This window comes from Caballeronia calidae (assembly GCF_900044055.2).
GTDB classification, from domain to species: domain Bacteria; phylum Pseudomonadota; class Gammaproteobacteria; order Burkholderiales; family Burkholderiaceae; genus Caballeronia; species Caballeronia calidae.
On record NZ_FCOX02000053.1, the window covers coordinates 1 to 50,208 of the forward strand.

48 protein-coding genes are annotated in these 50,208 nt (G+C 63.5%); 31 read left to right on the forward strand and 17 right to left on the reverse strand.

Going from position 1 to position 50,208, the window contains the following annotated elements:
• Positions 1-407: 407 nt before the first annotated feature.
• Positions 408-1,184, reverse strand: a complete 777-nt coding sequence (locus AWB78_RS32050; protein ID WP_062610644.1) for an enoyl-CoA hydratase — start codon at positions 1,182-1,184, stop codon at positions 408-410.
• A 139-nt stretch (positions 1,185-1,323) separates the two neighbouring features.
• Between AWB78_RS32050 and paaN the strand changes: the two genes are divergently transcribed.
• The 4 genes from paaN to paaK all read left to right on the forward strand — a co-directional run bounded on the left by paaN (position 1,324) and on the right by paaK (position 5,807).
• Positions 1,324-3,033, forward strand: coding sequence for a phenylacetic acid degradation protein PaaN (gene paaN / locus AWB78_RS32055; protein ID WP_062610645.1), 1,710 nt, complete (start codon positions 1,324-1,326; stop codon positions 3,031-3,033).
• A 157-nt stretch (positions 3,034-3,190) separates the two neighbouring features.
• Positions 3,191-3,982: a 2-(1,2-epoxy-1,2-dihydrophenyl)acetyl-CoA isomerase PaaG gene (paaG, locus tag AWB78_RS32060; RefSeq protein WP_062610646.1), complete on the forward strand. Its 792-nt coding sequence runs from the start codon at positions 3,191-3,193 to the stop codon at positions 3,980-3,982.
• Positions 3,983-4,046: 64 nt separating this feature from the next.
• Entirely contained in the window at positions 4,047-4,433 is a 387-nt protein-coding gene (gene paaI / locus AWB78_RS32065) for a hydroxyphenylacetyl-CoA thioesterase PaaI (RefSeq protein ID WP_232477964.1), read from the forward strand.
• 69 nt (positions 4,434-4,502) lie between these two features.
• Entirely contained in the window at positions 4,503-5,807 is a 1,305-nt protein-coding gene (gene paaK, locus AWB78_RS32070; protein WP_062610648.1) for a phenylacetate--CoA ligase PaaK, read from the forward strand.
• 69 nt (positions 5,808-5,876) lie between these two features.
• Here the strand turns inward: paaK and mltA are convergent, their stop codons facing one another.
• Positions 5,877-7,040 carry an MltA domain-containing protein gene (gene mltA, locus AWB78_RS32075; RefSeq protein WP_062610649.1) on the reverse strand — a complete coding sequence of 388 codons (1,164 nt, stop codon included), beginning with the start codon at positions 7,038-7,040 and terminating at the stop codon, positions 5,877-5,879.
• A 25-nt stretch (positions 7,041-7,065) separates the two neighbouring features.
• Here mltA and AWB78_RS49405 point away from each other — a divergent pair, with 25 nt between their 5' ends.
• On the forward strand, positions 7,066-7,188 hold the full coding sequence (locus tag AWB78_RS49405) for a hypothetical protein (protein WP_008344434.1): 123 nt from the start codon (positions 7,066-7,068) through the stop codon (positions 7,186-7,188).
• Between the two features lie 27 nt (positions 7,189-7,215).
• Here the strand turns inward: AWB78_RS49405 and apaG are convergent, their stop codons facing one another.
• Positions 7,216-7,590, reverse strand: a complete 375-nt coding sequence (gene apaG, locus AWB78_RS32080; protein ID WP_062610650.1) for a Co2+/Mg2+ efflux facilitator ApaG/CorD — start codon at positions 7,588-7,590, stop codon at positions 7,216-7,218.
• 220 nt (positions 7,591-7,810) lie between these two features.
• Between apaG and rpe the strand changes: the two genes are divergently transcribed.
• The 8 genes from rpe (at position 7,811) to AWB78_RS32120 (ending at position 15,000) form a co-directional block, all read left to right on the forward strand.
• The gene (rpe, locus tag AWB78_RS32085) at positions 7,811-8,506 is read left to right on the forward strand and encodes a ribulose-phosphate 3-epimerase (protein WP_062610651.1); all 696 of its coding nucleotides are present in this window, start codon (positions 7,811-7,813) and stop codon (positions 8,504-8,506) included.
• Positions 8,503-9,243 carry a phosphoglycolate phosphatase gene (locus tag AWB78_RS32090; RefSeq protein WP_062610652.1) on the forward strand — a complete coding sequence of 247 codons (741 nt, stop codon included), beginning with the start codon at positions 8,503-8,505 and terminating at the stop codon, positions 9,241-9,243. The genes rpe and AWB78_RS32090 overlap by 4 nt, the downstream gene beginning before the upstream one ends.
• 372 nt (positions 9,244-9,615) lie before the next feature.
• Positions 9,616-11,112, forward strand: a complete 1,497-nt coding sequence (gene trpE, locus AWB78_RS32095; RefSeq protein WP_062610653.1) for an anthranilate synthase component I — start codon at positions 9,616-9,618, stop codon at positions 11,110-11,112.
• Positions 11,113-11,124: 12 nt separating this feature from the next.
• Positions 11,125-11,709: an aminodeoxychorismate/anthranilate synthase component II gene (locus tag AWB78_RS32100; protein WP_062610654.1), complete on the forward strand. Its 585-nt coding sequence runs from the start codon at positions 11,125-11,127 to the stop codon at positions 11,707-11,709.
• Between the two features lie 4 nt (positions 11,710-11,713).
• A complete protein-coding gene (trpD, locus tag AWB78_RS32105) occupies positions 11,714-12,748 on the forward strand; it encodes an anthranilate phosphoribosyltransferase (RefSeq protein ID WP_062610655.1) in 1,035 nt (344 codons plus the stop codon).
• An 11-nt stretch (positions 12,749-12,759) separates the two neighbouring features.
• Positions 12,760-13,545, forward strand: a complete 786-nt coding sequence (gene trpC / locus AWB78_RS32110; protein WP_062610656.1) for an indole-3-glycerol phosphate synthase TrpC — start codon at positions 12,760-12,762, stop codon at positions 13,543-13,545.
• A 19-nt stretch (positions 13,546-13,564) separates the two neighbouring features.
• Complete coding sequence (locus AWB78_RS32115; protein ID WP_062610657.1) at positions 13,565-14,212, forward strand: CYTH domain-containing protein; 648 nt, start codon at positions 13,565-13,567, stop codon at positions 14,210-14,212.
• 2 nt (positions 14,213-14,214) lie between these two features.
• Positions 14,215-15,000 (forward strand): uracil-DNA glycosylase, encoded by a 786-nt coding sequence (locus AWB78_RS32120; protein WP_062610658.1) that lies wholly within the window; start codon positions 14,215-14,217, stop codon positions 14,998-15,000.
• A 54-nt stretch (positions 15,001-15,054) separates the two neighbouring features.
• Here the strand turns inward: AWB78_RS32120 and AWB78_RS32125 are convergent, their stop codons facing one another.
• From AWB78_RS32125 to AWB78_RS32140, 4 genes are all read right to left on the reverse strand, one after another.
• Entirely contained in the window at positions 15,055-15,651 is a 597-nt protein-coding gene (locus tag AWB78_RS32125; protein WP_062610659.1) for an FMN-dependent NADH-azoreductase, read from the reverse strand.
• Between the two features lie 154 nt (positions 15,652-15,805).
• Positions 15,806-17,605: a M61 family metallopeptidase gene (locus AWB78_RS32130; RefSeq protein WP_062610683.1), complete on the reverse strand. Its 1,800-nt coding sequence runs from the start codon at positions 17,603-17,605 to the stop codon at positions 15,806-15,808.
• Between the two features lie 160 nt (positions 17,606-17,765).
• The gene (locus AWB78_RS32135; protein ID WP_062610660.1) at positions 17,766-18,497 is read right to left on the reverse strand and encodes a DsbC family protein; all 732 of its coding nucleotides are present in this window, start codon (positions 18,495-18,497) and stop codon (positions 17,766-17,768) included.
• A 66-nt stretch (positions 18,498-18,563) separates the two neighbouring features.
• Positions 18,564-19,736 carry a UbiH/UbiF family hydroxylase gene (locus AWB78_RS32140; protein WP_062610661.1) on the reverse strand — a complete coding sequence of 391 codons (1,173 nt, stop codon included), beginning with the start codon at positions 19,734-19,736 and terminating at the stop codon, positions 18,564-18,566.
• A 199-nt stretch (positions 19,737-19,935) separates the two neighbouring features.
• On the opposite strand from AWB78_RS32140, the gene ychF reads away from it, so the two are divergent.
• The 4 genes from ychF (at position 19,936) to AWB78_RS32160 (ending at position 24,581) form a co-directional block, all read left to right on the forward strand.
• Positions 19,936-21,030, forward strand: a complete 1,095-nt coding sequence (ychF, locus tag AWB78_RS32145) for a redox-regulated ATPase YchF (RefSeq protein WP_062610662.1) — start codon at positions 19,936-19,938, stop codon at positions 21,028-21,030.
• Positions 21,031-21,180: 150 nt separating this feature from the next.
• Positions 21,181-21,501: a DUF3761 domain-containing protein gene (locus tag AWB78_RS32150; RefSeq protein WP_232477963.1), complete on the forward strand. Its 321-nt coding sequence runs from the start codon at positions 21,181-21,183 to the stop codon at positions 21,499-21,501.
• A 134-nt stretch (positions 21,502-21,635) separates the two neighbouring features.
• Complete coding sequence (ettA, locus tag AWB78_RS32155) at positions 21,636-23,303, forward strand: energy-dependent translational throttle protein EttA (RefSeq protein ID WP_062610663.1); 1,668 nt, start codon at positions 21,636-21,638, stop codon at positions 23,301-23,303.
• A 150-nt stretch (positions 23,304-23,453) separates the two neighbouring features.
• Positions 23,454-24,581, forward strand: coding sequence for a DUF748 domain-containing protein (locus AWB78_RS32160; protein WP_062610664.1), 1,128 nt, complete (start codon positions 23,454-23,456; stop codon positions 24,579-24,581).
• A 24-nt stretch (positions 24,582-24,605) separates the two neighbouring features.
• Here the strand turns inward: AWB78_RS32160 and AWB78_RS32165 are convergent, their stop codons facing one another.
• The 3 genes from AWB78_RS32165 to AWB78_RS32175 form a co-directional block, all read right to left on the reverse strand.
• Positions 24,606-25,229, reverse strand: coding sequence for an HAD family hydrolase (locus AWB78_RS32165; RefSeq protein ID WP_062610665.1), 624 nt, complete (start codon positions 25,227-25,229; stop codon positions 24,606-24,608).
• Between the two features lie 19 nt (positions 25,230-25,248).
• A complete protein-coding gene (locus AWB78_RS32170; protein WP_374729503.1) occupies positions 25,249-27,036 on the reverse strand; it encodes an aminopeptidase P family protein in 1,788 nt (595 codons plus the stop codon).
• 136 nt (positions 27,037-27,172) lie between these two features.
• A complete protein-coding gene (locus tag AWB78_RS32175) occupies positions 27,173-27,445 on the reverse strand; it encodes a hypothetical protein (RefSeq protein ID WP_062610666.1) in 273 nt (90 codons plus the stop codon).
• Between the two features lie 375 nt (positions 27,446-27,820).
• On the opposite strand from AWB78_RS32175, the gene hemA reads away from it, so the two are divergent.
• The 6 genes from hemA (at position 27,821) to AWB78_RS32205 (ending at position 33,043) form a co-directional block, all read left to right on the forward strand.
• On the forward strand, positions 27,821-29,116 hold the full coding sequence (gene hemA, locus AWB78_RS32180) for a glutamyl-tRNA reductase (protein ID WP_062610667.1): 1,296 nt from the start codon (positions 27,821-27,823) through the stop codon (positions 29,114-29,116).
• A 97-nt stretch (positions 29,117-29,213) separates the two neighbouring features.
• Positions 29,214-30,296, forward strand: a complete 1,083-nt coding sequence (prfA, locus tag AWB78_RS32185; RefSeq protein ID WP_062610668.1) for a peptide chain release factor 1 — start codon at positions 29,214-29,216, stop codon at positions 30,294-30,296.
• Entirely contained in the window at positions 30,293-31,129 is an 837-nt protein-coding gene (prmC, locus tag AWB78_RS32190) for a peptide chain release factor N(5)-glutamine methyltransferase (RefSeq protein WP_062610669.1), read from the forward strand. Before prfA ends, prmC begins: the two co-directional genes overlap by 4 nt.
• An 86-nt stretch (positions 31,130-31,215) precedes the next feature.
• Entirely contained in the window at positions 31,216-31,527 is a 312-nt protein-coding gene (gene grxD / locus AWB78_RS32195) for a Grx4 family monothiol glutaredoxin (RefSeq protein WP_062610670.1), read from the forward strand.
• Positions 31,528-31,537: 10 nt separating this feature from the next.
• Positions 31,538-32,137, forward strand: coding sequence for a UbiX family flavin prenyltransferase (locus AWB78_RS32200; RefSeq protein WP_062610671.1), 600 nt, complete (start codon positions 31,538-31,540; stop codon positions 32,135-32,137).
• Positions 32,138-32,257: 120 nt separating this feature from the next.
• A complete protein-coding gene (locus AWB78_RS32205; RefSeq protein WP_062610672.1) occupies positions 32,258-33,043 on the forward strand; it encodes a DODA-type extradiol aromatic ring-opening family dioxygenase in 786 nt (261 codons plus the stop codon).
• Positions 33,044-33,100: 57 nt separating this feature from the next.
• Here the strand turns inward: AWB78_RS32205 and AWB78_RS32210 are convergent, their stop codons facing one another.
• On the reverse strand, positions 33,101-34,693 hold the full coding sequence (locus AWB78_RS32210) for an APC family permease (RefSeq protein WP_096031879.1): 1,593 nt from the start codon (positions 34,691-34,693) through the stop codon (positions 33,101-33,103).
• A gap of 450 nt (positions 34,694-35,143) precedes the next feature.
• On the opposite strand from AWB78_RS32210, the gene AWB78_RS32215 reads away from it, so the two are divergent.
• Positions 35,144-35,347 carry a cold-shock protein gene (locus tag AWB78_RS32215; protein ID WP_016346375.1) on the forward strand — a complete coding sequence of 68 codons (204 nt, stop codon included), beginning with the start codon at positions 35,144-35,146 and terminating at the stop codon, positions 35,345-35,347.
• A gap of 72 nt (positions 35,348-35,419) precedes the next feature.
• Here the strand turns inward: AWB78_RS32215 and AWB78_RS32220 are convergent, their stop codons facing one another.
• Complete coding sequence (locus AWB78_RS32220) at positions 35,420-36,670, reverse strand: Hsp70 family protein (RefSeq protein ID WP_062610687.1); 1,251 nt, start codon at positions 36,668-36,670, stop codon at positions 35,420-35,422.
• Positions 36,671-36,876: 206 nt separating this feature from the next.
• Between AWB78_RS32220 and AWB78_RS32225 the strand changes: the two genes are divergently transcribed.
• Complete coding sequence (locus AWB78_RS32225; RefSeq protein WP_198399399.1) at positions 36,877-38,364, forward strand: MFS transporter; 1,488 nt, start codon at positions 36,877-36,879, stop codon at positions 38,362-38,364.
• Between the two features lie 3 nt (positions 38,365-38,367).
• Here the strand turns inward: AWB78_RS32225 and AWB78_RS32230 are convergent, their stop codons facing one another.
• Positions 38,368-38,964 (reverse strand): nitroreductase family protein, encoded by a 597-nt coding sequence (locus tag AWB78_RS32230; protein WP_062610673.1) that lies wholly within the window; start codon positions 38,962-38,964, stop codon positions 38,368-38,370.
• Between the two features lie 67 nt (positions 38,965-39,031).
• Positions 39,032-40,315 (reverse strand): MFS transporter, encoded by a 1,284-nt coding sequence (locus tag AWB78_RS32235; RefSeq protein ID WP_062610674.1) that lies wholly within the window; start codon positions 40,313-40,315, stop codon positions 39,032-39,034.
• Between the two features lie 130 nt (positions 40,316-40,445).
• Here AWB78_RS32235 and AWB78_RS32240 point away from each other — a divergent pair, with 130 nt between their 5' ends.
• Together AWB78_RS32240 and AWB78_RS32245 are read left to right on the forward strand one after the other, a co-directional pair.
• The gene (locus AWB78_RS32240) at positions 40,446-41,096 is read left to right on the forward strand and encodes a TetR/AcrR family transcriptional regulator (RefSeq protein WP_062610675.1); all 651 of its coding nucleotides are present in this window, start codon (positions 40,446-40,448) and stop codon (positions 41,094-41,096) included.
• A complete protein-coding gene (locus AWB78_RS32245; protein WP_062610676.1) occupies positions 41,089-41,643 on the forward strand; it encodes a DUF1415 domain-containing protein in 555 nt (184 codons plus the stop codon). Before AWB78_RS32240 ends, AWB78_RS32245 begins: the two co-directional genes overlap by 8 nt.
• On the opposite strand, the gene AWB78_RS32250 is transcribed toward AWB78_RS32245, so the two are convergent.
• Positions 41,644-42,519, reverse strand: a complete 876-nt coding sequence (locus AWB78_RS32250) for a class I SAM-dependent methyltransferase (protein ID WP_062610677.1) — start codon at positions 42,517-42,519, stop codon at positions 41,644-41,646. It lies immediately after the preceding gene.
• A 378-nt stretch (positions 42,520-42,897) separates the two neighbouring features.
• On the opposite strand from AWB78_RS32250, the gene AWB78_RS32255 reads away from it, so the two are divergent.
• Positions 42,898-43,218: a hypothetical protein gene (locus tag AWB78_RS32255; RefSeq protein WP_061125643.1), complete on the forward strand. Its 321-nt coding sequence runs from the start codon at positions 42,898-42,900 to the stop codon at positions 43,216-43,218.
• Positions 43,219-43,266: 48 nt separating this feature from the next.
• Here AWB78_RS32255 and AWB78_RS32260 read toward each other — a convergent pair whose 3' ends face one another.
• The gene (locus AWB78_RS32260; RefSeq protein WP_062610678.1) at positions 43,267-43,965 is read right to left on the reverse strand and encodes a FadR/GntR family transcriptional regulator; all 699 of its coding nucleotides are present in this window, start codon (positions 43,963-43,965) and stop codon (positions 43,267-43,269) included.
• A 245-nt stretch (positions 43,966-44,210) separates the two neighbouring features.
• Here AWB78_RS32260 and AWB78_RS32265 point away from each other — a divergent pair, with 245 nt between their 5' ends.
• From AWB78_RS32265 to AWB78_RS32275, 3 genes are all read left to right on the forward strand, one after another.
• On the forward strand, positions 44,211-45,335 hold the full coding sequence (locus tag AWB78_RS32265; protein ID WP_062610679.1) for a mannitol dehydrogenase family protein: 1,125 nt from the start codon (positions 44,211-44,213) through the stop codon (positions 45,333-45,335).
• 126 nt (positions 45,336-45,461) lie between these two features.
• On the forward strand, positions 45,462-46,745 hold the full coding sequence (locus AWB78_RS32270; RefSeq protein WP_062610680.1) for an MFS transporter: 1,284 nt from the start codon (positions 45,462-45,464) through the stop codon (positions 46,743-46,745).
• 14 nt (positions 46,746-46,759) lie between these two features.
• Positions 46,760-48,301, forward strand: coding sequence for a D-arabinonate dehydratase (locus AWB78_RS32275; protein WP_062610681.1), 1,542 nt, complete (start codon positions 46,760-46,762; stop codon positions 48,299-48,301).
• 59 nt (positions 48,302-48,360) lie between these two features.
• Here AWB78_RS32275 and AWB78_RS32280 read toward each other — a convergent pair whose 3' ends face one another.
• On the reverse strand, positions 48,361-49,995 hold the full coding sequence (locus AWB78_RS32280) for an NAD(P)/FAD-dependent oxidoreductase (protein ID WP_062610682.1): 1,635 nt from the start codon (positions 49,993-49,995) through the stop codon (positions 48,361-48,363).
• Positions 49,996-50,208: the final 213 nt, after the last annotated feature.

Sequence of the window (50,208 nt, forward strand, 5' to 3'; positions counted from 1 at the left end):
ATGATTTATTCCATCCAAAGATGAAAAAACCTTCCTCTGATACTTCGTGTGAGACTCTTGATTACTTTTGCTATTGCCGATTCCGAAGAACCAGCCGCACTCGCCATCAAGCGCCCACACTTATCGGCTGTTAGTTTTTAAAGAGCACATCGCAAGAGCTTTACTACCCTTCCGTCTTGCGTCGCTGCATCAGCAGCAGAGAAACGAGATTGTGAAGAACGTTTCTTTATCTGTCAACAAGAATTTGAAGCTTTCTTTTCTTGTCGACCGCGCCAGGAGCCTTCTACAACCTTCTCCAAGCACATAACGAAACCACCTTCCCCGCTCCCTTCGCGTTCATCGAATCGCGAAGGAACGGAATTTTAGTCAGTGAGATCGCGAACCGCAAGCGCTTTCTCAAATAAAAATCACCGATGCTTGAAGGCCGGCTTGCGCTTCTCGACGAACGCCGCCATTCCTTCCTTCTGATCCTCCGTGGCGAACAGTGAATGGAACAGGCGCCTTTCGAAATGCACGCCTTCCGCGAGCGTCGTTTCGTACGCACGGTTGACTGCCTCTTTGGCCATCATGACAGCCGGCAAGGAAAAGCCGGCGATGATCGTCGCCGCCTCGATGGCCTCATCGAGAAGACGCTCCGCCCCGACGACGCGCGACACCAGACCAGCACGCTCTGCCTCGGCCGCATCCATCATGCGCGCGGTCAGGCACATATCCATCGCCTTGGCCTTCGAAACCGCGCGTGGCAAGCGCTGAGTGCCGCCCGCGCCCGGGATGACGCCGAGCTTGATCTCTGGCTGACCGAATTTGGCCGTATCGGCTGCGATGACGATGTCGCACATCATCGCGAGTTCACAACCGCCGCCGAGCGCAAAGCCGCCCACGGCCGCGATGATCGGTTTGCGAATCGTGCGAATCGTCTCCCAGTTGCGCGTGATGTAGTCGCCCTTGTAGACATCCATATAGGAGTAGCTTGCCATCATGCCGATGTCCGCTCCCGCGGCGAACGCCTTTTCGCTGCCGGTCAGCACGATTGCGCCGATGTTCTCGTCGGCGTCGAAAGCCTTGAGCGCAACGCCCAGTTCGTCCATCAACGCGTCGTTCAGCGCGTTGAGCGCCTTCGGACGGTTCAGCGTGATAAGTCCGACCCGACCGCGCGTTTCCACCAGCAAATTCTCGTAAGCCATCCACTCCTCCCTTTCCTATCCTCAGGTAAGCCCTAATGAAAAGACGTCGTCACAGCATCTCGATAATGCTACCATCACCAACCAACCGGTCGGTTAATTATTCGACCTGGCACTTTCCCCTCGTTCTCTTCTCGCGACCATGACACATCCGCTATTCACGAAGCACGAAGCGACGCTCGACAAAGCGCTCGCAGCCATCGAAACGCGCGGCTACTGGAGCCCGTTTGTCGAAATGCCGAGTCCCAAAGTGTACGGGGAAACGGCCAATGCCGATGGCGAGGCCGCGTTCAAGGCACATCTCGGCAAGACCTTCGAACTCGATCAGCCGACCACCGGCGAAACCGTCGGCAAGGAACGCTCGCCGTTCGGCATCGCGCTCGACATCCGCTATCCGAAGGCCGATCCCGACGCGCTCATACGAGCCGCCGCCGATGCGCAAGCCGGCTGGCGCGCCGCCGGTCCGCAGGCGTGGGTCGGCGTGAGCCTCGAAATCCTGGCGCGACTGAATCGCGCCAGCTTCGAAATCGGCTACAGCGTGATGCATACGACCGGCCAGGCTTTCATGATGGCCTTCCAGGCCGGCGGCCCGCACGCGCAAGACCGCGCGCTCGAAGCCGTGGTTTACGCATGGGACCAGTTGCGCCGCATTCCCGCCGAAGCTCACTGGGAAAAGCCGCAGGGCAAAAATCCGCCGCTTGCGATGCAAAAGCGCTTCTCCATCGTTCCGCGCGGTACGGGACTCGTGCTCGGCTGCTGCACGTTCCCGACGTGGAACGGCTACCCCGGCATGTTCGCCGATCTCGCGACGGGCAATGCCGTGATCGTCAAGCCGCATCCCGGTGCGATCCTGCCACTCGCGATCACGGTGCGCATCGCGCGCGACGTGCTCCGCGAAGCCGGCTTCGACCCGAACGTCGTCACGCTGCTCGCCACCGAACCCAATGACGGCGCGCTGGTCCAGAACCTGGCCGTGCGCCCGGAGATCAAGCTGATCGACTTCACCGGCAGCACGCAAAACGGCACCTGGCTGGAGCGCAATGCGCATCAGGCGCAGGTCTACACCGAGAAGGCTGGTGTGAATCAGATCGTTATCGATTCCGTGGACGACATGAAGGCCGCCGCGCGCAACATCGCCTTTTCGCTCGCCCTGTATTCCGGCCAGATGTGCACGGCGCCGCAGAACATTTACGTGCCGCGCGACGGCATTCGCACCGCCGAAGGTCAACTGAGCTTCGACGACGTCGCGAAAGCGCTCGCGGGCGCCGTCCAGAAACTGGCGTCCGATCCGGCACGCGCCGTCGAATTCACGGGCGCGATCCAGAACGAAGGCGTCGTGGAGCGCGTCGCCGAAGCGCGCAAACTCGGCGAAGTGCTGGTCGACAGCCAGTCCCTCGCGCACCCGGCATTTCCTGACGCTCGCGTGCAGACCCCCCTCATGCTCAAGCTCGACGCGCGCACCGACGAAAGCAAGTTCACCAAGGAATGGTTCGGCCCGATCTCTTTCATCGTCGCGACCGATTCGACTGAGCAATCGCTCGAACTCGCCGGCTCAATCGCAAACAAGCATGGCGCCCTGACGCTCTCGGTCTACAGCACCGACGACAAGGTGATCGACGCCGCGCACGAAGCAGCCATTCAGGGCGGCGTCGCGCTCTCCATCAACCTCACGGGTGGCGTATTCGTCAATCAGACGGCAGCCTTCTCGGACTTCCACGGCACGGGCGCGAATCCGGCCGCCAACGCGGCTCTCTCCGACGCTGCTTTCGTCGCGAATCGCTTCCGTGTGGTTCAGAGCCGTGTCCATGTTGCGCCGAAGGCCGCACCCGCGGAAGCCGGCCAAACGGCATAAGCAAATCGACACAAAAGGTGCGGAGCCGAATCGCCGTGCAAACGGCTTATGCCATCCGGCCTAATGGAAAGCAGACTGACGCGCGGCTAGTATCGGAATGTAAGGAAACAGGCCGACACCAGCCGTCGCGGCCGAATTCGGCGACAGAGGAGAAGCAATGACAGAGAAGTCCGTGTTGTTCCGCATCGACGGCGAGACGCGCGTCGCGACGTTGACGCTCAATCGTCCCGACAAGCTGAACAGCTTTACGCGTGAGATGCATCGCGAGTTGAACCAGGCGCTCACCGAAATCGAGGCCGGCAATGCACGCGCGCTCGTCATAACCGGCGCAGGCCGGGGATTTTGCGCGGGCCAGGATCTCGCGGACCTGGACTTCACGCCCGGTTCGATGTCGGATCTCGGCGATCTGATCGACGAGTACTTCAATCCGCTCGTGCGCAGGCTCCAGGCCATGCGACTACCCGTTATCGCCGCCGTGAACGGCACGGCGGCAGGCGCCGGCGCGAACCTGGCGATGGCGTGCGATCTCGTCATCGCGGCGCGTTCGGCGAGCTTCATTCAGGCGTTCGTGAAGATCGGGCTCGTTCCGGATTCGGGTGGGACCTGGCTTCTGCCGCGCCGCGTCGGTGAAGCGCGCGCACTTGGCCTCGCATTGACCGGCGAGAAGCTCGGCGCGGAGAAGGCGGAGGCCTGGGGCATCGTGTGGCGCGTCGTCGAGGACAGCGAGTTGCAGCAGGCCGCCGCGCAACTGGCCGCGCAACTGGCGCTGCAACCGGCGCGTGCGGTCGTCGCGATCAAACAGGCTATCCGCGCGAGCGCCAACAAGACGTTCGACCAGCAACTCGACCTCGAACGCGATCTGCAACGCGAATTGGGCGCGTCGCACGACTATATCGAGGGTGTTGCCGCGTTCAAGGAAAAGCGCGCGCCGCGCTTCGAAGGTCTGTGAAAACCGAATCACTCTGGAGAGACCTGTGACGCCACAACAACTGGCGGAAGCCACCGCCAAGGCCATGTACGAAGCGGACGCGTGCTCGCGCGCGCTCGGCATCGAGTTGATCGAAGTGCGGCCGGGTTACGCGCGGCTGCAAATGGACGTGCGCCCCGATTTTCTCAACGGCCATGCGATCTGCCACGGCGGCCTGATGTTCACGCTGGCGGACTCCGCGTTCGCTTTTGCCTGCAACTCGTACAACATGAGCACGGTCGCGGCGGGCTGCTCGATCGAGTTCCTGCGTCCGGTGCAAGGCGGCGATCGATTGACCGCGGAGGCTATCGAGCAGACCTTAAGCGGGCGCACTGGCATCTACGATATTCGCCTGACGAATCGCGAGGGCGAACCGGTCGCGATGTTCCGCGGCAAGTCCGCGCAAATCAGGGGCACGGTGATCCCCGTCTGACGGGAGTCGCTCGTATAACGGACGCGGCATGAAAAGGCCGCGCCAGACATCAGCATCCAGGAGACAGCAATGACCACACCGCTGCCGCTCGAGCCGATCGAGAAGGCAAGCCGCGACGAGCTCGCGGCGCTGCAACTCGAGCGCCTCAAATGGTCGCTCAAACACGCCTACGAGAACTCGCCCGTGTATCGGCGCAAGTTCGACGAAGCCGGCGTGCATCCGGATGAAGTCAAGTCGCTTGCCGATCTCGCGCGCTTCCCGTTCACAACGAAGAAGGATCTGCGCGACAACTACCCGTTCGGCATGTTCGCCGTGCCTCAGGAGCGTGTCTCGCGCATACACGCGTCGTCGGGCACGACGGGAAAGCCCACGGTCGTCGGCTATACGGCGCAGGATATCGACAACTGGGCGAACCTCGTCGCGCGCTCGATCCGCGCGGCCGGCGCTCGGCGCGGCGACAAGGTCCACGTGAGCTACGGCTACGGACTCTTCACCGGTGGGCTCGGTGCCCACTACGGCGCGGAGCGCGCGGGACTCACGGTCATTCCCTTCGGCGGCGGCCAGACTGAAAAGCAGGTGCAACTGATTCAGGACTTCCGGCCTGACATCATCATGGTCACGCCGAGCTACATGCTGTCGATCGCCGACGAGCTCGAGCGACAAGGCATCGATCCGGCGAGTTGCTCGCTGCGTATCGGCATCTTCGGTGCGGAGCCGTGGACGAACGACATGCGCCGCGCCATCGAAGTGCGCATGGGCATCGACGCCGTCGACATCTACGGGCTCTCGGAAGTGATGGGGCCGGGAGTCGCATCGGAATGCGCGGAAACCAAGGACGGCCCGACGATCTGGGAAGACCACTTCTATCCCGAGATCATCGATCCCGAAACGGGAGAAGTCATGCCCGATGGCGAATTTGGCGAACTCGTGTTCACCTCGCTCACGAAGGAAGCGCTGCCCATCATCCGTTATCGCACGCGCGATCTGACGCGTCTTCTGCCCGGAACCGCCCGCACGATGCGGCGCATGGAGAAAATCACCGGCCGCTCCGACGACATGATGATCGTGCGCGGCGTCAACGTCTTCCCGACGCAGATCGAAGAACTGCTGCTGAAGCGCCCGGTGCTCGCCCCGCACTATCAGATCGTGCTGACGAAGGAAGGACCGCTCGACGTCCTGACGCTGAACGTCGAACCGAGTCCGGAGTCGGCAACCGATGGCGCCGCGCTGGAAAGCGCGAAGACCGCGCTCGCCTATGACATCAAGGCGCTGATCGGCGTGAGCGCAATCGTGAACGTGCTCGATGTGAACGGCATCGAACGCTCGGTCGGCAAGGCGCGGCGCGTGATCGACCGGCGCAACATGAAGCCCTGACGTAAAAAAGCTCGCGAGCCGACTCATCGGCCGCGAGCTTTTTCGACGCTGCCAGACGAACCCGGGAAATCAGGAGTTCGGCAGCAGCAGCCACATCCTGCCGCCCTGCTTCATGCGCCCCGCCAGGTCGCCCGCATCGTCGCCGAGTCCCCAGAAGTAGTCCGCGCGCACGCCGCCCTTGATCGCCGTGCCGGTGTCCTGCGCAAACACGAGGCGGTTCATCGGCCGGTTGCTGAGCGGACGCGTCGTCTGCAGGAAGACGGGCGTGCCGAGCGGAATCGCCGAAGGATCGACGGCGATCGAACGTTCGGGCGTCAGAGGCACGCCCAGCGCGCCGACCGGGCCGTCGCCGAGGCTCGTCGCCATCGCGTCGCTCGCCGGCATCTCGCGGAAGAACACGAAGCGCGGGTTGACGTCGAGCAGCGCATCGACGCGCGCCGGGTTCGCCTTCGCCCATGCCTTGATGCCTTGCATCGTCGCTTGCGCAGGCGTCAGTTCGCCGCGATCAAGCAACTCCCTGCCGATGGATCGATACGGCTGATTATTCGTCCCGCCGAAGCCGACACGCATCACACTGCCGTCTTCCATCGTGACGCGCCCCGAACCCTGCACCTGCAGGAAAAACGCCTCGATCGGATCGTCGACCCATACGAGCTCGTTGCCGTTCAAGACGCCCGAACGTTCGAGCTGCGCGCGCGCGGGCAACGCCGAACCCGCCTTGTAGCGATACGGCCAGCGATACAGCGCGTACTGATACGGCCCGTGGCGCGTGCGCGAGCCGCGCAGAAGCGGCTCGTAGTAGCCGGTGACGAGACCGTCGAGCGTGCCGTCCGTATTGGCCAGTTGGAACGGCGTGAAATACGTTTCGAAGAAGCTGCGCGCCGCCGACATGTCGAGATCATCGAGCCGCTGCGCCGCCGTGCACGCCTTCTGCCAGTTGGCCTGCCGCGCGAGCCGGCTGCAGTTCTGGCGCAGCGCCGCCGTCGCGCCGATGAGCGAATCGTCCTGCCAGCCCGGCACCTGCTGCCAGCTGACCGCCGTCAGGCGCGACGCGGCGCGCTGTCCGGTGACGATCGGCGTGCCGGCGGCCGTGGACTGTCCCGGCTTCACATAATTGCCGCCTCCGCACGAGGCGAGCAGGACCGCAGTTGCAATCGATGCGGCCCAGGCCGCTGCTCGTGCGGCCGGCCGCACGAAACGCATACAATGCTCGTTCTTGATGGGAACCGCCATGTCTGATCTGTTCGACGAATATCCAATGCTTATATTTGCGCTCGAGTCGCTCGTGGCGCTCGCCTTGCTGATCTTCATCGTCGTGTGGACGGCATCGGGCAAGAAGAAGAACCAGAACCGCTCGAACGATCCGGCGAAACGGCGCTGATACGCGCCACGTGCCGCCGGCTCCCGCTCAATGAAGCGTGCGCGGCATGTGTAGCGCGAATTCCGCTACGGGCGCCTCGAAGCGCTCGCCATCTTCGGCCACGCAGAAATACTCGCCGCGCATGGTGCCGACAGGCGTCGCGATCACGGCCCAGCTCGTGTATTCGAACTGTTCGCCCGGAGGCAGAAGCGGCTGGTGCCCGACCACGCCGAGCCCCTTCACTTCCTGCACGTGATTGTTGCTGTCGGTGATAATCCAGTGCCGCGCAATCAACTGAGCTGCGACCTGTCCGGTGTTGCGGATCGTCAGCGTGTAGGCAAATGCGTACTGCCGGCTGTCCGGGTCGGACTGTTCCGGCAAATACCGCGTCTCCACGGAAACGCTGAATTCGTACTGGCTCATCGTTATTCCAATTCCGATTCGATTGGCCACCGCGCCGCCGGGTAAGCGCGTGCAGGCGCGCCGCTATTGGTCTGGCATTCTGCTTGATGCGCGCCGTGCCCGCAACACGATTGGCGCCCCGGCGCCACAGCCGCGCGGCATCCGTTGGCCATTCGGACGAAGGACTCGACGGAAAACGCGGGTTAGAATCACCGCTTTAGGTCGCTACCCGCATACGTCCATGGCGCAATTTCACATCGCTCCCAGCATCCTGTCCGCCGACTTTTCCCGCCTCGGCGAAGAAGTCCGCAACGTCGTCGCCGCCGGCGCCGACTGGATCCACTTCGACGTCATGGACAACCACTACGTGCCGAATCTGACGATCGGCCCGTTGGTGTGCGAAGCCATCCGCCCACACGTGGACGTGCCCATCGACGTGCATCTGATGGTGCGCCCGGTCGATCGCATCGTGCCCGATTTCGCGAAGGCCGGCGCCAATGTGATCAGTTTCCATCCGGAAGGTTCGGATCACATCGACCGCACGCTGTCGCTGATCCGCGATCACGGCTGCAAGGCGGGCCTCGTCTTCAATCCCGCGACGCCGCTCAATTACCTCGATCACGTGATGGACAAGATCGATCTCGTCCTGATCATGTCGGTCAATCCCGGCTTCGGCGGACAGTCGTTCATTGCCGAAGCGCTCAACAAGCTGCGCGAAGCGCGTGCGCGCATCGATGCGTATCGCGATCGCACGGGCCGCGAGATCCATCTCGAAGTGGACGGCGGCGTGAAGGTCGACAACATCGCGGAAATCGCGGCGGCCGGCGCGGATTCGTTCGTCGCGGGCTCGGCCATTTTCGGCAAGCCCGACTACAAACAGGTGATCGACGCGATGCGCGCGGAACTGGCGAAGGCCGAATCGGGAGCGAAAGCATGAGCGAGATCGCAGCGGCGCAGACGCCTTTCGTGAATCGTCCGATTCGCGCGGCCATCATCGACCTCGACGGCACCATGGTCGACACCGCGGACGATTTCGTCGCCGCGTTGAACGCGATGCTCGCGCGCATCGGCATCGAGCAGCCGGTCACGCGCGATGAAGTCACGGACTATGTGGGCAAGGGCTCGGAGAATCTGATCCGCAGCGTGCTCGCTGTTCGGCTGTCGCCGTCGCAGGCGGCCGCGCAATTCGACGACGCGCTCGCGATCTATCAAAGCGAATACGCGAAGGTCAACGGCAAGCATTCGACGCTCTTCCCCGAAGTGAAGGAAGGTCTACAAGCGCTGCGCGAGAGCGGCATTGCGCTCGCGTGCGTGACCAACAAGCCGCATCGATTCGCCGTCGAGTTGCTCGCGCACTTCGGCATCGCGGATTTCTTCAAGGTGATTCTCGGCGGTGATTCGCTTCCCGCGAAAAAGCCCGATCCCCTGCCGATGCTCACCGCATGCGAACGACTGGACGTCTTGCCGCGCGAGACGGTCGCGGTCGGCGATTCGGAAAACGATGCGCTCGCGGGCCGCGCCGCCGGCCTCGCGACCTTGACCGTTCCGTACGGTTACAACCATGGGAAGCCTGTACAGTCGGTGAAATCCGATGGTATAGTTTCCTCGCTGCGCACCGCAGCGCTGGCGATCGCCGCCACGCTGGCGCCGCCTGACACCACACTGACTGAATAAGTCCATCCATTCATGTTTCTCAACAGAAAACGGAGTCTGAGCAGCATCGACCGGGGAGCCTGGCCCTGGCGTCGCTGGTCGCGCTAACCTCGCCCGAGGTACGCTGAAGCTATGTCGCGTCGTGCTTCATCCGCTTCAGCATCCGTTTTTTGTTTCGCTGCGCACCCCTGCGCCGTTTCCGTCGATTCGTCGTATATCGAGCCTCGCTCAGGCACGCGTCGTGTAGTGCCGCGCGAGTCGTCCGCTCCGCTTCAGTAATTTGAAGCGGCCGGACCGCCGTGTGCGATCATCACGAGATTCGACCGACCGCAGCGCCCTGCACTCCCCGATGCCGCGCCACCCTGAAAGCGCGCGTCGCTCAAGGATCGCAACATGACCGAACTCGAATTCCAATCGCTGGCGAATGAAGGCTATAACCGCATTCCGCTCATCGCCGAAGCGCTCGCCGACCTCGAAACGCCGCTCTCGCTCTATCTCAAGCTCGCGCAGACCGAGCGCAACGGCGCGAACTCCTTCCTGCTGGAATCGGTCGTGGGCGGCGAGCGCTTCGGGCGCTATTCGTTCATCGGCCTGCCGGCTCGCACGACCGTGACCGTGCAGAACGGCAAGTCGCAAGTCATCACCGATGGCAATGTCGTCGAAACGGACGATGGCGATCCGCTCGCGTTCATCGAGCAATATCAGAAGCGCTTCAAGGTCGCGACGCGGCCGGGCCTGCCGCGCTTTTGCGGCGGTCTCGCCGGCTACTTCGGTTACGACGCGGTGCGCTACATCGAGAAGAAGCTCGCCCACAGCGCGCCGCCCGACGATCTCAATCTCCCCGACATTCAACTGCTGCTGACGGAAGAAGTCGCCGTCATCGACAACCTCGCGGGCAAACTCTATCTGATCGTCTACGCCGATCCGACCCGGCCGGAAGCCTATGCGAAGGCGAAGCATCGGCTGCGCGAACTGCGTACGCGTCTGCGCGTGACGGTGCAGCCGCCGGTGACCTCCTCGAGCGTGCGCACCGAAACGTTCCGCGAGTTCAAGAAAGACGACTACCTGAACGCCGTGCGCAAAGCCAAGGAATACATCGCGGCGGGCGAACTGATGCAGGTGCAGGTCGGTCAGCGCCTCGTCAAGCCGTTCCGCGATAACCCGCTTTCGCTGTATCGCGCGCTGCGTTCGCTGAATCCGTCGCCGTACATGTACTACTACAACTTCGGCGGCGACGTGCATGTGGTCGGCGCGTCGCCTGAAATTCTCGTGCGTCAGGAAAAGCGCGCGGACGATCGCATCGTCACGATTCGCCCGCTCGCCGGCACGCGGCCGCGCGGCAACACGCCCGAGCGCGACGCCGAGCTCGCCACCGAACTGCTGAACGATCCGAAGGAAGTCGCCGAGCACGTGATGCTGATCGACCTCGCGCGCAACGACGTCGGCCGCATCGCGCAGACGGGCTCGGTCGCGGTGACGGACAAGCTGGTCATCGAGAAGTATTCGCACGTGCAGCACATCGTGAGTTCGGTCGAAGGCAAGCTCAAGGAAGACATGAACAACTTCGACGTGCTGCGCGCCACGTTCCCGGCTGGCACGCTGTCCGGCGCGCCGAAGGTACGCGCGATGGAACTCATCGACGAACTGGAGCCGATCAAGCGCGGCCTGTACGGCGGCGCAGTCGGTTATCTGTCGTTCAGCGGCGAAATGGATCTGGCCATCGCGATCCGCACCGGCCTCATCCATAAGGGCAATCTCTACGTTCAGGCGGCCGCAGGCGTCGTCGCGGATTCGGTGCCGGAATCCGAATGGCAAGAGACGGAGAACAAGGCGCGCGCCGTGTTGCGCGCCGCCGAGCAAGTGCAAGACGGCCTCGACAGCGACTTCTGAGGAGACAAGACCATGCTGCTGATGATCGACAACTACGATTCGTTCACCTATAACCTGGTCCAGTACTTCGGCGAGCTCGGCGAGGACGTGCGCACCTATCGCAACGACGAAATCACGCTCGATGAAATCGCGAAGCTCAATCCCGAGCGCATCTGCCTCTCGCCCGGACCGAGCAATCCGCAGCACGCGGGCATCACGCTCGACGTGCTGCGCGAATTCTCCGGCAAGCTGCCGATTCTCGGCGTCTGCCTCGGCCATCAGGCAATTGGCGAGGCGTTCGGCGGGCGTGTCGTGCGCGCGCAGACGATCATGCACGGCAAGGTGAGCCAGATCGAAACAGACTGTAAAGGCGTGTTCGCCGATCTGCCGAAACACTTCAACGTGACGCGCTATCACTCGCTGGCCATTGAACGCGAGTCTTTGCCCGACTGTCTGGAAGTGTCCGCGTGGACGCCTGACGGCGAAATCATGGGCGTGCGCCACAAGGAACTGGCCGTGGAAGGCGTGCAGTTCCATCCGGAGTCGATTCTTTCCGAGCACGGCCACGCGCTGCTCGAAAACTTCGTCAAGCACACTTCGACCGGCAAGCGGGCCTGAGACCATGACCATCACCGCACAGGAAGCGCTGCAGCGCACGATCGAGCATCGCGAAATCTTTCACGACGAAATGCTGCATCTGATGCGCCAGATCATGCGCGGCGAGATGTCGCCCGTCATGGCCGCCGCCATCATCACCGGCTTGCGCGTGAAGAAGGAAACCATCGGCGAAATCACCGCTGCCGCGACCGTCATGCGCGAGTTCGCGAATCACGTCGAAGTCGAGGACAACTCAAATTTCGTCGATATCGTCGGCACGGGCGGCGACGGCTCGCATACCTTCAACATCTCCACCGCATCGATGTTCGTGTCGGCGGCGGCGGGCGCGAAGGTCGCGAAGCACGGCAATCGCGGCGTGTCGAGCAAATCGGGCAGCGCGGACGTGCTCGAAGCGCTCGGCGTCAACATCGATCTGACACCGGAACAAGTGGCCGCGTCGATTGCCGAAACCGGCATGGGCTTCATGTTCGCGCCGAACCATCATCCGGCGATGAAGAACATCGCGCCGGTGCGCCGCGAGCTCGGCGTGCGGACCATCTTCAATATTCTCGGGCCGCTGACGAATCCGGCCGGTGCGCCGAACCAGCTTCAGGGCGTGTTCCATGAGGATCTCGTCGGCATTCAGGTGCGGGTGATGCAGCGTCTCGGCGCGAAGCACGTGCTCGTCGTGTACGGCAAGGACGGCATGGACGAAGTGTCGCTCGGCGCGGCGACCAAAGTCGGCGAACTGAAGCACGGCGAAGTGACCGAGTACGAGATTCATCCCGAGGACTTCGGCCTGCAGATGGTGTCGAACCGCACGCTGAAAGTGCAGGACGCGCAGGAATCGAAGGCGATGCTGCTCGGCGCGCTGAACAACAAGGCGGGCGTCGCGCGCGAGATCGTCACAATGAATGCGGGCACCGCGCTTTATGCTGCGGATGTCGTCGACTCGATCGAAGCGGGCATGGCCGCCGCGCGCGAGGCGATCGAAAGCGGCGCGGCGCGCGAGAAAATCGAAGCGCTGGTGAAATTCACGCAGCAGTTCGCGAAGAAATAACGGAAGCCGACATGAGTGACATTCTGGATCGCATCATTGCGGTCAAGCGCGAGGAAATTCGCGCAGCCGAACAAAGCGCGCCGCTCGAAGAGCTGAAGCTCGAAGCCAGTTCGCGCGATCTGCGCGATTTCGTCGGCGCGTTGCGGGCGAAGCATGCGGCCGGCCAGGCCGCCGTGATCGCCGAGGTGAAGAAGGCGAGTCCGTCGAAAGGCGTGCTGCGCGAACACTTCGTGCCCGCCGATATCGCCCGCTCGTACGAAAAAGGCGGCGCCGCCTGTCTTTCCGTGCTCACCGACGTCCAGTTCTTCAAGGGCAGCGTCGCGTATCTGGAGGAAGCGCGCGCCGCGTGCAGCCTGCCGGTGCTGCGCAAGGACTTCATCATCGATCCGTATCAGATCATCGAGGCGCGCGCGATGGGCGCGGACTGCATCCTCCTGATCGCCGCCGCGCTCGAACTCTCGCAGATGCAGGATCTCGAAGCGTACGCGCATTCGCTCGGGCTCGCGGTGCTCGTCGAAGTGCACGACGCCGACGAACTGCGCGACGCGCTCACGCTGAAGACGCCGCTCATCGGCATCAATAACCGCAATCTGCGCACCTTCGAGACCACGATCGAGACCACCATCGGCATGCTGGAACAGGTGCCGGACGACCGCATCGTCGTGACGGAGTCGGGCATTCTTTCGCGTGTCGATGTCGACCGGTTGCGCGCGATGCGCGTGCATACGTTCCTCGTCGGCGAAGCGTTCATGCGCGCCGACGATCCGGGCGCCGAACTCGCGCGCATGTTCTTCTGATTTCATCGAGAGGAGCCGCATGGGCATCGAACGTGAACTGAAACTCGCGCTCGCGCCGTCGCAGCACGACGACGTCGCGCGCTTCTTCGACGAGCGCACCGGCGCGGGCAAGCCGATCGCGCTCGCCAACGTCTATTTCGACACGCCGGACTGCGCGCTCGCGAAGGCAAAGTCCGCGCTGCGCCTGCGCCGCACGCCGGAGCAATGGCTGCAGACCTTCAAGACGCTCGGGAAATCGGTCGCCGGTTTGAGCAACCGGCACGAGTGGGAATTGCCGGTAGCGGGCGAGGCGCTCGAAATCGACGCGCTGATCGCCGCCTGCGACAACGACGCCGCCCGCGAAGCGCTGGAGCGCGCCGCGCCCGATCTGATCGCGCTCTTCAAGACGGACTTCAAGCGCCTCGTGTGGGACATCGAGCGCGAGGGCTCGCAGATCGAAGTGGCGCTGGATCTCGGCGAAATTACGGCGGAAGTCGATGGCAAAACGCGTTGCGCGGAAATCAGCGAGCTCGAGCTGGAACTGAAATCCGGTGAAGAAAGCGCGCTCTCGATGCTCGCCGCGGAGCTGCGCGGCGCGTTTCCCGAACTCGTTCCCGAGGACCAGAGCAAGGCGCAGCGCGGCTATCTGCTGCGTGCGCAGCCCGAAAGCAAGAATCGCAACGCCTGAGCATGACCCGACAGACTTCCCTTTTCACCGACACCGACTCCGCTGCGGCGTCGAATTCGACGTTCACGACGCTCGAAAGCCAGTTCGACGCGCTGCCCGCCGACTGGCGCAAGCATCTGAAGCCGTTCATCGACGGCAAGCACTATGCGGCGCTGTGTGCGTTCGTCGATGCCGAGCGCGCCGCCGGCAAGACCGTCTATCCCGCCGATGTTTTCCGCGCGCTGCGTCTCACGAGCCCGGCCGACGTGAAAGTCGTGATTCTCGGCCAGGATCCGTATCACGGCGAGGACAAGGGCGCGCCGCAAGCGCATGGCCTCGCGTTCTCCGTCCCCGCGCCGGTGCGCCCGCCGCCGTCGTTGCGCAACATCTTCAAGGAAATCCACGCGAGCCTCGGTTTTCCCGCGCCCGCGCACGGTTGTCTCGATTCGTGGGCGAAGCAAGGCGTGCTGTTGCTGAACACGTCGCTGACCGTCGAGCGCGATAAGGCCGGCAGTCATGCGAAGCGCGGCTGGGAGCAATGCACCGATACGCTGATCCACGAAATGGCGCAGCGTCACGACGGGCTCGTGTTCATGCTGTGGGGCGCGCACGCGCAGGCAAAGCGCGGGCTGATCGAAGGCACGGCGAAGTCGCATTGCGTGCTGGAGGCGGCGCATCCCTCGCCGTTGTCGGCGTATCGCGGATTTTTCGGCTGCGGGCATTTCACGCTCGCGAACGACTATCTGGCGAAGCACGGCCGCGCGCAGATCGACTGGCGCTTGCCTGTCGCGCCGGAATTGCTGGCGTAAAAAAACCCGCCGAGGTCCGAGACCCGGCGGGTTTTTTCATTCAGGCAGGCAAGCTTACAGCGCAGCAATTGCCTCACGCGCCGACGCCAGTGCCGCGCCGGCCGCTTCCGGCCCCATGTTCAGGCCTTCGGCGTAGATGAAGTTCACGTCGGTCATGCCGAGGAAGCCGAGGAACGACGTGAGGTACGGCGTCTGCGAATCGTGCGGGGTGCCGACATACTTGCCGCCACGCGCCGACACGACATACACCTTCTTGCCCTTGATCAGACCTTCCGGACCGTTCGCGGTGTAGCGGAACGTGATCCCGGCGCGTGCGATCCAGTCGAAATATGCCTTCAGTTGCGACGACACGCCGAAGTTGTACAGCGGCGCCGCGATCACGACGATATCCGCCGCTTGCAGCTCGGCGATCAGCGCTTCGCTCTTCGCGTTGATCTCGGCTTGCTCCGCCGTGCGCTGATCGGCGGGCGTGAAGAACGCGCCGAGCGTGGCGTCGTCGAGGTGCGGCAGGCCTTCGGCCAGCAGATTGCGCACGACCACGTTCGCGCCCGGATTGCTTTGTTGCAGCTTCGCGGTCAGTTCGTCCGCGAGCAGCGTCGATTGAGCACCTTGCGAGCGGGCGGCGGAGTTGATTTGCAGAATCGTCGTCATGATGGCTTCCTGTTCCTTAGTCGGGTTTCGGGCGCCTTGGGCGTCCGGCTTAGGAAGCATTCTTCGTTTTTCGAGGCTCGGGAAAAAGCCGTGCGGTCGTGAAGGATCGTTGCATCGGTGGAACAATCCGAACGCGCGCGGCTTTCGTCTGAATTTAGCCTTTCAGCCAGCGCTCGCGCCATTGCTTCGACGGGCCGCGGCCGTCGATGGCCGTCAGCACGTAGCGCGCGACTTCCGGCCCGTCCAACTTCAGCTCGGTGCGGCGCAGTTCGTCGCGACGGAACGCGTGCACGTCCACCTTCGCGCCCGGCAGATAGCGCGACAGCAGCGCGTCGAGATTCGAGCCGGTGACGCGCAGCCCGTCGATGGCCACGAGCACGTCGCCCGCCGACAAACCCGCTTTCTGCGCCGCGCTCCCCTCGTGGACGACGGCGAGCGTGCAATCCGCGCCGCCGCGCACGCGCGCGCCGAGCGACGGCTTCACCGACGCGCCGTTGCCCGGCAAATCGGGCGCGAGTGCGATGCCGAACGGCTCGAACAGCGCGTCGAGCGGCAGATCGCGCGTGCCGCGCACGCCGTCGCGGAACAGCGCGCGCAGGTCCGCGCCGGTCGCTTCGGCGAACAGCGCTTCGACGTCTTCCTCCAGAATGCCGCGCGGCTTGCCGTTGTAGAAATCGCGGCCGTAGCGCTGCCACAAGAGGCGCATCACGTCGTCGAGTGACTTGCGGTTGCCGGTTTGGGCGCGGATCGACAGATCGAACGCCAGCGCGACGAGCGAGCCCTTCTGGTAATAGCTGACGATCGCGTTCGGCGCGTTTTCATCGGCGCGGTAGTACTTCACCCATGCGTCGAACGAGCTTTGCGCGACGGTTTGCCTGAGGCGCCCCGCCCCGCGCAGCACGCCGCCGATGGTTTTGCCGACCAGGCTGAAGTAATCGCCCGCAGAGATGAGCCCGCTGCGCACGAGCATCAGATCGTCGTAGTAGGACGTGAAGCCTTCGAAAAGCCACAGCAGCGACGTGTAATTTTCCTGGGACAGATCGTACGGCGCGAACGCCGCCGGCTTGATGCGCTTCACGTTCCACGTGTGGAAATACTCGTGGCTGCACAGACCGAGGTACGTGCGATAGCCGTCGGTCATGTCGGGGCGGCCCTGCACCGGAAGATCCGTGCGGTTGCAGATCAGCGCGGTCGATGCGCGATGTTCCAGCCCGCCGTAACCATCGCTGACGGCGACGGTCATGAACACGTAGCGGTCCATCGGCGCTTTCTTCGTGCGCGGCTCGAAGAGCGCGATCTGCGCTTCGCACACGCGCTTCAGGTCCGCCGCGAGGCGGTTCATGTCGAGATTGACGACGCTCCCCGAGATCACGATGTCGTGCTTCACGCCGTGCGCGGTGAAGCTGCCGAGCGCGAATTCGCCGAGTGTGACGGGATGATCGACGAGTTCATCGTAGTTCGCCGCTTCATAGGCGCCGAAGCCGTAGCGCTTCGTGCCGCGCGCTTCGGCAAGCGCCGTCGCGACGCGCCAGTCGCGGTAAGCGCCGCCCTGCGGCGGTTCGATATCGACGATGCAAGGCGCGCTCGATTGCCCTTCCACGGCGAGGAACGTGCTCGTGCCGTTGAAGAAGCCGACGGTGTCGTCGAGATGCGCCGCGCGCACCGACATGTCCCACGCGTAGACCTCGTAGCGCAGCGTGATCGGACCGTCGACCGGCGCGGCCTGCCACGCGTGCTTGTCGATTTTTTCGATGGCGATCTTGCGGCCCGACGCGTTGAACGCCTGCAGCGTCACGATATTGCGCGCGAACTCGCGGATCATGTAGCTGCCGGGAATCCAGACCGGCAGCATGAAGCGCTGACCCGCGGGATCGGGCTCGGCGACGGTCAGCGTCACTTCGAAGAGATGCGCGGCGGGGTTTTTCGGCACGATGCGGTAGCGGACGGGCTGCATCGTTTGCATGAGCGTAGTCATCTCGATGTCCTTGTTCTTGTTCTGGGCGCACATGAGTTCGCCCGGAGCCTCGTTTCAGTACGCTGCGCGTTCGCAAAAACGAGGCCGTAAAAACACAGGAGGCGCATGACGCGCCTCCCTTCATCATTTCGCGCCGTGCTCAGCGTGCGGCGGACATTTCCTTTTCGAGCCGGTCGGCGGACATCGCGCCTGGCAGACGCCGGCCATCGGCGAGGAACACCGTCGGCGTGCCCGTGACGTTCATCGAGCGGCCGAGCTTCAGATTCTTGTCGATGGCGGTCGTGTCGCACGTGCCGGCGGTGGTCGGCGCCTTGTGATCGAGCATCCAGCCTTCCCACGTCATGCCACGGTCTTTCGAGCACCAGATCGACTTGGACTTTGCCGTCGAATCGGGCGAAAGCACCGGGAACAGGAAGGTATAGACGGTCACGTTGTCGACCGACTTCAGTGTCGATTCGAGCTGCTTGCAGTACGGGCAGTTCGGATCCGAGAACACGGCGATCTTGCGGCTGCCGTTGCCCTTCACCACTTTCACCGCGTTCTCGAACGGCAGCTTCGCGAAATCGATCCGGTTGGTTTCAGCGAGGCGCGCCTCGGTGAGATTCTTGCTGCTGCGCGTATCGACGAGATCGCCGATCAGCACGTAGTTGCCGGTTGCGTCGCTATAGACGATCTGCGAGCCGAGGTTCACTTCGTAGAGACCGGGCACGGGCGTCTTCTCGATGCTCTTGATGGTCGCGTCGCCCATGCGCGATTCGAGCGCCGCCTTGATCTTGTCCGTGGTTTGATCGGCCTGCGCCGAGCAGCCGATGCCGAGCGTCATGGCGAGCGCCGCGGCCGTCGCGAGGGCAAAGCGAAGTGTGGTTTTCATACGTTTTCCTGTGAATCGCCTGAGCGTAGCGCGAGCATCGCCCGTGTGGAATATCAATGAACTATTTCAGCCGAGCGCGGCCGACACGAGCCAGCGCTTGACGAGCGGTTGCGCGCCGACGAACGCCATGCCGGTGTTGCGGATCGCGCGCGCGAGCGTGCCAGGCACGGAAAAGAGCCGTTGCAGGCCATCGGTTGCGAACATGAGCTTCTGGATGTCTTCGCGGCGCGCGCGTTCGTAGCGGCGTAGCAGAATCGGATCGCCGAGATCGCGGAACGACTCCTTGTTCGCGATGACATCCGCGAGCGCGGCCACGTCGCGCAGGCCGAGGTTCATGCCCTGCCCCGCGAGCGGGTGAATCAGATGCGCGGCATCGCCGACGAGCGCGACGCGCGGCGCGATCAGGCGGTCGACCGTCTGCAATCCGAGCGGGAAGCCTTGCGCTGGCGTCACGCAATCGAGCGTGCCGAGCATGTTTTGCGTGGCCTGTTCGACTTGCGCTGCAAGCTGGGCCGGATCGAGCGCGAGCAGTTCGTCGGCGTGCTCCGTGCGTGCCGACCAGACGAGCGACACGTGATCGCCCGGCAGCGGCAGGAGCGCGATGATCTCGGTATCGCGGAACCATTGATACGCCGTCTCGCCGTGCGGCCGCTCGGCCTTGAAATTGGCGACGACGCCCGTTTGCCGGTAATCGCGGCGATTCATCTTCGCGCCCATCTGCGCGCGGACCCAGGAATGCGCGCCGTCCGCGCCGACGATCAGATCCGTTTCGAGCATTTCGCCGCTCGCGAGCGCGACGTGCGCCGCATCGGCCTCGACCGTCATGCCCTGCGCGCGCGACTCGAACCAGGACAGGCTCGGCTGAAAGCGCAGCGCGGCATCGAGCGATTGCTCGATCAGCGACGATTCCACGATCCACGCGAGCTGCGGCACCGACGCCTGAAACGCCGAGAAATGCAGTTCCGCGTGGGCATCGCCGAAAACGCGCATGTCGAAGACGGGACCGAGTCGCGCGCGATCGAGCGCCTGCCAGACGCGCAGTCGTTCGAGCAGCGTCTGCGAACTCGACGACAGCGCGTAGATGCGCGAATCGAACGCGGCGCCCGGCGGCAGGCCGGCGGCACGCGGCGCGATGATCGCGGTGCGCAGGCCGGATTGCGCGAGCGCGAGCGCGGCTGTCTTGCCGACGAGCCCCCCGCCGACGACGACAGCGTGAAATTTAAGGGAATGCGGAGTCATGCGGGCATTATAGCCGCGGGGTTCGAACCGGTTTCACGGGCGCGGGCGCCGCTTGTGCGCATCGGCGCGGCGGTACAATACCGGTTTGCCTGGCCGCCGGACGCGGCCGCCGCATGGGCGCTGGTTTTCCCGGCCCATTGCGCACCATTTTTGACGAAACCTGCGCGGCCCGCGCCGTCTCACCAGTTCGAAGGATTCCATGAGCCTCCAATGCGGCATCGTCGGCTTGCCTAATGTCGGCAAGTCCACTCTTTTCAATGCTTTGACCAAGGCGGGCATTGCCGCCGAGAATTATCCGTTCTGCACGATCGAGCCGAACGTCGGCGTGGTCGAAGTGCCGGACGCGCGCCTCACGGCGCTCGCCGAGATCGTGAAGCCCGAGCGCATCCTGCCGGCCGTGGTCGAATTCGTCGATATCGCGGGGCTCGTCGCGGGCGCGTCGAAGGGCGAAGGCCTCGGCAACCAGTTTCTCGCGAACATCCGCGAAACGGACGCGATCACGCACGTCGTGCGCTGTTTCGAAGACGAGAACGTGATCCACGTGGCGGGCAAGATCGACCCGATCGCGGATATCGAAGTCATCAACACCGAACTTGCGCTGGCCGATCTGGCGACGGTGGAAAAGGCATACACGCGCTATTCGAAGGCGGCGAAGTCGGGCAACGACAAGGAAGCGGCGAAGCTCGTCGCCGTGCTCGAGAAGGTGCGCGCGCAGCTCGATCAGGCGAAGCCGGTGCGCGGTCTGACGCTGACCGACGAAGAGCAGCTCACCATCAAGCCGCTGTGCCTGATCACGTCGAAGCCGACGATGTACGTCGCGAACGTGAAGGACGACGGCTTCGAGAACAATCCGTACCTCGACGCGGTGCGCAAGCACGCGGAAGCGGAAAACTCGCCGGTGGTCGCGGTGTGCGCGGCGATCGAAGCGGAAATCGCGGATCTCGACGATGCGGACAAGCAGGAGTTCCTCGCCGATATGGGCATGGACGAGCCGGGTTTGAATCGCGTGATTCGTGCGGGTTTCAAGCTGCTCGGCTTGCAGACGTATTTCACGGCAGGCGTGAAGGAAGTGCGCGCGTGGACGATTCATATCGGCGATACGGCGCCGCAGGCGGCCGGCGCGATTCACACGGACTTCGAGCGCGGCTTCATTCGCGCGCAGACGATTTCGTTCGATGACTACATCGCTTATAAGGGCGAGCAAGGCGCGAAGGAAGCCGGGAAGATGCGAGCGGAAGGGAAGGAATACATCGTCCACGATGGCGATGTGATGAACTTCCTGTTCAACGTGTAAGCATCGAGAACTGTCAACGTAGCTTGCCTCGCAAAGCGGAGTACCCGATAAAAGGGGCTCCGCTTTTTTCTTGGGCGGACGAGGCAGCGCGCGTCGAACGAGGGATGTTCATCGACACGCGCACGATAACAACAACAAGAGAACAACAAGATGAAGAGACATACGCCGATGAGCGCGTTGCGCGCGTTCGCGGTCACCGCACTCGTCGCGACGAGCGTGATCTGCGCGCCGAGCGCCTTCGCCTATCGCGGTTATCAGTACCAATACCAGCCCCAACCCGACGAATCCGACCTCGACAACCACGGCCACTACGTCAACCGCGACGGCAACATCGTCCACGCCCCCGCGCACACGCGCTCCGGCGCCGTCCCCACGGGTGCGACCGCCCAATGCCGCGACGGCTCCTACAGCTTCAGCCAGCATCACAGCGGCACGTGCTCGCGGCACGGCGGCGTTGCCAGCTGGCAGTGACGGTTCGCCTCGCGAAGTACAATGACGCGTGACCCCGCGCACGCCCGCGGGCACGCGCGAACCGCGCCACCGAACATCCTCGAGCGCCGAATCCAGGCGCACCGCGTTCAAACACCCAAGCAATCACAGACAACATGGCCCAATACGTCTTCACCATGAACCGCGTCGGCAAGATCGTCCCGCCGAAGCGTCAGATCCTGAAAGACATCTCCCTCTCATTCTTCCCCGGCGCGAAAATCGGCCTGCTCGGCCTGAACGGCTCCGGCAAGTCCACGCTGATCAAGATCATGGCCGGTGTCGACAAGGACATCGAAGGCGAAGCCACGCCGATGCCCAATCTGAACATCGGCTATCTGCCGCAGGAGCCGCAGCTCGATCCGCAGCAGACCGTGCGCCAGGCTGTCGAGGAAGGTCTCGGCGACGTCTTCGAAGCAACGAAGAAGCTCGACGAAATCTACGCCGCGTACGCCGAACCCGACGCCGACTTCGACAAGCTCGCCGCCGAACAGGCGAAGTACGAAGCCATTCTCGCGACGAGCGACGGCGGCAGCCCCGAGCAGCAGCTCGAAGTCGCCGCCGACGCGCTGCGCCTGCCCGCGTGGGACGCGAAGATCGAACACCTGTCGGGCGGCGAAAAGCGTCGCGTCGCGCTGTGCAAGCTGTTGCTGCAAAAGCCCGACATGCTCCTGCTCGACGAACCGACCAACCACCTCGACGCCGAATCCGTCGAATGGCTCGAGCAGTTCCTCACGCGCTATCCGGGCACGGTCGTCGCCGTGACGCACGATCGCTACTTCCTCGATAACGCCGCCGAATGGATTCTCGAACTCGACCGCGGCCACGGCATTCCGTGGAAGGGCAATTACTCCAGCTGGCTCGATCAGAAGGAAGACCGCCTGAAGCAGGAAGAGGCGAGCGAATCCGCGCGCCAGAAAGCCATCAAGAAAGAACTCGAATGGGTGCGCCAGAACCCGAAGGGCCGTCAGGCGAAATCGAAGGCGCGTATCGCGCGCTTCGAGGAACTCAACAGCCAGGAATACCAGAAGCGCAACGAGACGCAGGAAATCTTCATTCCGGTCGGCGATCGTCTGGGCAACGAAGTCATCGAGTTCAAGAACGTCAGCAAGGCATATGGCGATCGCCTGCTCATCGACGATCTGAGCATGAAGATTCCGGCGGGCGCGATCGTCGGCATCATCGGGCCGAACGGCGCCGGCAAGTCGACGCTCATCCGCATGCTGACCGGCAAGGAACAGCCGGATTCGGGCGAGATCATCAAAGGGCCGACGGTCAAGCTCGCTTATGTCGATCAAAGCCGCGACGCGCTCGTCAGCGATAAAACCGTGTTCGAGGAAATCTCCGGCGGCGCCGATGTCCTCACGGTCGGCAAGTACGAAACGCCGTCGCGTGCGTATATCGGCCGCTTCAACTTCAAGGGCAGCGATCAGCAGAAGCTGGTCGGCAATCTGTCCGGCGGCGAACGCGGACGTCTGCATCTCGCGAAGACGCTCATCGCGGGCGGCAACATGCTGCTGCTCGACGAGCCGTCGAACGATCTCGACGTCGAAACGCTGCGCGCGCTCGAAGACGCGCTGCTCGAATTCGCCGGCTCCGTGATGGTGATCTCGCACGATCGCTGGTTCCTCGATCGCATCGCGACGCACATCCTCGCGTTCGAAGGCGATTCGCATGTCGAGTTCTTCGACGGCAACTATCAGGAATACGAGGCCGACAAGCGCAAGCGTCTGGGCGAAGAAGCCGCAAAGCCGAAGCGTCTGCGCTACAAGCCGATCACGCGCTGAAGCGGCCAAAAGTCCGATGATATACAGCGCGCCCGTATGCGGGCGCGCGCACGGACATCGGGCACAAAAGTGGCGACTGTGTACGGCGCAGTCGCCACTTTCTATTTTGCGCGGCGCTTTTCAATGAGCCGACACGGGAGACACACGCAGATGGCGGGATCGAGCGCGCGGCGGGGGGCGCTGTGGGCAATCGGCATCATCGTGGCGCTCGTGGTCGTGCCGATCGGCGGCTGGCTGTTCGTCGTGCATCAGATCAAAGAGCGCATCATCGAGACGCTCGGCCCGAACGGTTCAGTCGAGGAAATCGACGTCGGATTCGGTCACGTGACGCTATCGCGCGTGCGGCTGCGCGGCCCGCAAGGCTGGCCCGCCAGCGACGCGATGCGCGCCGAGCGCATCATGCTCGACGTCGACATGCATTCGCTCATCGCGAAACCCATTCATCTGCGCAGCGTGAGCGTCGACAACTACTATCTGTCGATCGCGCGTTCAGCCGATGGCCGCGTGCGCCTTCTGCCTGGACTCAAGGAAACCGCGCGCGAAGCCGACGCGAAGTCCGACAGCAAGCAACGCGAGGCGCACGCGCGCGAGGAAAAGCTGATCGATCGCGTGTCGTTCGAGCGCGGCTCGATGGAGTTCTTCGACAGCTCGGTGCAGGACCCGCCGTATCGCGTGCTGATCGGCGATGCGCGCGCGACCATCGATCATATTCACCTGCCCGCGCTCACCACCCGCACCGAGCTCTCGATGACCGGCTCGATCAAAGGGCCGTCGCATACCGGCAACGTGACGTGGGGCGGCTGGATGATCATCGCGAACAAGGATTCGCAGACGCGCGCGACGCTGCGCAACGTCGATGTCGCGACGCTCGATCCGTATCTGCTCAAGAAGGCCGGCGCGAAGGCGGCGGTGACGGGCGGCACGATCGACATGACCGTCGATGCGACCGTGAAGGATTACCGCATCCACGCGCCCGGCACGCTCACGCTGAATCATCTGCAGATCAGCGAAACGGGCAATCCGCTCGACACGTTTCTTTCGATACCGACCAAAGCCGCGATCGCGGCGCTGAAGGACCGCAAGGAGCAGATCAAGCTCGATTTCGTGCTCGACGGCGATCTGCGCGATCCAAAGTTCTCGTTGAGCGAAAGTCTCTCGAAGAAGCTCGCGGCCGGCTTCGCGAAGGCGCTCGGCGTGAGCGTGGAAGGCGTCGCGCGAGGCGCGGGCGATACGGTGAGGGGAATCGGCAACGCGCTGAAGAACCTGTTGGGGGAGTAGCGCGTTGCCTTCGTTGAGGCGCGGTCAGATCGGCAGATTCAGCGCGCGCAGCTTCGCTTCCGTATCCAGCGCGCCGGTGTAGTGGACGCCGTGCCAGCCGAGCGCGGTCGCGGCTTCGGCGTTCTGCAGATTGTCGTCGATGAACACGAGCTCGTCCGGCCGAATGCCCGGGATGTGCCGTTCGATTTCGGCGCGCATCAAACGGAAGATCTGCGGATCGGGTTTCACGAGCCCGACGCGCCCCGATACGACGATCTCCCTGAACTTGCGCAGCACGTCGAAACGCTCCCACGCGTACGGGAACGTTTCCGCCGACCAGTTCGTGAGGCCGAAGAGCGGCACGTTCGCGGCCTCGAGACGATCGACGAGCGCGACGCCCTCTTCCAGCACACCCGACACCATTTCCGGCCAGCGCGCATAGAACGCGCGAATCAGCGCTTCGTGGTTCGGATGGCGCGCGATCAACTCGGCGGTGCCTTCCGCGATGGACTGCCCGCCGTCCTGCTGCACGACCCATTCCATCTTGCAGATGTTGTCGAGAAACCAGCGGCGTTCGGTTTCGTCGGGAATCAGTTGCTTGTAGAGATATTCGCGATTCCAGTCGATCAGCACGCCGCCGAAATCGAATACGACTGCTTTGATGGTCATCTCCCTGCACTCCTGTGGGTCAAATCGCCTTCGTCCGCGCTTCGAGCCACGCCAGCGCCTTGCCCGACACATGCGGCGACACGCGCGCGCGCACGGTCTCGTGATACGCGTTGAGCCACGTGCGCTCGTCCTCGCGCAACAGCGACAAGTCGATGCAGCGCGTATCGATCGGGCACAGCGTCAGCGTTTCGAACTCGAGGAAGTCGCCGAATTCGGTCTTGCCCGCCGCCTGGTTCATCACGAGATTCTCGATGCGGATGCCCCATTTGCTCGGCCGATAAATCCCCGGCTCGATCGACGTGATCATGCCCTCTTCCATCGCCGTCCACGATTCGGCGGGCGCGTAGTGCGAAATCACTTGCGGCCCTTCATGCACGTTCAGGAAGTAACCGACGCCGTGCCCCGTGCCGTGACCGTAGTCCGCGCCCGCTTCCCAGATCGGCGCGCGCGCGATCGAATCGAGCATCGGCGAGCGGATGCCGCGCGGAAAGCGCGCGCGCGACAGCGCCATGGTGCCCTTCAGGACGATCGTGAAATCGCGCTTGTGCTTCGCCGTGATCTCGCCGACCGGCACGACGCGCGTGATGTCCGTCGTCCCGCTCAGGTACTGGCCGCCCGAATCGATCAGCAGCAAGCCATTTCCTTCGATCACCGCATGCGACGCCTCGGTCGCGCGGTAATGCGGCATCGCGCCGTTGGCGTTGAAGCCCGCGATCGTGCCGAACGAGAGCGTGACGAAGCCCGGCCGGCGCGCGCGCGCGGCAGTGAGCTTCTCGTCGATGGTGAGTTCCGTGATGCGCTCGCGGCCGAGCGCCTCTTCGAACCACGCGAAGAACTCTGCGAGCGCGGCGCCGTCCTGCTCCATCGTCGCGCGGATGTGGTCGGCCTCGGCAGCGGTCTTGCGCGATTTGGCGAACGTCGACGGATTCACCGCCTCGACGAGCGTCACCGTCGCGGGCACCTTCTCCAGCAGGCCGTGCGTGATGCGGCGCGGGTCGATCAAAAGCGCCGAGCCCGCGGGCAGCGTTGCGAGCGCTTCGGGCGCGGCGGCGTAAGGCGCGACGCGCACGTTATCGCGCGCGAGCGATTCGACGAGCGCGGCCGACACCTTTCCGTCAGCGACGAAGATCGTCGCGTCATCCAGCCCGATGAGCGCATGCGCGACGAAAACCGGGTTGTAGTTCACGTCGCCGCCACGCAGGTTGAAGATCCACGCGAGATCGTCGAGCGTCGACACGAAATGCCATTGCGCGCCCTTCGCGCGCATCGCGTCGCGCACCTGCGCGAGCTTGTCCGCGCGCGCGACGCTCGCGTGCGGCGCGGCGTGCTCGTACACGGGCGCTTCCGGCAAGCCGGGACGCGCCGGCCACACCGAATCGAGCAGATCGAGATCGGTACGCAGGACGATGCCGCGCGCGGTCAGCGCATCGGACAAAGCGCGCGCCGCCGCGACGCCGAGCACCGTGCCGTCGACCGCGACCGTCGCGCCGGAGGGCACGTTGTCCGCAAGCCACTCGACGTGCGGCGCGGTCTGCTGGCCGCCCATCATCTTCATCAGCGCGATGCCGGTGCCCGCGAGCTGCGCTTCGGCCTGCGTCCAATAGCGGCTATCGACCCAGACGCCCGCAAAATCCGCCGTCACCACGAGCGTGCCGACCGAGCCGGTGAAACCGGACAGCCATTGACGCCCCTGCCAGCGCTCTGGCAGATATTCGGAAAGATGCGGATCCGCGGACGGAATGAGCACGGCGGCGAGTCGTTCGCGCGCCATCTGGCCGCGCAGCGACTCGATGCGCCTCGCGAACATGGCGGGCTCGGGAATGGCGGAATCTGCGATGCGATCGTTCATGAAGTCACCTGCTTGAAAGCCCGTGTAGGGCGCAATGAGCACGAAAAGCACGACGTTCGGCGAGGATCACCCGCCGCTCGCCGGAGTTAAAGGATCAGCGGCGCGCCGCCAGCCCGACGGTCGTCGTCACGACGAGGAGCGCGAAGACGGAGCATGCCAGCCATTCGAGCGTATCGCCGTCGTGATACACGTCGAGGATGTTGCCGAGCATGCGCGCGACGACCGTCGCCAGTATGCCAGCGGCGATGGCCGTCCAGATGCGCCCGGCCGGGCCGCGCGCGACACGTCCCGCGCGGCGCAACGGATGCAGCCACCAGCTCGCCGCGCCGATGACCGCGCCCAAGAAAATCAGCCCGATCCAGCCCATCAGCGGCGCTGCTCCATCGGATTGGAAAGCCTGCGGAGTCGAGCGTTTCGTGAGACGAGCATGCGTGGACCGGTTCAGTCGATGGAAGGCGCGCGGCGCCCGGCGTAGCGGATGAGTTTAGGGGCCGGATTCGGCGATGACAAGACCGCGCACTCGCGCCCGCGCGATTCGGAAAAAATCGCCCCGGTGCGGCGATCGGCCGCGTCGCGAATCCGCTGCCAAAAGGCCGCCTTGCCGCGCCGGACGGCCCTGACAGCCTGTCGCGGCGCTGTCCGTCCCCAAATGCCACCTATAAATGAAGAAATGCGCAAAACGCTATAATATTGGGCTATCCGAAAGGCCATCGGCTTAGGCCCAAAGCATCAGCCCAAAACAATGCAGCTCCTCACGATCGGAATCAATCACCACACTGCGCCTGTCGCCTTGCGCGAACGCGTGGCGTTTCCGCTCGAACAGTTGAAGCCTGCGCTGGGCGCGCTGAAGGACATCTGGCTGGGGCCGCTCGCGAAGGTATCGCCCGAGGCGGCGATCCTCTCCACCTGCAATCGCACCGAACTCTACTGCGCCACCGAGGACTCCGCCGCCCGCGAAGCCGCAATCCAGTGGCTCTCGAAGTACCACAGCATCCCCGTTCCCGAGCTTGCGCCGCACGTCTATGCGCTGCCGCAATCGGAAGCCGTGCGCCACGCGTTCCGCGTCGCGTCGGGGCTGGATTCGATGGTCCTCGGTGAAACGCAAATCGTCGGACAAATGAAGGATGCGGTGCGCACCGCATCCGAAGCCGGCGCGCTCGGCACGTATCTGAATCAGTTGTTCCAGCGCACCTTCGCCGTCGCGAAGGAAGTGCGTTCGACCACCGAAATCGGCGCGCAATCGGTGTCGATGGCCGCAGCCGCCGTGCGTCTCGCGCAGCGCATCTTCGAGGACGTCGCGAGCCAGCGCGTGCTTTTCATCGGCGCGGGCGAAATGATCGAGCTCTGCGCAACCCATTTCGCCGCGCAGAATCCGCGTGAGCTGGTCGTCGCGAACCGCACCGCCGAGCGCGGCGAAAAGCTCGCCGGCCGCTTCAACGGCCGCGCGATTCCGCTCTCCGAGTTGCCCGCGCGCATGCACGAGTTCGACATCATCGTGTCGTGCACGGCGTCGACGCTGCCGATCATCGGTCTCGGCGCGGTCGAACGCGCGGTGCGTGCGCGCCGCCATCGCCCGATCTTCATGGTCGATCTCGCCGTGCCGCGCGATATCGAGCCGGAAGTCGGCAATCTGCATGATGTGTTCCTGTACACCGTCGACGATCTCGGCGCGATCGTGCGTGAAGGCAACGCATCGCGTCAGGCGGCGGTCGCGCAAGCCGAGACGATCATCGAGACGCGCGTCGCGAATTTCATGCAGTGGCTCGATGCGCGCAGCATCGTGCCGGTCATCCGTCACATGCACACGCAGGCGGACGCCTTGCGTCGCGCCGAAGTGGAACGCGCGCGCAAAATGCTCGCGCGCGGCGACGATCCCGCCGCCGTGCTCGAAGCGCTGTCGCAATCGCTGACCAACAAGCTGATTCACGGCCCGACGCACGCGCTCAACAGCGCGAATCGCGAGGAGCGCGGCCAGCTCATCGACCTGATGAGCGGTTTCTACCGTCACGGCTCGTCGTCCGAATCGTCGGAACGTTAGCGGCCTTCTCTTTGCTATTCTCAAATGCTCCGCGCGCTTAGCGCGGCGGCTCCCCGATCGCAGTATTTCCTGGCGCTGACCGCGCCGATTCCGCCCGATGAAAACGAGCATGCAAAGCAAGCTCGACCAGCTTGCAAAACGGCAGGTCGATCTCAACGAAATGTTGAGCCGCGAGGACGTGACGTCCGATATGGACCAATATCGCAAGCTCACGCGCGAGCACGCGGAAATCAGTCCGATCGTCGATCAATACGCGCTCTGGCGTCAGGCGCTCACCGACGAAGCGACCGCGCAGGAACTGCTTTCCGATCCGTCGATGCGCGATTTCGCCGAAGAGGAAATCGGCGAGGCGCGCGGGCGCATGGTGAAGATCGAAGGCGATCTGCAGACGATGCTGCTGCCGAAAGATCCGAACGACGAGCGCAACATCTTCATCGAAATTCGCGCGGGCACCGGCGGCGACGAATCCGCGCTGTTCGCCGGCGATTTGCTGCGCATGTACTTGCGTTACGCGGAACGCAATCGCTGGACCGCCGAGACGATGTCGGAAAGCGTGTCCGATCTCGGCGGCTACAAGGAAGTGATCGTGCGCATCGCGGGGCAAGGCGCATATTCGCGGCTCAAGTTCGAGTCGGGCGGACATCGCGTGCAGCGCGTGCCGGCGACGGAAACGCAGGGGCGTATCCACACGTCGGCGTGCACCGTCGCCGTGATGCCCGAAGCCGATGAAATCAGCGAAGTGGTGATCAATCCGGCCGACTTGCGCATCGACACGTTCCGCGCATCGGGCGCGGGCGGGCAGCACATCAACAAGACGGATTCCGCGGTGCGCGTGACGCACTTGCCGACGGGCATCGTCGTCGAATGTCAGGACGACCGCTCGCAGCATAAGAACAAGGACCGCGCGTTGAAGGTGCTCGCCGCGCGCATCAAGGACAAGCAGTATCACGAGCAGCACGCGAAGGAAGCCGCGACGCGCAAAAGCCTGATCGGCTCGGGCGACCGTTCGGAGCGCATCCGCACGTACAACTTCCCGCAAGGGCGCATGACGGATCACCGCATCAACCTGACGCTCTACAAGCTCGAATACATCATGGACGGCGATCTCGACGAGCTGATTGGCGCGCTGGTCTCCGAGCATCAGGCGGAGCAGCTCGCGGCGCTCGGGGAAGCGGAGTGAGCACGGTCGCGGATCTGCTGCGGGCATCGTCGCTTTCGGCATTGGACGCTCGCGTCTTGTTGATGCACGTGCTCGGCTGGCGCCGCACGGAATTGATCACGCGCGATCACGAACCGCTCGCCGAAGCTGCCGTGGCGCGATTCGAAGCGCTTTCAGCGCGACGTCTCGCTGGCGAACCGATCGCGCAACTGACCGGCAAGCGCGAATTCTTCGGACTCGAATTCGACGTGACATCGGACGTGCTGATTCCGCGCCCGGAAACCGAATTGCTCGTGGAGCTCGCGCTGAAAGCCATCGCCGATGCGCCGGGCGCGCGCGTGCTCGATCTCGGCACGGGCACCGGCGCAATCGCAATCTCAATCGCCCATACGCGGCCCGATGCGCGCGTGTGGGCCGTGGATCGCTCGCCGGCGGCGCTCGATGTCGCGCGGCGCAACGCAAGCGCGCTGCTCGGCCCGCAACGGGCCGGCGGGCCGTTGGCGTTCATCGAAAGCGACTGGACCGCGAACATCGATCCATCGTTGCTGTTCGAGGCCATCGTCAGCAATCCGCCGTATATCGCAAGCGACGATCCGCATCTCGAACAAGGCGACTTGCGTTTCGAACCGCGCGGCGCACTCACTGACGACGCCGATGGTTTGTCGGCGATCCGCGCGATCATCGAGACTGCGCCGTTTCTGCTTGCGAACAGCGGCGCGCTGTGGCTGGAGCACGGCTACGATCAGGCCGAATCCGTGCGGGCGCTGCTCCAGGCGCGCGGCTTCACCGATGTCCGCTCGATGTGCGATCTCGCCGGCATCGAGCGTTGCTCCGGCGGTCGTTTCACGGCCTGAGCACTCGGGCGCCGTCAGCCCGTCAAAGCGAAATCCGCTATCATTTCACCCATCAGTCCCTTCCGACATTCAAGCGCAGGAACGCCATGGATACGCAAGAACGCATCAAGCAAATCGTCGATCAAAACGCCGTCGTCCTTTTCATGAAAGGCACGGCGCAATTCCCGATGTGCGGCTTCTCCGGCCGCGCAATCCAGGTGCTCAAGGCATGCGGCGTCGATCAGATCATGACCGTGAACGTCCTCGAAGACGACGCGATCCGCCAGGGCATCAAGGAATTCTCCAACTGGCCGACCATTCCGCAGCTCTATGTGAAGGGCGAATTCATCGGCGGCTCGGACATCATGATGGAGATGTACCAGTCGGGCGAACTGCAGCAACTCTTCGCCGCGGCCTGAGTTTTCACCAGTGAGCGCGCCCGCTGCCGCAAAGCGACGGCTCATCGTCGCGATAACCGGTGCAACGGGCGCCATCTACGGCGTGCGTCTGCTCGAGACGCTGCGCCGGCAAGGCGGCGTCGAGACGCATCTTCTTGTCTCCAGCGCCGGCTGGCTCAATATCCAGCACGAACTCGATCTCGACAAGGCCACCGTTCACGCGCTGGCCGATGTCGTGCACAGCGTCCGCGATGTCGGCGCGAGCATCGCGTCGGGTTCCTTCGCGACCGACGGCATGGTCGTCGCGCCCTGCTCGATGCGCACGCTCGCGAGCGTCGCGCACGGTCTCTCCGACAATCTCATCACCCGCGCCGCCGACGTCGTGTTGAAGGAGCGCCGCCGCCTCGTGCTGCTCGTGCGCGAAACACCGCTCAACCTCGCGCATCTGCGCAACATGACGGCGGTCACCGAAATGGGCGGCGTGATCTTTCCGCCGCTGCCCGCGTTCTATCAGAAGCCCGCGACCATCGACGAAATGGTCGATCACTCGGTTGCGCGCGTGATCGATCTGTTCGGTTTCGCGCAGCCGGTCTCGGCGGCGTGGCAGGGTCTGCGCGGCGAAACCGACTGACGCTGGCGCGGTATCCGGCATTAGCAACAACGGCGACACAATTCGTTGCCGTGTGAGCCGTTTATCAACGACGCTCGCGGCCCTACATTGGATGGCAGATGCCACAGGAATTTTGCCGCCATGAGCCGACTGCCCACCGTTTTCATTTCCCACGGCGCGCCGACGCTGCCGATCGATCCGTCGATGCCGTCCGCCGAATTCGCGTCCCTCGGACAAACCCTGCCGCGCCCGCGCGCCATTCTGATGCTGTCGGCCCATTGGGGCACGGCCCAGCCGGTGGCGAGCACGGCCGAACGCCCGGAAACCATCCACGATTTTTACGGCTTTCCGCAGGCGCTCTACGAGCTGCGCTATCCGGCGCCCGGCGCGCCCGATCTCGCCAAACGCGCGGCCGGGCTGCTCGGCGCGCAGGGCATTGCCGCCGCGACGACCGATCACGGCCTCGATCACGGCGCATGGGTGCCGCTGCTGCTGATGTTCCCGGATGCGGACGTGCCGGTCACGCAACTGTCGATTCAGCCGCGCCTCGATGCCGCGCATCACTATCGCATCGGACGAGCCTTGCGCGATCTGCGCGATGACGGCGTGATGGTCGTCGGTTCGGGGCAGATCACGCATAACCTGCGCATGGCCGATTTCAGCGCGCGCCCGGAAGACGCCGATCCGCGCGTGACCGAGTTCACCGACTGGTTCGAGAGCCGCATGGCCGAACGCGACATCGACGCCCTGCTCGACTATCGCGCCCGCGCGCCGCACGCGGCGCTGATGCACCCGACCGACGAGCATCTGCTGCCCGTGTTCAGCGCGCTCGGCGCGGCGGCGGATGATTATCGGCTCGGCATCCAGTCGCTCGGCACGTTCCAGCGCGCGCTCGCGATGACGAACTACGTCTTCACCGACGCCTGATCGCAAAAAAGCCCGCCTGATCGCTCAGGCGGGCTTTTTACTGTCGAACCGAAGCGCTCAGGCGCCGACTTCGTGAAGAATATCGTCGCGGCTTTCGCGTTCGTCGAGATACGTCGTGCGATAGCCCGTGTGCACGCCCCAGTAATAGAAGATCAGCGCGAGCACCGTGACCGCCGCCATATCCCAGCCATACGGCAGAAGCCCGCTGCCGCCGAAGTCCTTGCTGCCGATCAGCGACATCACCGCCATCGACGGCAAATAGGCCACCAGCCACCACGCCGCCTTGAGATCGCGGCCCCAGCCCGCGAATCCCGTCTTGCTCTGATAGTAGAAGTACACGGGCAGCGCGACGACCATCAGCAGAATGATTTCGCCGGTCAGCGGCCACTTCGCCCAGAACAGGACGAGCGACGCGCACACGAATGCGAACGGCGCGATCACGCCCATCAGCGGCAGCTTGAGCGGACGGTCGAGATCGGTGGCCGAGCGGCGCAGCGCCATCAGGCTGACCGGGCCGGTGAGGTACGAAATCACGGTCGCGACCGAAATCACCGCCGCGAGCGAGCTCCAGCCGCGGAAGAAGAACAGGAAGATGAACGCGACGATCAGGTTGAACCACATCGCCGGACGCGGCACGCCGTAGAACGGATGCACGCTGCCGAACATCTTCGGCATCGTGTTATTGCGCTGCATCGCGTAGATCATGCGCGTCGTCGTCGCCATGTAGGTCGTGCCGGTGCCGCTCGGGCTGACGAAAGCGTCGATATACAACAGGATCGCGAGCCAGTTCAGATTCAGCGCGAGCGCCAGTTCCGCGAACGGCGACGCGAAATCGAAGTGCGACCAGCCCTTCATGACGTCGCCGGGGCTCACCGCGCCGATATACGCCACTTGCAGCAGCACGTAGATCACGAGCGCGAGCAGAATCGAGCCGATCACGGCGAACGGCACGCTGCGCGCCGGATGACGCGCTTCGCCCGCCAGGTTCACCGGGCTCTGGAAACCGTTGAAGCTGAACACGATGCCGCTCGTCGCCACCGCCGTCAGCACGGCCGGCCAGCCGTAAGGCGCGAAGCTCGACGCCGTGCCGAAGTTCTCCGAGTGGAAGCCGCTGAACATGAGGCCCGCGATGGTCGCGCCCGGAATCAGGAACTTGAAGATCGTGATGGCGGAATTCGCGCGCGCGAACACCTTCACGCCCCAGTAGTTCAGCATGAAGTAGACGATCACGAGCAGCGCCGAGAGCGCGAGGCCCATCGGTGTGAGCGATTCGTTGACGAAGAGCGCATGCGCCCAGTCATACGGCCAGGTGCTCATGTATTGAATCGACGCCTCGGCTTCGATCGGAATGACCGAGACGATCGCGATCCAGTTGGCCCACGCGCTGATGAAGCCGACGAGCGCGCCGTGCGAATAGCGCGCGTAGCGCACCATGCCGCCGGATTCGGGGAACATCGCGCCGAGCTCGGCGTAAGTCAGTGCGATCGCGAGGATCACGACCGCGCCGATCACCCACGCGACGATCGCCGCTGGCCCGGCGATCTTCGCGGCTTTCCATGCGCCGAACAGCCAGCCTGAACCGATGATGGACCCGAGGCCGGTCAGCAATAGCGCCATCGGACCGATATTTCTTTGTATCGAACTCTTCAACTTGTTCTCCAGTGTCTCGCGCCGCGCGCGCATCGCCCGCGGCCTGCCGTGCTGCGGCCGCCGTGGATGCCAGGAAACGGTCCCGGCGATCCGGCGATGCCGGTGCAACCCTTAAAGCGGGGCGTAGTTTAACGGTTGCACCTTTCGAATGCAGTGAACACTGGGAACAAAATCGTCTCAAATCGGGATTTTTGAGGCAAAACAATTGCAGAATTGCAAGCTTTGTAATGTTTGCTTGCACATCTCAAAAAAACCCTTGAGAGTTGTCGGAAATGAATTGACCGGGCAATCGTTTCGCCGTATAAAGCTTCTTGCAGGATTTCAAGTGGCGAGTGAATTGGTTCTTTCGAGTTCGCCATCACGGTACTCCGGTTGGTCCCATTGCCCCTTCCTTGATTTTCCGCACCCTTGGGCTTCGGCCTTATTCATCAATTTTTTGGAATACGTAACATGGAAACCGGTACCGTCAAGTGGTTCAATGACGCAAAGGGCTTTGGCTTCATCACTCCGGATGGCGGCGGCGAAGATCTGTTCGCGCACTTCTCGGAAATCCGCATCGAAGGCTTCAAGACGCTTCAGGAAAACCAAAAGGTTACCTACGAAGTGAAGACTGGCCCGAAGGGCAAGCAAGCAGCGAACATCAAGCCGGCCTAAGCCCGCGAGAATTCGTATGAAAAACCCCGCCTAGGCGGGGTTTTTTATTTTCCGGCTCAGATTATTGCGGCGTCATCCGAAAATGCGCTGCGCGTAGATCCCGAGCCCCTTCGCCACGCTGGCGAGCCGATCGCCGAACACCGGCTGCGCGCCGGGCAGCGCCGCCGACAACGCTTCCGAAAGAAACCGCAAGCCGGTCGTGCCGCCCGTGAAATAAATGGCGCCCACGTCGGCGGGCGCAACGCCGGCACGTTTGAGCGTTTCGTGCGCCGCCTCGACGATGCGCCGCGTTTCATCGGCGCCGGCCGCGATCAGCTGCGCTTCGTCGAACGAAACGCGCAGCGCCTCTTCGATCTCTTCCATGTCGATTTCGGTCGTGCCGCCCGCGGCGACATCGATCTTCGCTTCCTCCGCATGCGCCGTCAGCGCGTGGCCCAGCCGGCGATCCACGACGCGCATCAGCCGATCGTGATGGCGCAAGTCGGTGTAGAGATGACGCATGAGTTGCAACTCGCTCACGCGCTTCGGCGTATAGACCGTGTTGATCAGATGCCAGGTCGCGAGGTCGAAATAGACGCGGCTCGGCAGTTCGCGCCCTTCCGGGTCGAGCGCCTGATAACCGAGTTCGCGCAGCACGGTCGCGAGCTCGACGCGACGGTCGAAGTCCGTGCCCGCGACATGCACGCCGTGATGGGCGAGCACGTCGCCCTTGCGCTCCAGATGACGCGCGCGCTCCGGGCCGACGCGCACGAGCGAAAAGTCCGACGTGCCGCCGCCGATATCCGCCACCAGCACGAGCCCCTCTTTCGTCAGACCGGCTTCGTAGTCGAAGGCTGCCGCGATCGGCTCGTACTGGAAGTGGATCTCGCGCAATCCGACCGCGTGCGCGCACGCCTCGAGCTGCTTTTGCGCGAGATGGTCCGCGCGCGGATCATCGTCGACGAAAAAGACCGGGCGGCCGAGCACCGCGCGCGTGAGCGGCTCGGGCGCGATCGCCTGCGCCCTCTGCTTCAGATGCTGCAGGAAGAGCGTGATGACGTCGGTATATTTGATCGCGGAGCCGTCGCCGAGGTCGGTGCTGTTGTCCGCGAGCGGCGAGCCGAGAATGCTCTTCATCGAGCGCATCAGACGGCCGTCGAAGCCGTCGATGTATGCTTCGAGCGCCGCCCGGCCGTAGGACTGGTTATCCTCGTCGGTGTTGAAGAAAACGGCGGTAGGCAATGTCGTCGCCTCGCCTTCGACGGGCGCCAGCCGGATCGACAAGCCGTCAGGAAGAGCGACGGCGGAGTTCGACGTGCCGAAATCGATCGCGCAATAAGTCATGGGCATCGGCGGCGTCATGAGAAACGCCGCATTCAAACATGGACGGGGTTTTTAACACGTTCCGGCACGCGCATCAACCGCATTACCGGCATTTTTAAACCATTGAGTTTATTCGACAAAAAGCGGAATGTAACTTGCTCGCCTGGCGCGCATTCGTCCACTTTTTCGCGTGTGTGAATCGCGATGCGAACGCATGCTTCATATCCATGAGCGAAACCGCCGCGCAACAGGAGAACCGTTTGAACGATAAAGCCAGCGAGCGCACCGGCATCATCGAAACGGATTTGCCGGGGCGCCTCGATCGTCTGCCGTGGGGACGCTTTCACACGTTAATCGTACTCGCGCTCGGCATCACGTGGCTGCTCGACGGGCTCGAAGTCACGCTCGCGGGCGCGGTCGCGAGCGCGCTCAAGACAAGCCCCGCGCTGCAGTTCTCCAATGCCGACGTCGGCATCGCCGGGAGCGCGTATATCGCAGGCGCGGTGCTCGGCGCGCTCGGCTTCGGCTGGCTCACGGACCGGCTCGGGCGTCGCAAGCTGTTCTTCATCACGCTCTTTCTCTACGTCGCCGCCACGGCCGCGACCGCGTTCTCGTGGAATCTCGCGACCTTCGTGCTGTTCCGCTTTCTTACCGGCGCGGGCATCGGCGGGGAATACACCGCGATCAATTCGACGATTCAGGAGTTCACGCCCGCCCGCTTGCGCGGCTGGACCGATCTCGCGATCAACGGCACGTTCTGGATCGGCGCGGGCATCGGCGCGGCAGGCTCGATCGTGCTGCTCGATCCCGCCCTGCTGCCGTCCGATTGGGGATGGCGCGCGTGCTTTCTCATCGGCGCGTTGCTCGGGTTGACGATTCTCTTCATGCGGATGTGGGTGCCGGAAAGCCCGCGCTGGCTCATCACGCATAATCGCGCGGAGGAAGCGAAGCAGATCGTCGAGGAGATCGAGGCGCATTTCCGGCAGCATGGCATTCCGATTCCCGATACGCCCGTGAAGCCGCTGCGCCTGCACGCACGCGAACAAACGCCGCTGCGGGAAGTCGTGCATACGCTCTTCAAGGCGCATCGCAGACGCTCGCTCGTCGGGCTCGTGCTGATGACGGCGCAGGCGTTCTTCTACAACGCCATCTTCTTCACCTACGCGCTCGTGTTGACCGATTTCTATCACGTGCCAGGCGATCACATCGGCTGGTATGTGCTGCCGTTCGCGGCGGGAAATTTTCTCGGTCCGTTACTGCTCGGCAAGCTCTTCGATGTGCTCGGCCGGCGCAGGATGATCGCGTTCACGTATGCGATGTCAGGCGTGTTGCTGACCGTGAGCGGCTGGATGTTCATGGACGGCATGCTCGACGTGACGACGCAGACCATCGCGTGGATGGTGATTTTCTTCTTCGCTTCCGCGGCGGCGAGCTCGGCGTACCTGACGGTGAGCGAGACGTTCCCGCTGGAGATTCGCGCGCTCGCCATCGCGGTGTTCTACGCGTTCGGCACGGCGCTCGGCGGCATCATCGGGCCGACGCTTTTCGGGCAACTGATCGATACGCACGAGCGCGGCGCCGTGTTCGCGGGCTATCTGATCGGCTCGCTGCTGATGATCGCGGCGGCGGTCGTCGCGGGCGTCTGGGGCGTCGCGGCGGAGCGCAAATCGCTGGAGGATGTCGCTCGTCCGCTCTCGGCCGCGGACGAGCCTTGAGGCTTACTTGAACGCCTTGTCCCACGCGCCTTCGAACGCGGTCTCGCCCAGCGTCTTGCGCGCACGCGGCGCGGCTTCACGTTCGCGCAACGCGTCGTCGAGTTGGCTCGCGTCGCCGTGATGGCCGATCGCGATCATCGCGATGATTTCGATGTCCGCGGGAATCGAAAACGCCTGACGGAATGCGTCGCGATCGAAGCCGCCCATCTGATGCGTCGCGAGGCCCAGCGCGTGCGCCTGCAGCGTGAGCGCCATCGCGGCCGCGCCGGTGTCGTACGTGGCGGTGCGGTTCGTATCGCCCTTCGGCGTGAGCGTCGACGCCGTCACGCAGACGAGCAACGGCACGTTTACGTTCCACTTCTGGTTCGACGGCGCGAGCGTGTCGAATGCGCGCTGAAACGCAGCTTCATTGCGATGACGGTCGAACGCGATGAAGCGCCACGGCTGCAGATTGTTCGACGACGGCGCCCAGCGCGCCGCTTCGAGCAGCCGATGCAACGTCGCGCGCTCGATCGGCGCATTGGAGAACGCGCGCGGGCTCCAGCGGCCGGCGATCAGTTCATGGATGTCGACGTCGGTCGGCGCGGGCTTCGTGGTCATGTTCTGTCCTTGTGTGTTGAAACGGCAAGCGACAAGGATAAACAAGCTCGCCCGCGCGTGCAGACCGTCAGGTTGTGGCGACGCCCATCGAGCGCTTCGCCCGATTGATGCGCAGCACCGTCACGGCCGCGACGAGGCACAGGCCGCCCGAGATCATCGTCGCGACGGTGTAGCTGCCGAGGCTCGAACGCAGCATGCCGCCGCCGAGCGCCGCGAACGCAGCGCCGAGCTGATGGCCCGCGACGACCCAACCGAACACGATCGGCGCGGATTCCTTGCCGTAGACATCGGTGGCGAGGCGCACGGTCGGCGGCACGGTGGCGATCCAGTCGAGACCGTAGAACACGGCGAAAAGCGGCAGGCCGAAGAAATCGATGCCGAACGCATACGGCAGGTAGATCAGCGACAGTCCGCGCAGGCCGTAGTACCAGAACAGCAGCACGCGCGCATTGAAGCGGTCCGAAAGCCAGCCGGAAAGCGTCGTGCCGAAGAGATCGAAGATGCCCATCGCGGCGAGCAGCGTCGCGCCCTGCACCTGCGTCATGCCGTAGTCGGAGCACATCGCGATCAGGTGCGTGCCGACGTAACCGTTCGTGCTCGCGCCGCAGACGAAGAAGCTGAAGAAGAGCAGCCAGAAATCACGCGTCTTGCTCGCCGACGCGAGCGTGCTGAACGCGACCTTGATCGGATTTTTCGGCGGCGGAATCGCGCCGGGCGGCAAATCAGCCTTCTCGCCGACGGGACGCAGCGACAGATCGGCGGGACGCTCCGGCAGCAGCCAGGCGACGAGCGGCAGCACGATCGCCGCCGCCGCCGCGACGACGAACACGACCGGCCGCCACCCGAAGTGCTCCGAAAGCGACGCGAGGAACGGCAGGAACACGAGTTGGCCGGTCGCCGAGCTTGCGGTGAGAATGCCCATCGCGAGACCGCGATGCGTGGTGAACCAGCGATTCACGATCGTCGCCGATAGCGTGAGCGCGGCCACGCCCGTCGCGCTGCCGACCATCACGCCCCAGACCAGCACCATTTGCCACGGCTCGGTCATCATCGACGAGATGCCGACGCCCGCCGCGAGCGTCGCGAGCGCGGCGAGCACGGTCGGACGCACGCCGAAACGCTGCATCGCCGCCGCCGCGAACGGCCCGGCGAGGCCGTAAAGCGCGAGATTGATGGAAATCGCCAGCGAGATCGTGCCGCGCGACCAGCCGAACTGCTTTTCCAGCGGCAACATCATGACGCTCGGCGTCGCACGCGTGCCGGCCGCCGCGAGCAACACGAAAAACACGACGCCCACCGCGATCCAGCCGTAATGCACCCGGCCGTTCAGCCGTCTCGCAACCCAATTCATCGCTGCTCCGTTTCGTTGATTTTTGCCGTGGGCGATACTTTCGTTACCGCTCTGTCACATCAGAGTTGCGAGCTTAGTTACCGATCGGTAACATGTCAAGCATGCAGCAGCATTCTTCGAGGAACCGACTTTGACCCGATCGACCGACGACCAGCCGAAAACTCACGCCCGTCGCGGTGCCCGCACCGACGGCGCGACGGCGCAGGAGCAATTGCTCGACGCGGCGCAGGAGCTGTTCTATCGCGAGGGCATCCGCGCGATCGGCGTCGATGCCGTCGTGGAGCGCGCGGGCGTCAACAAGATGAGTTTGTACCGGCGCTTCGCGTCGAAGGACGAGCTCGTGGTCGCGTATCTGGAACGCATGGACGAAGGCTTCCGGCGGCGCTTCGAGGCGAGCGTCGCGAAACATCCGGGCGAACCGGCGAAACAGATGATTCAGGCGCTCGAAGATCTGGTTAAGCGGGCGTCGTCGCCGGATTATCGCGGCTGTCCGTTCGTGAACATCGCGTGCGAATTCGGCGATCCGGCTCATCCCGCGCGGCAATTGGTCGAGCGCAACAAAAGTTATTTGATGACGCGCCTCGTCGAAATTTCGACGGCCGCCGGAGCGGATAATCCGGTTGAACTGGCGGAATCGCTCGCGTTGCTGGTCGACGGCATCTACGCGACGAGCCAGACATACGGCCCCGGCTCGGGCCCGCTGCTCGCGGCGCCGCGCATCGCGCGCACGCTGATCGACGCGGCGTGCCCCGCGCATGCAAACAGGAAGGTTCATGACTGACAGCAGCACCCGCGACGAAGTAATCGCGGCGACTCAGCACTGGCTCACCCGCGCGGTGATCGGCCTCAACTTGTGCCCATTCGCGAAGAGTGTGCATGTCAAAAAACAGATTCGCTATGTGGTAAGCGAGGCGCGCGGCGTGGACGATCTGGTCGTGGAACTGACCGACGAACTTCGTCTGCTGCACGACACCGATCCCGAATCCGTCGACACCACGTTGTTCATCACGCCGCACGCGTTCGCCGATTTCGCCGACTACAACGACGCCCTTTTCTTTGCCGAACGCCTGCTCGATCAGTTGGGGCTCGCGGGCGAATTGCAAATCGCAAGCTTTCATCCGGACTATCAGTTCGAAGGCACCGCGCGCGACGATATCGACAACTACACGAATCGCGCGCCGTATCCGATCTTTCATCTGCTGCGCGAAGCGAGCATCGATCGCGCTGTCGATGCATTCCCCGATGCATCGGACATCTACGAACGCAACATCGAAACGCTGCGCCGTCTCGGGCACGACGGCTTCAAGGCGTGGATGGACAAATCCTGATCAAGGCGCGGGCGCGAAGAAGCGCTTGCGCAATTCTTCGAGCCCGAGCGTCTCGAGCACATCCGACAGTCTTTGCGCGGGGCGGCCGCGCGGCAGGTCCTTGAACTGCGCGACGATGAGCTCGTTTTTCATCGAATGCTCCCAGCCCACGAGCTCCGTCACGCTCACCTGATAGCCGTGCGATTCGAGTTGCAGACAACGCAGCACGTTCGTGATCTGGCTCCCGAATTCCCTCGTATGCAGCGGATGCCGCCACATTTCGGTGAGCACGTTCTTCGAGAGCGAATGCCCCTTGTTCTTGCGCAGCACCGAGGCCACTTCCGCCTGACAGCACGGCACCACGACGATGTACTTCGCGTTCTTCTGCAGAGCGAACTGGATGGCGTCGTCGGTGGCGGTGTTGCATGCGTGCAGCGCGGTGACGATATCGATCGAATCAGGCAGACGATCCGAATCAATTGATTCGGCCACCGACAGATTCAGAAATGACATCCCTGTAAACCCGAGGCGCGCGGCCAATTCTTCCGATTTCTTTACGAGCTCTTCGCGCGTCTCGATTCCAAAGATGTGTGACCGATCGCGCAGAGATTTGAAGAAGAGATCGTAGAGAATGAACCCGAGATAAGACTTGCCCGCGCCGTGGTCGACGAGCGATACGGCCCCCTGGCGCGCATGCACCTCGGCAAGAAGCGGTTCGATGAACTGATAGAGGTGATAGACCTGTTTCAGCTTGCGGCGGCTGTCCTGATTCATCTTGCCGTCGCGCGTGAGGATATGGAGTTCCTTCAGCAGTTCGATCGACTGGCCTGGACGGATCTCGTGTTTGGTGGAGGGGTCGGGTGTGCCCGGAGCCGACGTGGAGGACTTCCTGGTCATCTTGAAGGTGTGTTGAATAAAAAAAGCAGAGCAGTTTGCGCCGAATGTGCGCTAACCGCTGGTTCTGCCGTCTCAAAAGGGGAAGTTTACCCAAAAGCGCGAAGACGCTCTTTGTTCCAGCCGCTGGATCATCGGCCAATGCGTGTTAGCAAACGCGTGGAACGGTTTGTGCATCGTCACGACAGTGAGGCCACTGGAACAGACGACACAGCGTGGCCTCGGGCCGCGACCGATGCAGCAAGCAGGAGCAACAAGCTGGTAACAAGCCGCGCCTCGACACGTGGAACGTCGTCACCCGCGCCCAGCCTTGTTACGTAACACCTAACGCACAGCGCGGCGAATGCGACTCGCCCGCGCCATGAACATGAGAGGACGGCGATGGATGCGATCCCGGACAAGAAAGCAGAGAAACAATTTCAGGAGATGCTCGCAGCACTGACCGCGATGCCTGCGTGGAGTGAAAAGCAGCAGCTCGAACTGGAAATGGCCCGAGAGATTTCCGTGGAAATGTTGCGCCTCGCCGAGTCGATGCGCGATGGTTCCACCGACATCGAGACCTGCCTGACGATGCTGAAGTATGCCAAGGTGATGGACTTCGTCCTGACGACGCTCGCCTCGCGCCGGGATATCGCGCCGCAAACGCTGCGCGTCATCTTCAAGCTGGCGGGTCTGAAGGTCGATGAAGCCTATCCGGGCTGACGCGATCGCGGCTCCGAAACCGGCGCGCGTCCCGAGCGCGCGCCGGAGTCAGTTCTTGCGCCTCGTCATCAGACGCGCCGCGGACTGACGCATGTGCCGCTGCATGGCGGCCTGCGCCTGTATTGCGTCGCGCGCTTCCAGCGCTTCCAGAATTTCCCGATGCTCGCCGAGCGCGGCGGCCCAGGTTTCCTCCCCTTCGAAGTGCCCACGCAATGTCGATGACAGCGGGCTGTGCCGCTCGTCGTACAGACTGCCGACCGTGCGCACCAGCACGTCGTTGCCCGTCATCTGCGCAATCGCGATGTGAAACGCGCGATCGGCCGCCATCGGCACCTGCCCGTTCTCGACTTCGCGCGCCATCGTCTCGTACACCGTGCGCAGCGCTTTCAGCTCCTTCGGCTTCGCGAACGGCGCGACGCACGCCGCGATCGCGCCTTCGATCACGCTGCGCGCGTTCATGATCTCGATCGGGCTTTCGCCCAGCTCCGCCTCGGTCGTCGGCGGTTTGGCCGCGGGCGTCGCGACGATATACACGCCCGAGCCCATGCGGATTTCGACGCGCCCTTCCAGTTCCAGCGCGACGAGCGCTTCGCGCACCGACGGCCGCGACACGCCGAGCGTCTGCGCGAGTTCGCGCTCGGACGGCAGACGGCCGTTCGGCGCGAAATCCTGCTGCTCGATCAGCCCGCGCAGCTTGTCGGCGATCTGTAGATAGAGGCGGCGCGTTTCGACTGGTTTCACGCTCACGTGCTGTCTCCTGCTTTTTTGTCTCGGGGAAAACGTGGATTGTAATCAGCGGAAGGGCTAACGCACCGTGGGGCGGGCGTTTGCCGTCGTTCAGTCGATTATAAGTGGCTTGACCAATTCTATTTCAAGACACTAGTATGCAATCCGGTAAGGCCAGGTGGCCAATTTTTTTACGGCGATCTGGAACCGTTCCCACACGAATCAGCCCCCGTACCGAGCCCTCGCGACGAGCGGCACGCGCAAACATGAACAATCCGATTCTCCAATTCGGCACCAGCCGTTTTCTGCAGGCGCACGTCGATTTCTTCGTAGCCGTCGCGGCGCGCCGCGATCCGGCGTCGTCGCTCGGCAAGATCACCGTCGTCCAGACCACGTCCAGCGCCGACAGCCGTGCGCGCGTCGAGGCGTTGCGCTCGGCGGGCCGCTATCCCGTGCGTATCCGCGGACTGCAGCGAGACGAAACGGTCGATATGACCATCGAATGCGATTCGATCACCGAGGCTTTGCACGCGAACGAGGACTGGCCGCTGCTGATCGAGCGCATGAAGCGCGACGTGAAGGTGATCGTCTCGAACACGGCCGACGCCGGCTATGCGCTCTTCGACGAAGACACGGCCGATCTGCTCGACGGCCAGCGCACGCCGCGCGGCTTCGCGGCGAAGCTCGCGGTGCTGCTCCACGCGCGGTATCGGGCCGGCGCGGCGCCGATCACGCTCCTTCCCTGCGAACTGGTTTCGCGCAACGGCGACACATTGCGCGACCTGGTCATCGGCGTCGCGCGCGGCTGGAACGTCGACGAAGCGTTCATCGGCTATCTGACGAAAGACTGCGTGTGGATCAATTCGCTCGTGGACCGCATCGTGTCGGAGCCGATCCAGCCGGTCGGCGCGATCGCCGAACCGTACGCGCTGTGGGCGATCGAGCGGCAGGCGGGCGTGGTGCTGCCGTGCGAGCACGAGGACATCGTCGTCACCGACGATCTCGCGCACTACGAGCGTCTCAAGCTGCTGATGCTGAACCTCGGCCACACGATGCTCGCCGAAATCTGGCGCGCGCGCGATGGCGCCGCCGACATGACCGTGCTCGACGCGATGCGCGATCCGGCGTATCGCGAGCCGCTCGAAGCGGTGTGGCGTGACGAAGTGCTGCCGGTGTTCGCGGCGCTCGGCAAGCGCGACGTCGCGGAGGAATACCTCGCGAGCGTGCGCAATCGCTTCGAAAACCCGTTTCTCGTGCATCGGCTTGCGGACATCGCGCGCAATCACGACGAAAAGAAGGGTCGGCGCTTTCAACCGGTCATCGATCTCGCTCACGAACTGAAGCTCGATATCGAGCAGAAACGTCTGCGCGACGCACTCGCCGCGCACTGAAGCACCTCGCGAGATCCGCCGAAGAAGCGGACCGCGTTTTCCGAATTCCTTTTGAATCACGACTCACCGCGCCGGCATCGCGGGACGTCGAAATGAATGAAGTGCCGCCCACTGAGGAGACAAACGATGCGCAAAATGCGTTGGGTAGTGATATTTCTGGCTTTTCTGGCAATCGCGATCAATTACATCGATCGCGCGAACCTCGCGGTCGCCGCGCCGCAAATCGAGAAGGCGCTCAACATCGGTCCGGCTGAAATGGGCTTCATCCTGAGCGGTTTCTTCTGGAGCTACGCGCTCATGCAGATGCCGTTCGGCTGGTTCGTCGACCGCGTCGGCGCACGCATCGCGCTGCCGCTCGCGGTGGGCTGGTGGTCGGTGTTCACGGCGCTGACCGCCGCCGCGACGAGCGTCGTCGGCATGTTCGGCTGCCGCCTGATGCTCGGCGTCGGCGAGGCAGGCGCGTATCCTTCATGCGCGAAGCTCGTGTCGCAATGGTTCACGAAATCGCAGCGCGCGTTCGCGACCAGCATCTTCGATAGCGGCTCGCGCGTGGGCTCCGCTCTCTCGATTCCGGTCGTCGCGCTCATCATCAGCTCGTTCGGCTGGGAAGCGTCCTTCGTCATCACGGGCGTGATCGGCTTCGTGTGGATTCTGGGCTGGTTCCTGATCTACCGTAACAAGTCGAAGGGCGATCTGACGGGCGAAACGGATGTCGCGCCGGTTCCGGTCGCACCGAAGAACAAGGTGTCGTGGGCGTCGCTGTTCAAGTACCGCACGCTGTGGGGCATGATGCTCGGCTTCTTCTGCCTGAACTTCGTCATCTACTTCTTCATCACCTGGTTCCCGAGCTATCTCGTGCAGGCGCATGGCTTCTCGCTGAAGTCGCTCGGCACGCTGGGCACGATTCCCGCGCTGATGTCGATTCCGGGCGGCTGGCTGGGCGGCTTCGTGTCCGACTCGCTCTTCAAGCGCGGCTGGAGCCTCACCGCCGCACGCAAGACCTGCATGGTCGGCGGCATGCTGATGTCGTCGGTCATCACGCTCTGCGCGTTCGTGACCAACATCTATCTGATGCTCGCGTTCTTCGGCATCGCTTACGCCAGCCTCGCGTTCGCCGCTGCGTCGATCTGGTCGCTGCCGAGCGACGTCGCACCGACGCCGGATCACGTCGCATCGATCGGCGGTATCCAGAACTTCGCGTCGAATCTGGCGGGCATCGTCATCACGACCTTCACCGGCGTGATGCTCGCGATCACCAAGGGCTCGTTCGTGATTCCGCTGTGTGTCGCGGGCGGCTTCTGCTTCCTCGGCGCGTTCAGCTATCTTGTGATCGTCGGCAAGATCGAACCGCTCAATCGTGCCGACGACGAACAAGCCCGGCGCGACGATCGCGCACCTTCCACGGTCTGAGTCTGAGAAAAACCATGTCCACCACATCCACCGACCATGCGGTCATCCGGCTGCATCCCAACGACGACGTCGTGATCGCGACACGTCAGTTGCTCTCCGGCGCGCGGATCGCGTCGGAGGATCTCGTCGTCGCCGGTCTGATCCCGCCGGGACACAAGATCGCGACGCGTGATATCGCCGCGGGCGCGCCCGTCAAGCGCTACAACCAGGTCATCGGCGTGGCGCGCGAGGCAATCGCGCGCGGGCAGCACGTGCATACGCACAATCTGTCGATGGCCGATTTCGCGCGCGAGCACGAATTCGGCGTCGATCTGCATCCGACGCCGTTCGTCGACAAGCCCGCGACCTTCATGGGCATTCGCCGCGACGATGGCCGCGTCGCGACGCGCAACTTCGTCGGCGTGCTGACGAGCGTGAACTGCTCGGCGACGGTCGCGCGCGCGATCGCCGATCATTTCCGGCGCGACGTGCATCCGGAAGCGCTCGCGGAATATCCGAACGTGGATGGCGTGATCGCGCTCACGCATGGTCTCGGATGCGGCATCGACATGCAGGGCGAAGGTCTCGGCATTTTGCGCCGCACGCTCGCGGGTTACGCGGTGCATCCGAACTTTCATGCGGTGCTGTTCGTCGGCCTCGGATGCGAGACGAATCAGATCTCGGGCGTGCTCGAATCGAGCGGCCTGAAGGACGGCGAAAAGCTGCGCAGCTTCACGATTCAGGACAGCGGCGGCACGAGAAAGACGATCGAGCGCGGCATCGCGCTCGTGAAGGAAATGCTCGCGGACGCGAATCGTGTGCAGCGCGAGCCGGTGCCGGCTTCGCATCTGATCGTCGGATTGCAGTGCGGCGGATCGGATGGCTATTCGGGCATTTCCGCCAATCCCGCGCTCGGCGCGGCGGTGGACAGGCTCGTCGCGCATGGCGGGACGGCGATTCTCTCCGAAACGCCTGAAGTCTATGGCGCCGAACATCTGCTGACGCGGCGCGCGGTGAGCCGCGAAGTCGGTGAAAAGCTGCTCACGCGTATCAAGTGGTGGGAAGAGTACTGCGCACGCAACGGGGCCGCGATGGACAACAATCCGTCGGCGGGCAACAAGGTCGGCGGACTGACGACGATTCTTGAGAAGTCACTCGGCGCGGTCGCAAAGGGCGGCACGACGAATCTCGTCGAGGTGTATGAGTACGCTCAGCATATCGACGCCAAGGGCTTCGTCTTCATGGATTCGCCCGGCTACGATCCGATGTCCGCGACGGGCCAGGTTGCATCGGGCGCGAACCTGATCTGCTTCACGACGGGACGCGGCTCGGCTTACGGCTGCGCGCCCTCGCCTTCGCTCAAGCTCGCGACGAATACCGCGCTGTGGGAGCGACAGGAAGAGGATATGGATATCAACTGCGGCGGCGTGATCGACGGTTCCGCGACCATCGAGCAGCTCGGCGAACAGATCTTCCAGATGATGCTCGATTGCGCGTCAGGCGTGGCGTCGAAGAGCGAACTGCATGGGTATGGGCAGAGTGAATTCGTGCCCTGGCAGGTAGGTGTGGTGACCTGATTTTTGTTTCCGCTGTTTCGATCGAAAGGCGCGTCGCTTGATGGACGCGCCTTTTTTGTTCAGGCGGTTGCCGCGTAGTCGGCCATCATCTTCAACGCTACGGCTTCAGCGACTTCGATCCCGTCGATCGCCGCGGAATAGATGCCACCCGCATAGCCCGCGCCCTCGCCCGCCGGGTACAAGCCTTCGACGTTCATGCTCTGATAATCGTCCTTGCGACGCACGCGCAACGGTGAGGACGTGCGCGTCTCCACGCCCGTCAGCACGGCGTCGTGCATCGCGAAGCCTTTGATCTTCTTGTCGAGTTCGGGCAAGGCTTCGCGGATCGCTTCGATCACGTAGTCGGGAAGCGCGGTACTCAGATCGGTCGGCTTCACGCCCGGCTTGTACGAAGGAATGACCGAGCCCAGCGACGTCGAAGCTCGACCCGCGATGAAATCGCCGACGAGTTGCCCCGGCGCACAATAGTCGCCGCCGCCGAGCTCGAATGCGCGCTCTTCCCACTTGCGCTGAAATTCGATGCCGGCGAGCGGGCCGCCGGGGTAATCCTCCGGCGTGATGCCCACGACGATGCCGGCATTCGCGTTGCGTTCGGCGCGCGAATACTGACTCATGCCATTGGTCACGACGCGCCCCGGCTCCGATGTCGCCGCCACGACCGTGCCGCCCGGGCACATGCAGAAGCTGTAGACCGCGCGGCCGTTGCTGCAGTGATGGACCACCTTGTAGTCGGCTGCGCCCAGTCGTTCGTGACCGGCGAATTTGCCGAACCGGCTCCGATCGATCACGCCTTGCGGATGCTCGATGCGAAATCCGAGCGAAAACGGCTTCGCTTCCATATAGACGCCGCGCTCGTGCAGCATCTTGAACGTGTCGCGCGCGCTATGGCCGACGGCCAGCACGACGTGATCGCAGCGCAGCGTTTCGCCGGTCGACAGGCGCAGTCCACGGACCTTGCCGTTATCGATGTCGATGTCCTCGACCCGATGCTGGAATCGCACTTCGCCACCGAGTTGATGGATCTGCGCGCGCATCTTCTCGACCATGCTCACGAGCCTGAACGTGCCGATGTGCGGGCGGCTCAAGTAAAGGATGTCTTCGGGCGCGCCAGCCTTCACGAATTCGTCGAGCACCTTGCGGCCGTAATGCTTCGGGTCCTTGATCTGGCTGTAGAGTTTGCCGTCGGAGAACGTCCCGGCGCCACCCTCGCCAAACTGTACGTTCGATTCCGGGTTGAGCTCATTTTTGCGCCAAAGACCCCAAGTATCTTTCGTCCGTTCGCGCACGGCTTTACCGCGCTCGAGGATGATCGGGCGAAAGCCCATCTGCGCGAGAATCAAGCCAGCAAAGAGCCCGCACGGTCCCATGCCGATCACGACGGGGCGCAGCATCGACGAACGCGCCGGTGCTTGAGCGACGAATCGATAGGTCATGTCCGGCGTAACCGCGACGTGCGGATGAGGACGCGCTTCCAGACGCTTCAATACCGATGCTTCGTCCTGCAATTCCACGTCGATGATGTACGTGAGTTTGATGTCGGAGCGCTTGCGGGCATCGTGCGCTCGGCGAAATACCTGGAAGCTCACGAGTTCATTCACATCGACGCCGATCTCTGCGAGACGCGCGTGTACCGCAGGTTCGATAGCCGATTCGAGGTGATCGAGCGCGAGCTTGATTTCGCTTAAACGTAGCATGGGAAGTCGACGGCACTGGCCGTGATTTTGGAATACGTGGGGGGATTTTAGCGCTTGAGAGAGGAGCCGCATTGCTTCGAGACTGCGTGCCCCAACGCAAAAACCCCACCTTTTCGGGGTGGGGTTTTTGTTTGTTGCATGAGGAGCCTGACGATTACCTACTTTCACACGGGTGATCCGCACTATCATCGGCGTGGAGTCGTTTCACGGTCC

What these genes read in the sequence shown, in the direction of transcription:
- AWB78_RS32215 (WP_016346375.1), top strand. Translation starts at nt 35,144, where the DNA reads ATGGAAACCGGTACCGTCAAGTGGTTCAATGACGCAAAGGGCTTTGGC.
- AWB78_RS32050 (WP_062610644.1), bottom strand. Translation starts at nt 1,184, where the DNA reads ATGGCTTACGAGAATTTGCTGGTGGAAACGCGCGGTCGGGTCGGACTT.
- AWB78_RS32140 (WP_062610661.1), bottom strand. Translation starts at nt 19,736, where the DNA reads ATGACTCCGCATTCCCTTAAATTTCACGCTGTCGTCGTCGGCGGGGGG.
- AWB78_RS32130 (WP_062610683.1), bottom strand. Translation starts at nt 17,605, where the DNA reads ATGCAGCCCGTCCGCTACCGCATCGTGCCGAAAAACCCCGCCGCGCAT.
- AWB78_RS32165 (WP_062610665.1), bottom strand. Translation starts at nt 25,229, where the DNA reads ATGACCATCAAAGCAGTCGTATTCGATTTCGGCGGCGTGCTGATCGAC.
- trpD (WP_062610655.1), top strand. Translation starts at nt 11,714, where the DNA reads ATGACCATCACCGCACAGGAAGCGCTGCAGCGCACGATCGAGCATCGC.
- AWB78_RS32135 (WP_062610660.1), bottom strand. Translation starts at nt 18,497, where the DNA reads ATGAAAACCACACTTCGCTTTGCCCTCGCGACGGCCGCGGCGCTCGCC.
- AWB78_RS32125 (WP_062610659.1), bottom strand. Translation starts at nt 15,651, where the DNA reads ATGACGACGATTCTGCAAATCAACTCCGCCGCCCGCTCGCAAGGTGCT.
- hemA (WP_062610667.1), top strand. Translation starts at nt 27,821, where the DNA reads ATGCAGCTCCTCACGATCGGAATCAATCACCACACTGCGCCTGTCGCC.
- trpE (WP_062610653.1), top strand. Translation starts at nt 9,616, where the DNA reads ATGACCGAACTCGAATTCCAATCGCTGGCGAATGAAGGCTATAACCGC.
- AWB78_RS32255 (WP_061125643.1), top strand. Translation starts at nt 42,898, where the DNA reads ATGGATGCGATCCCGGACAAGAAAGCAGAGAAACAATTTCAGGAGATG.
- paaG (WP_062610646.1), top strand. Translation starts at nt 3,191, where the DNA reads ATGACAGAGAAGTCCGTGTTGTTCCGCATCGACGGCGAGACGCGCGTC.
- AWB78_RS32245 (WP_062610676.1), top strand. Translation starts at nt 41,089, where the DNA reads ATGACTGACAGCAGCACCCGCGACGAAGTAATCGCGGCGACTCAGCAC.
- AWB78_RS32225 (WP_198399399.1), top strand. Translation starts at nt 36,877, where the DNA reads ATGAGCGAAACCGCCGCGCAACAGGAGAACCGTTTGAACGATAAAGCC.
- AWB78_RS32115 (WP_062610657.1), top strand. Translation starts at nt 13,565, where the DNA reads ATGGGCATCGAACGTGAACTGAAACTCGCGCTCGCGCCGTCGCAGCAC.
- grxD (WP_062610670.1), top strand. Translation starts at nt 31,216, where the DNA reads ATGGATACGCAAGAACGCATCAAGCAAATCGTCGATCAAAACGCCGTC.
- paaI (WP_232477964.1), top strand. Translation starts at nt 4,047, where the DNA reads ATGTACGAAGCGGACGCGTGCTCGCGCGCGCTCGGCATCGAGTTGATC.
- prfA (WP_062610668.1), top strand. Translation starts at nt 29,214, where the DNA reads ATGAAAACGAGCATGCAAAGCAAGCTCGACCAGCTTGCAAAACGGCAG.
- rpe (WP_062610651.1), top strand. Translation starts at nt 7,811, where the DNA reads ATGGCGCAATTTCACATCGCTCCCAGCATCCTGTCCGCCGACTTTTCC.
- AWB78_RS32270 (WP_062610680.1), top strand. Translation starts at nt 45,462, where the DNA reads ATGCGCAAAATGCGTTGGGTAGTGATATTTCTGGCTTTTCTGGCAATC.
- apaG (WP_062610650.1), bottom strand. Translation starts at nt 7,590, where the DNA reads ATGAGCCAGTACGAATTCAGCGTTTCCGTGGAGACGCGGTATTTGCCG.
- AWB78_RS32160 (WP_062610664.1), top strand. Translation starts at nt 23,454, where the DNA reads ATGGCGGGATCGAGCGCGCGGCGGGGGGCGCTGTGGGCAATCGGCATC.
- AWB78_RS32175 (WP_062610666.1), bottom strand. Translation starts at nt 27,445, where the DNA reads ATGGGCTGGATCGGGCTGATTTTCTTGGGCGCGGTCATCGGCGCGGCG.
- mltA (WP_062610649.1), bottom strand. Translation starts at nt 7,040, where the DNA reads ATGGCGGTTCCCATCAAGAACGAGCATTGTATGCGTTTCGTGCGGCCG.
- paaK (WP_062610648.1), top strand. Translation starts at nt 4,503, where the DNA reads ATGACCACACCGCTGCCGCTCGAGCCGATCGAGAAGGCAAGCCGCGAC.
- ettA (WP_062610663.1), top strand. Translation starts at nt 21,636, where the DNA reads ATGGCCCAATACGTCTTCACCATGAACCGCGTCGGCAAGATCGTCCCG.
- AWB78_RS32280 (WP_062610682.1), bottom strand. Translation starts at nt 49,995, where the DNA reads ATGCTACGTTTAAGCGAAATCAAGCTCGCGCTCGATCACCTCGAATCG.
- AWB78_RS32265 (WP_062610679.1), top strand. Translation starts at nt 44,211, where the DNA reads ATGAACAATCCGATTCTCCAATTCGGCACCAGCCGTTTTCTGCAGGCG.
- AWB78_RS32170 (WP_374729503.1), bottom strand. Translation starts at nt 27,036, where the DNA reads ATGTTCGCGAGGCGCATCGAGTCGCTGCGCGGCCAGATGGCGCGCGAA.
- trpC (WP_062610656.1), top strand. Translation starts at nt 12,760, where the DNA reads ATGAGTGACATTCTGGATCGCATCATTGCGGTCAAGCGCGAGGAAATT.
- AWB78_RS32275 (WP_062610681.1), top strand. Translation starts at nt 46,760, where the DNA reads ATGTCCACCACATCCACCGACCATGCGGTCATCCGGCTGCATCCCAAC.
- ychF (WP_062610662.1), top strand. Translation starts at nt 19,936, where the DNA reads ATGAGCCTCCAATGCGGCATCGTCGGCTTGCCTAATGTCGGCAAGTCC.
- AWB78_RS32150 (WP_232477963.1), top strand. Translation starts at nt 21,181, where the DNA reads ATGAAGAGACATACGCCGATGAGCGCGTTGCGCGCGTTCGCGGTCACC.
- AWB78_RS32205 (WP_062610672.1), top strand. Translation starts at nt 32,258, where the DNA reads ATGAGCCGACTGCCCACCGTTTTCATTTCCCACGGCGCGCCGACGCTG.
- paaN (WP_062610645.1), top strand. Translation starts at nt 1,324, where the DNA reads ATGACACATCCGCTATTCACGAAGCACGAAGCGACGCTCGACAAAGCG.
- AWB78_RS32235 (WP_062610674.1), bottom strand. Translation starts at nt 40,315, where the DNA reads ATGAATTGGGTTGCGAGACGGCTGAACGGCCGGGTGCATTACGGCTGG.
- AWB78_RS32230 (WP_062610673.1), bottom strand. Translation starts at nt 38,964, where the DNA reads ATGACCACGAAGCCCGCGCCGACCGACGTCGACATCCATGAACTGATC.
- AWB78_RS49405 (WP_008344434.1), top strand. Translation starts at nt 7,066, where the DNA reads ATGCTTATATTTGCGCTCGAGTCGCTCGTGGCGCTCGCCTTGCTGATC.
- AWB78_RS32120 (WP_062610658.1), top strand. Translation starts at nt 14,215, where the DNA reads ATGACCCGACAGACTTCCCTTTTCACCGACACCGACTCCGCTGCGGCG.
- AWB78_RS32220 (WP_062610687.1), bottom strand. Translation starts at nt 36,670, where the DNA reads ATGACTTATTGCGCGATCGATTTCGGCACGTCGAACTCCGCCGTCGCT.
- AWB78_RS32100 (WP_062610654.1), top strand. Translation starts at nt 11,125, where the DNA reads ATGCTGCTGATGATCGACAACTACGATTCGTTCACCTATAACCTGGTC.
- AWB78_RS32090 (WP_062610652.1), top strand. Translation starts at nt 8,503, where the DNA reads ATGAGCGAGATCGCAGCGGCGCAGACGCCTTTCGTGAATCGTCCGATT.
- AWB78_RS32250 (WP_062610677.1), bottom strand. Translation starts at nt 42,519, where the DNA reads ATGACCAGGAAGTCCTCCACGTCGGCTCCGGGCACACCCGACCCCTCC.